This window comes from Desulfuromonas sp. CSMB_57 (genome assembly GCF_020194955.2).
Lineage (GTDB): Bacteria > Desulfobacterota > Desulfuromonadia > Desulfuromonadales > Syntrophotaleaceae > JAFCIY02.
The window spans coordinates 1-57,671 of sequence record NZ_JAFCIY020000001.1; the positions used below are offsets into that span (position 1 = coordinate 1).

At 59.6% G+C, this 57,671-nt stretch carries 47 protein-coding genes, 1 tRNA gene and 1 other RNA gene; 34 read left to right on the top strand and 15 right to left on the bottom strand.

The features are described 5' to 3' along the window. Positions 1 to 34: 34 nt before the first annotated feature. Positions 35 to 2,155, bottom strand: a complete 2,121-nt coding sequence (locus JQN68_RS00005; RefSeq protein ID WP_249620946.1) for an autotransporter domain-containing protein — start codon at positions 2,153 to 2,155, stop codon at positions 35 to 37. Positions 2,156 to 2,883: 728 nt separating this feature from the next. Between JQN68_RS00005 and JQN68_RS00010 the strand changes: the two genes are divergently transcribed. The 3 genes from JQN68_RS00010 to JQN68_RS00020 all read left to right on the top strand — a co-directional run bounded on the left by JQN68_RS00010 (position 2,884) and on the right by JQN68_RS00020 (position 5,041). Beyond that, positions 2,884 to 4,203, top strand: a complete 1,320-nt coding sequence (locus JQN68_RS00010; protein WP_225071091.1) for a DUF362 domain-containing protein — start codon at positions 2,884 to 2,886, stop codon at positions 4,201 to 4,203. 45 nt (positions 4,204 to 4,248) lie between these two features. Then, the gene (locus JQN68_RS00015; protein WP_249620947.1) at positions 4,249 to 4,401 is read left to right on the top strand and encodes a hypothetical protein; all 153 of its coding nucleotides are present in this window, start codon (positions 4,249 to 4,251) and stop codon (positions 4,399 to 4,401) included. Positions 4,402 to 4,465: 64 nt separating this feature from the next. After that, entirely contained in the window at positions 4,466 to 5,041 is a 576-nt protein-coding gene (locus JQN68_RS00020) for a class I SAM-dependent methyltransferase (RefSeq protein ID WP_249620948.1), read from the top strand. A 348-nt stretch (positions 5,042 to 5,389) separates the two neighbouring features. Here the strand turns inward: JQN68_RS00020 and JQN68_RS00025 are convergent, their stop codons facing one another. Beyond that, complete coding sequence (locus JQN68_RS00025; protein ID WP_225071094.1) at positions 5,390 to 5,929, bottom strand: hypothetical protein; 540 nt, start codon at positions 5,927 to 5,929, stop codon at positions 5,390 to 5,392. Positions 5,930 to 6,271: 342 nt separating this feature from the next. On the opposite strand from JQN68_RS00025, the gene JQN68_RS00030 reads away from it, so the two are divergent. Beyond that, a complete protein-coding gene (locus JQN68_RS00030; RefSeq protein ID WP_225071096.1) occupies positions 6,272 to 6,787 on the top strand; it encodes a GNAT family N-acetyltransferase in 516 nt (171 codons plus the stop codon). A 319-nt stretch (positions 6,788 to 7,106) separates the two neighbouring features. Continuing rightward, positions 7,107 to 7,757: a methyl-accepting chemotaxis protein gene (locus JQN68_RS14530; protein ID WP_283775305.1), complete on the top strand. Its 651-nt coding sequence runs from the start codon at positions 7,107 to 7,109 to the stop codon at positions 7,755 to 7,757. Between the two features lie 201 nt (positions 7,758 to 7,958). Here JQN68_RS14530 and JQN68_RS00040 read toward each other — a convergent pair whose 3' ends face one another. Continuing rightward, the gene (locus JQN68_RS00040; RefSeq protein WP_249620949.1) at positions 7,959 to 10,049 is read right to left on the bottom strand and encodes a penicillin-binding protein 1A; all 2,091 of its coding nucleotides are present in this window, start codon (positions 10,047 to 10,049) and stop codon (positions 7,959 to 7,961) included. 199 nt (positions 10,050 to 10,248) lie between these two features. Between JQN68_RS00040 and JQN68_RS00045 the strand changes: the two genes are divergently transcribed. From JQN68_RS00045 to JQN68_RS00170, 27 genes are all read left to right on the top strand, one after another. Next, entirely contained in the window at positions 10,249 to 11,889 is a 1,641-nt protein-coding gene (locus JQN68_RS00045; protein WP_225071098.1) for a SagB/ThcOx family dehydrogenase, read from the top strand. A gap of 110 nt (positions 11,890 to 11,999) precedes the next feature. Further along, positions 12,000 to 13,316: a CDP-alcohol phosphatidyltransferase family protein gene (locus JQN68_RS00050; RefSeq protein ID WP_225071099.1), complete on the top strand. Its 1,317-nt coding sequence runs from the start codon at positions 12,000 to 12,002 to the stop codon at positions 13,314 to 13,316. Between the two features lie 12 nt (positions 13,317 to 13,328). Beyond that, a complete protein-coding gene (locus JQN68_RS00055) occupies positions 13,329 to 13,898 on the top strand; it encodes a manganese efflux pump MntP (RefSeq protein WP_225071100.1) in 570 nt (189 codons plus the stop codon). Positions 13,899 to 13,951: 53 nt separating this feature from the next. After that, positions 13,952 to 16,723, top strand: coding sequence for a PAS domain S-box protein (locus tag JQN68_RS00060; RefSeq protein WP_225071101.1), 2,772 nt, complete (start codon positions 13,952 to 13,954; stop codon positions 16,721 to 16,723). Further along, positions 16,720 to 18,138, top strand: coding sequence for a sigma-54-dependent transcriptional regulator (locus JQN68_RS00065; protein ID WP_225071102.1), 1,419 nt, complete (start codon positions 16,720 to 16,722; stop codon positions 18,136 to 18,138). Before JQN68_RS00060 ends, JQN68_RS00065 begins: the two co-directional genes overlap by 4 nt. Positions 18,139 to 18,548: 410 nt before the next feature. Continuing rightward, positions 18,549 to 19,712 carry an iron-containing alcohol dehydrogenase gene (locus JQN68_RS00070; RefSeq protein WP_283775306.1) on the top strand — a complete coding sequence of 388 codons (1,164 nt, stop codon included), beginning with the start codon at positions 18,549 to 18,551 and terminating at the stop codon, positions 19,710 to 19,712. A 191-nt stretch (positions 19,713 to 19,903) separates the two neighbouring features. After that, positions 19,904 to 20,797, top strand: a complete 894-nt coding sequence (locus JQN68_RS00075) for a transporter (protein WP_225071103.1) — start codon at positions 19,904 to 19,906, stop codon at positions 20,795 to 20,797. Between the two features lie 551 nt (positions 20,798 to 21,348). Further along, entirely contained in the window at positions 21,349 to 23,559 is a 2,211-nt protein-coding gene (gene katG, locus JQN68_RS00080) for a catalase/peroxidase HPI (RefSeq protein WP_225071104.1), read from the top strand. A 255-nt stretch (positions 23,560 to 23,814) separates the two neighbouring features. After that, a complete protein-coding gene (locus JQN68_RS00085; protein WP_225071105.1) occupies positions 23,815 to 25,287 on the top strand; it encodes a helicase HerA-like domain-containing protein in 1,473 nt (490 codons plus the stop codon). A 221-nt stretch (positions 25,288 to 25,508) separates the two neighbouring features. Beyond that, the gene (locus JQN68_RS00090) at positions 25,509 to 25,709 is read left to right on the top strand and encodes a cold-shock protein (protein ID WP_225071106.1); all 201 of its coding nucleotides are present in this window, start codon (positions 25,509 to 25,511) and stop codon (positions 25,707 to 25,709) included. A 256-nt stretch (positions 25,710 to 25,965) separates the two neighbouring features. Continuing rightward, positions 25,966 to 26,130 (top strand): FmdB family zinc ribbon protein, encoded by a 165-nt coding sequence (locus JQN68_RS14825; protein WP_502799341.1) that lies wholly within the window; start codon positions 25,966 to 25,968, stop codon positions 26,128 to 26,130. A gap of 60 nt (positions 26,131 to 26,190) precedes the next feature. Then, positions 26,191 to 27,402, top strand: a complete 1,212-nt coding sequence (locus JQN68_RS00095) for a sensor domain-containing diguanylate cyclase (RefSeq protein WP_225071108.1) — start codon at positions 26,191 to 26,193, stop codon at positions 27,400 to 27,402. A gap of 72 nt (positions 27,403 to 27,474) precedes the next feature. Continuing rightward, positions 27,475 to 27,562 (top strand) — tRNA-Ser (locus JQN68_RS00100). A gap of 125 nt (positions 27,563 to 27,687) precedes the next feature. Continuing rightward, an RNA gene (ffs, locus tag JQN68_RS00105) (signal recognition particle sRNA small type) lies at positions 27,688 to 27,786 on the top strand. 68 nt (positions 27,787 to 27,854) lie between these two features. Next, complete coding sequence (dnaX, locus tag JQN68_RS00110) at positions 27,855 to 29,573, top strand: DNA polymerase III subunit gamma/tau (RefSeq protein WP_225071109.1); 1,719 nt, start codon at positions 27,855 to 27,857, stop codon at positions 29,571 to 29,573. Between the two features lie 131 nt (positions 29,574 to 29,704). Next, positions 29,705 to 30,019: a YbaB/EbfC family nucleoid-associated protein gene (locus tag JQN68_RS00115; RefSeq protein WP_225071110.1), complete on the top strand. Its 315-nt coding sequence runs from the start codon at positions 29,705 to 29,707 to the stop codon at positions 30,017 to 30,019. 102 nt (positions 30,020 to 30,121) lie between these two features. Then, positions 30,122 to 30,721: a recombination mediator RecR gene (recR, locus tag JQN68_RS00120; protein WP_225071111.1), complete on the top strand. Its 600-nt coding sequence runs from the start codon at positions 30,122 to 30,124 to the stop codon at positions 30,719 to 30,721. Positions 30,722 to 30,823: 102 nt separating this feature from the next. Then, complete coding sequence (nifJ, locus tag JQN68_RS00125) at positions 30,824 to 34,405, top strand: pyruvate:ferredoxin (flavodoxin) oxidoreductase (protein WP_225071112.1); 3,582 nt, start codon at positions 30,824 to 30,826, stop codon at positions 34,403 to 34,405. A 180-nt stretch (positions 34,406 to 34,585) separates the two neighbouring features. Next, positions 34,586 to 35,083 carry a roadblock/LC7 domain-containing protein gene (locus tag JQN68_RS00130; protein WP_283775307.1) on the top strand — a complete coding sequence of 166 codons (498 nt, stop codon included), beginning with the start codon at positions 34,586 to 34,588 and terminating at the stop codon, positions 35,081 to 35,083. A 13-nt stretch (positions 35,084 to 35,096) separates the two neighbouring features. Beyond that, positions 35,097 to 35,687, top strand: coding sequence for a GTP-binding protein (locus JQN68_RS00135; RefSeq protein WP_225071113.1), 591 nt, complete (start codon positions 35,097 to 35,099; stop codon positions 35,685 to 35,687). Between the two features lie 132 nt (positions 35,688 to 35,819). Then, positions 35,820 to 36,110 carry an ArsR/SmtB family transcription factor gene (locus JQN68_RS00140; RefSeq protein WP_225071114.1) on the top strand — a complete coding sequence of 97 codons (291 nt, stop codon included), beginning with the start codon at positions 35,820 to 35,822 and terminating at the stop codon, positions 36,108 to 36,110. 116 nt (positions 36,111 to 36,226) lie between these two features. After that, positions 36,227 to 37,540 (top strand): permease, encoded by a 1,314-nt coding sequence (locus tag JQN68_RS00145; protein ID WP_225071115.1) that lies wholly within the window; start codon positions 36,227 to 36,229, stop codon positions 37,538 to 37,540. 34 nt (positions 37,541 to 37,574) lie between these two features. After that, complete coding sequence (locus tag JQN68_RS00150) at positions 37,575 to 37,808, top strand: thioredoxin family protein (protein ID WP_225071116.1); 234 nt, start codon at positions 37,575 to 37,577, stop codon at positions 37,806 to 37,808. A gap of 57 nt (positions 37,809 to 37,865) precedes the next feature. Beyond that, positions 37,866 to 38,189, top strand: a complete 324-nt coding sequence (locus JQN68_RS00155) for a carboxymuconolactone decarboxylase family protein (RefSeq protein WP_225071117.1) — start codon at positions 37,866 to 37,868, stop codon at positions 38,187 to 38,189. A gap of 336 nt (positions 38,190 to 38,525) precedes the next feature. Next, complete coding sequence (locus tag JQN68_RS00160; protein ID WP_249620969.1) at positions 38,526 to 38,939, top strand: arsenate reductase ArsC; 414 nt, start codon at positions 38,526 to 38,528, stop codon at positions 38,937 to 38,939. 115 nt (positions 38,940 to 39,054) lie between these two features. Then, entirely contained in the window at positions 39,055 to 40,416 is a 1,362-nt protein-coding gene (locus JQN68_RS00165; RefSeq protein WP_225071119.1) for a heterodisulfide reductase-related iron-sulfur binding cluster, read from the top strand. A 62-nt stretch (positions 40,417 to 40,478) separates the two neighbouring features. Beyond that, complete coding sequence (locus tag JQN68_RS00170; protein WP_225071120.1) at positions 40,479 to 42,653, top strand: heavy metal translocating P-type ATPase; 2,175 nt, start codon at positions 40,479 to 40,481, stop codon at positions 42,651 to 42,653. 15 nt (positions 42,654 to 42,668) lie between these two features. Here JQN68_RS00170 and JQN68_RS00175 read toward each other — a convergent pair whose 3' ends face one another. Both JQN68_RS00175 and mepK read right to left on the bottom strand, forming a co-directional pair. After that, a complete protein-coding gene (locus JQN68_RS00175) occupies positions 42,669 to 42,923 on the bottom strand; it encodes a YfgJ family double zinc ribbon protein (protein ID WP_225071121.1) in 255 nt (84 codons plus the stop codon). 5 nt (positions 42,924 to 42,928) lie between these two features. After that, the gene (mepK, locus tag JQN68_RS00180; protein ID WP_225071122.1) at positions 42,929 to 43,513 is read right to left on the bottom strand and encodes a peptidoglycan L,D-endopeptidase MepK; all 585 of its coding nucleotides are present in this window, start codon (positions 43,511 to 43,513) and stop codon (positions 42,929 to 42,931) included. Between the two features lie 384 nt (positions 43,514 to 43,897). Here mepK and JQN68_RS00185 point away from each other — a divergent pair, with 384 nt between their 5' ends. Together JQN68_RS00185 and proC are read left to right on the top strand one after the other, a co-directional pair. Beyond that, on the top strand, positions 43,898 to 46,135 hold the full coding sequence (locus JQN68_RS00185; protein ID WP_225071123.1) for a methyl-accepting chemotaxis protein: 2,238 nt from the start codon (positions 43,898 to 43,900) through the stop codon (positions 46,133 to 46,135). Between the two features lie 27 nt (positions 46,136 to 46,162). Then, positions 46,163 to 46,975: a pyrroline-5-carboxylate reductase gene (gene proC / locus JQN68_RS00190; protein ID WP_225071124.1), complete on the top strand. Its 813-nt coding sequence runs from the start codon at positions 46,163 to 46,165 to the stop codon at positions 46,973 to 46,975. 11 nt (positions 46,976 to 46,986) lie between these two features. On the opposite strand, the gene JQN68_RS00195 is transcribed toward proC, so the two are convergent. The 10 genes from JQN68_RS00195 to JQN68_RS00240 form a co-directional block, all read right to left on the bottom strand. Continuing rightward, on the bottom strand, positions 46,987 to 47,172 hold the full coding sequence (locus JQN68_RS00195; RefSeq protein WP_225071125.1) for a hypothetical protein: 186 nt from the start codon (positions 47,170 to 47,172) through the stop codon (positions 46,987 to 46,989). 38 nt (positions 47,173 to 47,210) lie between these two features. Beyond that, positions 47,211 to 47,852, bottom strand: coding sequence for an HAD family hydrolase (locus JQN68_RS00200; RefSeq protein WP_225071126.1), 642 nt, complete (start codon positions 47,850 to 47,852; stop codon positions 47,211 to 47,213). Between the two features lie 10 nt (positions 47,853 to 47,862). After that, complete coding sequence (locus JQN68_RS00205) at positions 47,863 to 49,245, bottom strand: sodium-dependent transporter (protein WP_225071127.1); 1,383 nt, start codon at positions 49,243 to 49,245, stop codon at positions 47,863 to 47,865. An 11-nt stretch (positions 49,246 to 49,256) separates the two neighbouring features. After that, entirely contained in the window at positions 49,257 to 49,943 is a 687-nt protein-coding gene (locus JQN68_RS00210) for a YggS family pyridoxal phosphate-dependent enzyme (protein WP_225071128.1), read from the bottom strand. Positions 49,944 to 49,960: 17 nt separating this feature from the next. Beyond that, positions 49,961 to 50,614: a Maf family protein gene (locus JQN68_RS00215; RefSeq protein WP_225071129.1), complete on the bottom strand. Its 654-nt coding sequence runs from the start codon at positions 50,612 to 50,614 to the stop codon at positions 49,961 to 49,963. After that, entirely contained in the window at positions 50,611 to 51,972 is a 1,362-nt protein-coding gene (trmFO, locus tag JQN68_RS00220; RefSeq protein ID WP_225071130.1) for a methylenetetrahydrofolate--tRNA-(uracil(54)-C(5))-methyltransferase (FADH(2)-oxidizing) TrmFO, read from the bottom strand. The genes JQN68_RS00215 and trmFO overlap by 4 nt, the downstream gene beginning before the upstream one ends. A 103-nt stretch (positions 51,973 to 52,075) precedes the next feature. Next, positions 52,076 to 54,421, bottom strand: coding sequence for a type I DNA topoisomerase (gene topA, locus JQN68_RS00225; RefSeq protein WP_225071131.1), 2,346 nt, complete (start codon positions 54,419 to 54,421; stop codon positions 52,076 to 52,078). A gap of 104 nt (positions 54,422 to 54,525) precedes the next feature. Beyond that, complete coding sequence (locus JQN68_RS00230; RefSeq protein ID WP_225071132.1) at positions 54,526 to 55,011, bottom strand: Smg family protein; 486 nt, start codon at positions 55,009 to 55,011, stop codon at positions 54,526 to 54,528. Positions 55,012 to 55,024: 13 nt separating this feature from the next. Then, on the bottom strand, positions 55,025 to 56,191 hold the full coding sequence (dprA, locus tag JQN68_RS00235; protein ID WP_225071133.1) for a DNA-processing protein DprA: 1,167 nt from the start codon (positions 56,189 to 56,191) through the stop codon (positions 55,025 to 55,027). A gap of 13 nt (positions 56,192 to 56,204) precedes the next feature. Continuing rightward, the gene (locus tag JQN68_RS00240; protein ID WP_225071134.1) at positions 56,205 to 57,206 is read right to left on the bottom strand and encodes a LysM peptidoglycan-binding domain-containing protein; all 1,002 of its coding nucleotides are present in this window, start codon (positions 57,204 to 57,206) and stop codon (positions 56,205 to 56,207) included. Positions 57,207 to 57,671: the final 465 nt, after the last annotated feature.

Below are 57,671 nucleotides of genomic sequence, written 5' to 3' on the forward strand. Positions count from 1 at the left end.
TTGATGCTTTGTCCATCGCGCCTATGAATGTCGATTACAGGCTGCGGCGATAAGTGATGGCGCCGGAAATGTCCGGGTCCTGGCCCTGGCTGGCGCCGCTCAAAGACAGACCGACCATCGAAGCCTGGTCGATCCGGTATTCCAGTTCCCCGCTGCCGCGCACCCAGGTGCGGTCGATCTTGTCGCCCGGCAGATCGAAGGTGATGCCGAAACCGCCGATCTCGCGACCGGACAGGGAGGGACCGCGGCCGTCGAAACGGTGCACGCCTTCCAGCGTCAGCCGCAGCCGCAGGGAATCCGTCAGAGATTGTACGCCGGCCATGCCCAGACGCATTTCCAGAGCGTCGTGCTTCTGGGTGTCGAAACTGGCCGGCACGCCGCCGCCCTGTTCCGAATAGCCGTCCACCCGGGTGTGGGACAGGGTCAGGCCCAGATAGGGATTGAGGTGCAGACTGCCGATGCAGGCCGCATCCAGCCAGTCCGCCTTCAGGCGCAAGGCGAAGCTCTGCACGTCGGTGTTGCCCCGGGAGCGCTCCACCTCCGACCCGTTCAGATAGCCGCGTTTGACCTCGGCATCCCACAGGCCGTAGAAGCCGGTGGCCGAAAGGATGAGTTTCGTGTCGGACAGGGCCTGCCAGTTGACTTCCCCGACCACATAACCGCCGTCCAGGTCGGCGGAACCGGAGAAGGGCAGATCCTGGCGCTGGCCGGCATAGCCCAGACCGAGGCCGGCGCGAACCCGATTGGCGGCATAATCGTTGTACAGACCGATTTCGGCGCTGCCGGCGGTGGTGTTGCGACCGTCGCCATAGCCGCCCAGATCGCCGGTGACCCAGAAGCCGGGGCCGGGGCCGATGAGGTCGTAGGTCATCAGCGGCCGATGGTGGCTGCCGTGCAGGGCCAGGTTGGCCAATTGTGTCCCGGTGTGGAAGATCTGGCGGGAACCCGAGACGGATTGCATCCACTGGACGGGGTCGATGAGGGCGCCGGCGCGGGCCAGCCAGCTCCGCCATTGGCCGTTCGGGTCATAACCGCGGCCAATCAGTACCAAACCGTCGGCTGAGACGTCATTGGCGTAACGCAGATCCCAACCGGCTATGGACACATCGTGGTCCGCCAACCAGTCGGCCACCGACTGCATGCCGGTGCTCTCATGCCAACGAAAAGCCGTGTAGTTGGATTCCGTCTGCGCCTCCCCGACGATGACGGAACCGTCGCCAGACATGCCGTAGGCATAGCTGTAGTTGCCCCCCAGTGTCCCCAGGTCGGCCATGACATTGTCCGCCCAGCGGAAGGCGTGATGATAGCCGTCAGCTGTACTGGCATGGCCGACGACCACCGAACCGTCCTTGGAGACCAACTGGGCATAGCTCCAGTTGCCACCGAGGGTGCCCAAGTCGGTCATGGTGCCGTCCTTCCAGCGGAAGGCATGGTGGGAGTTGTCGCCAGGGAGGTAGGAGTAGCCGACGACCACCTGGCCATTCGCCGACAGATCAGAGGCATAACTGTAGTTGCCACCCAGGGTGCCCAAATCGGTCATCACGCCGTCGACCCAGCGGAAAGCGCGACCATAGCCGCCGGCCAGATCGGCATGGCCGGTGACCACCGCGCCGTCGGCGGAGACGGCCGTGGCATAGCTCCAATTGCCGCCCAGGGTCCCAAGGTTGGTCATCACGCCGTCGACCCAGCGAAAGGCACGGTGGTAGCTGTCACCGGCAAGGTAGGAGTAGCCAACGACCACCTGGCCATCGGCCGACAGATCATAGACATAAGTGTAATTGCCGCCGAGGGTGCCCAAGTCCGTCATCACGCCGTCGACCCAGCGAAAGGCCCGAGATTGGTTGCTGGCGTTATAGGCTTCGCCGACAACGACCTGGCCATTGGCGGATACTTTCCGAGCGTAGCTATAGCTGCCGCCGAGGGTGCCCAGATCCGTCATGACCCCGTTTTTGAACATAAACGCTCGGTGGTAGCCGTTCTCGTCGTAGGCATAGCCCACCACCGTCGACCCATCGCTTGAAAGGTCGTAGGCATAACCGTGGTTGCCCCCAAACGTTGGGATGGGGGTAAACTCGCCCGCCTGGGCCTGGCTGAACACGGCCAGGACCCCTAGCAACATCGCCAGGGCTGGGAACCCCTTGATCCATCTCAACATAAATTACCTCCTGTTCACATTAAATGGGTGGTCACATTTCCGCCTTGCATGTCAGAAGGTGGCTGCGGTTCGCCATACCTCTAGTCTGTCAATGGTAACCTTGCGAACCCTAAATTGGCCGAAAGGGGCAATACCCCAAGTTTCAATTGCGCACTTCTAGATCTTCGGAGCAGTATTGCCAAAAATTCGATTTCCTGTCATGTCGACTTTTTGTAAACCTTTGCATTTTTATGGTGTTTTTTGGATTTTTTACGGAGCCGGAGATGGCAGGATTTCGCGAGACTTGAGCAACAGACCTTTTGTGGAGGCCTGTCGTTTTCAATAACCATCGGTATGAAGTCCTGCCTTTGCATGTGGCCAGCGGGTTGGAGCGATGAAAAGAGAGAGTAAAGAGGCGGCATGTAGCCAAAGATGCCTAAGGGTGGTACCCTGGCTATGTTTAGGGAAGATTTCGAGCCAAAACTTTCCTGAAACTTGCCTGGGAATGGGTGGGCCCCTTTTTTAATTTTTCATGGTCTTGGCCCTGGCCGTGGTTGACGAGGATCGTTTTGGCTGCTTTTTCGGCTGTCCCCGTCAGTCAGGATAGAAAAAGAACCAACCGTCTCCGCCCAAAGTTTACCCACCACAGATTATCTGCAGAGCATCAGGCTAGACGGCGTGATCGGGGTGGGAACACCTCCCCCGGTTTTGTTCAAGCCAAAACCTCAGCGAGTCCAAAGGGGGCCCTCATGGGACATCTGGTCGGCAAAGATCTGTATCGGCAACTTGGCAATAAGATCGATAATCTCACTGTCCGCGCTCCCTGGAACGACACCCTCTTTGCCATCCTCAAGGAGCTTTACTCGGCCGAAGAGGCCGAACTCGTGATCAAGATGCCCTACACCCTGACGGGCCTGGACCGTCTTGCCCGGCTCACCGGCCTGCCCGCGGATCGGCTGCGGACGCTCCTTGAAGGGCTGGCCGACAAAGGCCTGGTTCTCGATCTATGGGTCGAAGAAGGCTATCGATACATGCCCTCGCCGATGGTCATCGGTCTTTTCGAATTCTCCATGATGCGCACCGGCCCCGCGGTCGACACCAAAAAGCTGGCCGGGCTTTTTCATCAATACCTCTCAGACAGGCAGGGATTCGTTGCGGCCAACTTCGCCGACGGCCAGCAGGTCTCTTTTATGCGGGCCTTGCCCCACAAAGAGGCCTTCCGACAAGGGGAATACCTGGAGGTTCTCGACTACGAAAAGGCTGATGCCCTGATAGAGGCGGCCAACAGGTTCGCCATCGGCATCTGCAGCTGTCGGCACGAAAAGCTCCATGCTGCCACCAAGGAATGCGATGTGCCCCTGGAGAGCTGTACGAGTTTCGGCTCAGCGGCCGAATTTTTAATTCGCCACAACCTGGCCAAAGAGGTTTCCCGCTCGCAAATGCGCGAACACTTTGGCCGCTCCCGCGAAATGGGCCTGGTGCTCAACGCCGACAATGTGCAGCGCAACATCACCTTCGTCTGCCATTGCTGCAGGTGCTGTTGCAATCCACTGCTCGGCATCCGCGTCCTTGGTTATCCTCATTGCGTAGTTACCTCCAACTACATTGCCGCCATCGTCTCCGACCTCTGTGTCGGCTGCGGACTCTGCGCGGAAACCTGTCCCATCGATGCGATCTCCATGGTTGCTTCTCCCGCTGGCAAGCAGCAGGGCAAAACCAGCCAAGTCGCCCAGATCGACACCGATATCTGCCTCGGCTGCGGCGTCTGCGCCCTCAAATGCAAACCGGGCGCCTGCCGATTAAACAAGCGGCAGCAGCGGGTCATCCATCCCGAAACCACCTTCGAGCGGATTTTATTGCAATGCCTGGAAAGGGGCACCCTGCAGAACCAGCTGTTCGACAACCCGCAGAGCCTGACCCACAAATTCCTGCGCGGCATGGTCGGTGGTTTTCTTAAACTGCCCAGTGTCAAAAGGGCCCTGATGAGCGACGCTTTGCGGTCACGTTTTCTCGATGCCATGAAGAAGGGCGCCGCCAGGCAGGGAAAGGAATGGTTGGCGGAGTTGTAGCCTCGCCGCAAACCTCGAAATAACGACAGTCTCCGGAGAGTTCCCATGGTTTTGAGCAACGAGGAGGTGACCTGGATCGTGGCGGAGAACCCCGAAGGGCATCGGCATCTGCGCAGCACCATGATTCTTGCCGACGGAACCACCACCCCTTTCAAGGAGGCGACGGTGGCCGCCTTGGTGCGAGCCTATGTGGGGTGATCCCAACGGCTTTTTACACCACTTGACGGGACGTGACCATGCGGGATGGCAAAGGAGACGCAATATGTCCTTTCATTTCGACCTTTTCTCGAAGGGGTATGATCAGTTTCTGGGAAGCGTCCTGGGCCCTCCGGACATTCCATACTGGCGAGCCGTCCTCAGGCTTCCGGTGAAAGGGCGCCTGCTCGATGCCGGCGGTGGGACTGGCCGAATCTCCGCCGCTTTGTGCCCTGATGTCGGACAGGTCGTCATTGTGGATCACTCCCAGGGAATGCTGCGCCAGGCTCGGAAAAAGGGGAATTTAGAACTGGTGTGTGCTGATGTTGCGCGGTTGCCCTTTGTGGATGTCTCATTCGAACGGGCCCTGATCATCGATGCCTTGCACCATTTTCGCCGGCAGAAGGAGGGCATAGCGGAGGTGGCGAGGGTTCTCGCCCCGGGAGGAATGCTGGTGATAGAGGAATTCGATATCCGGCGGTGGGGAACCCGCGCCATAGCCCTCCTGGAAAAAATTGTCCTGATGGGAAGCCGGTTTCCCTCGCCGGAGGAAATCCAGCACATGCTGAGGGAGGAAGGATTGTCCCTTCTGGAGATTCGGAAGGGAAAGTGGAATAGCCTGCTTTTCATCGCGGAAAAATAGGGGATTTCCGCTCCCGTGGGTGTTCCAAAGGGTGTTTTTCCAAATCGGAATTGTATTCCACCATGCCCTCTGCCAATAACGGCGGTAAAGAGATGTCGCCCTCTGCGGAAAGCAATAGACGCCGCCCGGGGATCTTATCGCTGGTGCCGTCAAGAAGATGGTTATTCCTGTGCAGATACTTCGCCATTGACGCAAAATAGAACAGGCGGTACGGGCCTTGGTCAGGACCCTACCGCCTGTGGATACCTTTGGTCGGCACGGATGACCTGCCATGAAATGCGCACCCTGACTGGTTAGACCGGGGTGAAGAGCCGGGGCCGGCCGGCAGAGGTCCGGTCCCGCAAAGGCTCAGTCGTCATAGCGTCCCCGGCGCGCATGGTGCCCCCGGTAGCGTTTGTTGTCGTCATCGTCCCATTTGCGGTAGCCGTGATGCCCGTGGCGATAGCGAGCGTAATCGATATCGCGAATGCTTACGATGTCATGGTATCTTCGATGGGCCAGGCCGGGGGGCAGGTGTTTGCGCGGCATCACATGCCAGGGGCCCTGGATGGTGGGCGCCGCCAGCCAGCCGCGGTGGGAGCGCTGATAATAGGTGCCTCCGAACCAGAACATGTCGTAAGGGCCGCCGACGGCGACATGCACCCCCAGGCCGGGGGAATGCCAGAAATAAGGTTCCGGGGCCACCACGACGGGCCGCGGGCTGACCACAACGGCGGGCTGAGCCACGACCACGGGCGGTTGGCTGACAACGACGGTGGGTTGGGTTACGACCACGGGCGGTGGATAGGGATGCCCGATGTGGATGCCCAGATCGACGTTGACCCTGCCGGCGTGGGCTGCTGAAGCGGCCAGAATCATCGGGAAAATCAGCAATAGAGTTTTTTTCATCGTCCTTGTCCTTTTAAAGAGGAGGTTGTTGTCCTTACGAATAAAAATCACGTGCTGCTGGTGAGGTTGTCACTTCTAAAGTCTCCTGCAGCATTTCGAATCGAACCATGACTCTTCTGGCGGACATGGACGCAATCCACTGGCTGAGGTTTACCGGCAAAAAATTAAAAATGACGAAACTTTGAATGGTCGGAGGGGGCTGGAGACTCTCTCCGGCCTGGACGGTCCCGAAGTGTTGCTTGCCGTGCTTGTCAGGGAAGCGAACAGTAATAGACACCAGCCCATCCACTGCACTTCGATGAGCACCTGGTTGGCATTAATTTATTCTTGGGAGTCCTTACCATGAAAATACGAAAACTGACGGAAGAGAATCGGGCCAAAGTCTATGCCCTGTTGCGGCAGGCTTTTCCCCGCAGCGACTACGAGGCCAATTTGGTCCAGGCACTCCATGAGCATGGCATACCGCTGCATGAATGGATCTGCATCCATACCAACAAGGTCGTCGCCTACCTGGCCTTTTCCAACGCCTACCATGGCAACACGGTGTGCGGACTGCACCTGGCTCCCATGGCGGTCGCACCCGATTTTCAAAAGCAGGGCATCGGTTCCGAACTGCTGAGATTCGCCCTGCGTCAGGAGCCAATCCGGGATCAAACTCTGTTCGTTTTGGGCGCCACCCGTTTCTACAAACGATTCGGCTTTGACCCCTGCCGCGTGCCTGTCTGCCCCTTGACCACCGACAACGCCCATTTCCTTTGTCTGCGCAATTCTGCCACCGACAATTTTGTGGTCGGCTATGAAGCTGAATTCAGAACTGCCGGAAAGCCTCCGAAGAATCCCAAAAACCAACGCCGCTGACCCCGTGATGCCGGTAATCCCGGTATGCTTGCCGGTTCGAGGAAAGAGCCCTGAAGACCCTACGCCCCTGCGGTACAGGACCTTCAGGGCTCTGCCATTATTTCGGGCATGAACGTTGCTATCCTTGGTTTGCAATGGCCCAGAACATTCTTTTATGAGCGCTCAGGAAGTAATTCCAGGTGCTTGGCGGACTGTCAAGAGGGTGTCATTAATGCTGGACTTGCCAGTAATTTGACCCGGTGCTTTTGGCGGATAATTGGATGTTGGATAACGGTGAGTTGCTGAAGGGCAAACAATCCCACGGAGGAGTGAGCAAGATATGGCAAATGAGGCAAAGGTGCTGACGATCGGGATCGTTGGCGGTGGCCAAGGCGGCCTGGAAATGCTGAAAATTTTCGCGCAAAGCAACAAGACAAAAGTGCTTTTCCTGGTCGATCGCGACCCGCAGGCGGTGGCCGTGGAAGAGGCGCGGGAACTCAAGGTTCCGACACCGGTGGATCTGGTCAAAGCCATCCAGCAATATCCGGCGGATTTCATCATCGAGGCGACGGGGTCGCCCAAGGTCCTGGAAATTCTGCAGCAAAATAAACGGCCGGGGACGGAGATTCTAAGCAGCCAGGCGGCCCTGATGTTTTTTACGGTGGTGGAGGAGAATCGCCGCCATCTCAACGGTTCGGTGTTCGGCAAGATCAGCCATATCGGCGAGGAAATCGTCAGCAGCACCACTGCCATCAAACGGGCTTTGTCCGCCATTACCCAGGTGGCTTTCAACCTGGAGATGTTGTCCATCAACGCGGCCATCGAAGCGGCGCGGGCCGGCGCCCACGGACGCAGTTTCGCGGTGGTGGCCGAAGAGGTGAAGGGGACCGCCGGCCAGGCCAAAAACCTGGTGAACAGCATCGAGGCCATCAACAACAACAATATCCTTATGTCCGGTGAATTGGAGGAGTTGCTGGCCCAGTTGGCCTGACGAGAGGCTGCCAGAGTCCGTTTCATCGGGGAGAGTCGATAGATTGGAATTCTGGTCGGTCGGCGACTGGAGTTTGCATTCCGAGGAGTTGCTAAAAAAATGATCCTGCACCATCATTGGAGCAGGATCATTTTTTTGATGACAAGGATGCCTTGATTTTGTTTCTGCCTGTTTTTTCCGGGCGCAACCTGTTCCCGGGGATCAGTCGGTCCGGTTGAGAATCCTTGGGTTGGATCCGGGCCCGATGATCGTGGTCGAGGTGCCGGTCCCGTCGATAATGGTCTGGATCGCATCCTGCCCGCCATTTTCTAACGGTTCCTGCTCCATGACCGGGGGACTCCATTCCGGCGGCAACTCTTGCAGCGCCTCGCCGGGATGGGCTTGGCAGTATTCCCGGGGTTCGGTGCCGAGGATGAAGAATTCGTTCCGGGTGTTCGGGCAGCCGGTGGTGGCCGGCATTCCGGTGCTCGGGTCGATGGTCAGGCTTACCACCGTATCCGGTTGGGTGAAGTCGACGGGGGGGCGGCCGGCCAGGGCCGCGCGCATGAAGCGCTCCCAGATGGGGGCGCTGACCGTTCCGCCGGTAAACCCTTTGCCGCCGGGCCGGGGTTTATCATGGCCGACCCAGACGCCGGTCACCATTTGCGGGGTATAGCCGACAAACCAGGCATCCCGGTAGTCGCTGGTGGTGCCGGTTTTGCCGGCGGCGTGGTACTGCTCGCCGAATTTTTTCAGATTTTTTGCCGTTCCGTAGAGCAGGACGTCCCGCAGCATCTGGGTGGTGACAAAGGCGGCGGCCGGAGACATGGCCGGGGTCGCCACCGAGGGCGTCTGGGTCCAGGATTTTGAGGCGCGATTGTAGACCCGGATGATGGTGCGCGGCTGCACCTGCAGGCCGCCGTTGGCCAGGGGCGCATAGGCGGCCACCAACTCGTTCAGGGTGACCTCTTCCGTGCCCAGTGCCAGGGAAAGATCGTTGCGGGCCTTCAGGTTGAGCCCGAGGTTGCCGGCGAAGTCGGCAAAATAGGGGGCGCTGACGGCCTCCAGCAGTTTGACCGAGATGATATTGTTGGAGTGAGCCAGGGCCTGGCGCAGGGTGAGCTGTCCGTGCCGTTCCTGGCCGTAGTTCTGGGGCTGCCAGATCTGGTTGTTGCCGCGCCGGTAGGAGACCGGATCGTCATTCCAGATATCGGCGGCACGGTGACCCTTTTCCAGGGCGGCGGCAAACAGCAGCGGTTTGATGGCCGATCCCGGCTGCCGCTTGGCGAACAGGGCGCGGTTGTAGGCGCTTTGTTTGAAATCCACGCCGCCCACGGCCGCCAGAATGTCCCCCGTTTGCGGATCCAGGCACAACAGGGCCCCCTGCAGTTCCGGGGAAATGCGTTTCACGCCTTCCTCGAGAGCCTTTTCGGCCAGGTTCTGCAGCTTCAGGTCCATGGCGGTGACCACTTCCAGGCCGCCGCGCTCAATGATGTAGGCACCGTATTTCTCAACCAGTTTGTTGCGGACATGGGTCAGATAATAGGGCGCCTGACCCGGCTTGACGGAGGTGATGGGCTGCGACAGCAGCTTCTGCTTTTCCTGCGGTGAGATCAGTTTAAGTTCCGCCATGCGCCCGATGACCACATTGCGTCGCATTTTGACCTGGGCCGTTTCGCCTCGCGGATTGTACCGGTTCGGGGCCTTGGGTACCCCGGCCAGCAGCACGCATTCGGCATGGGTCAATTGGTCGGGGGTTTTGTCGAAATAGAGCCGGGCCGCCTGGGCGATACCCCAGGCACCGTTGCCGAAATAGATTTCGTTGAAATACATTTCCAGGATCTGCTTTTTGCTGTATTTGCGCTCGAAGTCCATGGCCATGCGGGCTTCGGTCAATTTCCGGTCGATGGTCTTTTCCCCCGACAGGTATTTGTTCTTGATCAACTGCTGAGTGATGGTCGAGCCCCCTTCGGCCATGGAGCCCTTCATCACGTCCTTGACCAGGGCCCGGGTGATGCCCTTGATGTCGATGCCGCTGTGTTCGAAATAGCGAGCATCTTCAACGGCAATCAGGGCGTTCTGCAGAAATTGAGGAATGCGGTCGATGGATACCCAGTAGCGGCCTTCCGCCGGAATCCGGCCCACATAGCGGCCTTCACGGTCGAAGACCTTGATGGAGGTATAGCCTGCCGGCAGGGGCGGATGGGTGGCGAACTTTTCCTGGGCGAGAGCGGACCAGGCCAGGCTGATGACCAGGCCGGTCGCAATAACGGAACCACAAAGCAGTTTCTTCCAGAATGCTGCGGGTGCCATAGGATGACGAGCTCCTTCATGCGAGAAATCTTGGATGGTCCGACTCCCTTCCGTCGGCGGGAATCCGGCCGGCAAGGGAGAAGCTGTTACAATGGTCCTGAGTGGTCCATGGCGGGCCATTTATACACCTTCCGACCGTTCTTGTCATGTGTCCTTTTTCGGCGGGTACGGCGGATGAATGCGTTTTTCAGGGGGTTCCATGGGCAAGGACGCGGCGCGCAAGGGGCTTGACCAGGTTCTGCTTTATCATGAACAGACCAAGCATCGGTTCGATCGACCTGCCCGTTCGGCCGGCTACATGGACTGGGCCAACCAACCGGATCCTTTTCGTTCTTTTCCCGAATGTTCGCAGGTCCGTTTGCCTTTTCTTGCGCAGGATCCGGACCTGCCGATGGAGGGGTTGTTCAATGCTGCGCCGGTGCCGACGCAGCCACTGGTTCTGACGCACATTGCCGGCATGATCGAGCTGTCCATGGGCTTGTCGGCATGGAAGAAAATTCCCGGTTCAACCTGGTCGTTGCGCATCAATCCCTCCAGCGGCAACCTGCATCCGACGGAGTCCTGGTGGGTTTTGCCCGAGAACCAACTGATGCACGGCGGCCTGTTTCACTACAATCCCTATCGCCATGTCCTCGAGCGGCGGGCGGATTTGCCGCCGTCGAGTCCCGCCAGGTGGCGGCAGCATTTCGGCTCGGATGGTTTCTTCGTCGCTCTGAGCAGCATTTTCTGGCGGGAGGCCTGGAAATACGGAGAGCGGGCCTTTCGCTATTGCCAGCACGATATCGGCCATGCCTTGGCGGCTCTGCGCTTTGCGGCCCGCCTCATGGGCTGGCGGATGTCCTTGGTGCATGGTATCGGCGATGAGGACCTGCAGCGCCTGCTCGGCTTCGATCGGACCGCTTGGCACCCGGGGGAAGCCGAAGAGGCCGAGGTGCTGTGCTGGGTCGGCACTGCGGAGGCCAAACCCAACCGGGGATGTTTGCCCGCCGCCATGATCGACGATCTTGCCGGGCAGGAACTGCATGGCCGCCCCGCACCCCTGAGTCGCAACCGGCGGCCCTGGCCCCTCATCGAGGCCGCGGCCGCGGCCTGCCGCAAGCCCCAGGCCGTCGCGGAACCGGCCTCCCGGACCGAGTTTCCGGCCGCTGTACTGCCCGCATCCCCCTATACCGCGGCCCAGGTCATCCGGCGGCGGCGCAGTGCCGTGGATTTTGATGTGCGCCGCAGCCACATCAGCCGCAAGCATTTTATGGGTTGTCTGCAGGCCTGTCTGCCGCATTGCAATCGGCCGCCTTTCGATCTGGGATTGGGCGTTCCCCAGGTCCACCTGTTCCTGTTCGTGCATTACGTCGTCGATCTGGAGCCGGGGTTCTATGCTCTGGTGCGAAATCCGGAACATTTCCAGGAACTGCAGGCATGCACCCACCCGCAGTTTGTCTGGCGGGCGGTCGATGAGCAACTGCCCCTTTACCTCCTCGAGGCCGGTGATGGCCGGGAAGCGGCCAAGCTGATCAGCTGCAATCAGGATATCGCCGGCGACGGTGCCTTCTCCCTGGGCATGGTGGCCCGCTTCCAAGCAACCCTGCAAACGGCGCCCTATCGCTACAAGCAGCTGTTCTGGGAGGCCGGCATGATCGGCCAGGTCCTCTACCTGCAGGCCGAGGCCTACGGGTTGCGCGGCACCGGTATCGGCTGCTTTTTCGATGATCCCATGCATGACATCTGCGGTTTCAGCGATAACCGCTTCCAGAGCCTGTACCATTTCACCATCGGCAGCCCCATCGAGGATGAACGCCTGACCACCCTGCCGCCTTATCACCATCTGTCGCCCGAAGGGTGAGAATTGGGCGGGAAAGTGATTTTTATCTCCGATGGCGGCCTGAACAATGCTATATAAATGTCATTTGTGGTAAAAGTTGCCCTGTTCACCCTTTTTTCACTGAAGGCGCCATGACACCCTATAGTTCTATCCTTTTGGAGATCGCCCTTCCGGTTTTTTTCATGCTGGGTGCGGAACGGTTCGCCGTGTACCGTTATTTACGCACTCCGAGGCAGGTCGAATGGGTTCGCCGTCACGTCTGGCTGCATCCCAACTCCATCAGTCGGGCCCGCTATCCCATGGGCTTCGTGTCGGTGGCCCTGCTGCACCTGGGCTTCCCCCGCTTGTGTTTCCTGTTTTTCACCTTCTGGATGATCACCGACATCACCGATGGCGATATCGCCCGCAAATGTGATCTCTATACGGAAGAGGGGGCGACCATCGACCCCCTCTCCGACAAGCTCATGTATGCCCCCATGCTGCTCTATCTGGCCTGGAGTGGTTGGCTCAATCCGTTGCTGGTGGTGTTGTTTTTGATATTTGACATCACCGGCCAGGCTTCGCGCCGGTTTATCCCGGTCAAGGCAGCCAACCTGTTCGGCAAGGCCAAGACCTTCCTGGTGGTGGTGCTGCTTATCGTGGTCGGTCTGGAATTGATCTACGGCCCCCTGCCTCTGCTGGCGCGTTCCATCTATCCGTTGCTCGCCATCTGCACGGCGCTGGCCTTTTGCTCCGCCGTGTTCAAGGTCATTCCCAACTACTGGTATGCCAATATTCTCAGCATTCTCAATCTGATCTGCGGCCTTGCCGGCTGCTGGGTGGTGCTCAGCGGCAGACCGCCGGTGTATGCCCTGGGGCTGGTGTTTCTCGGCCAATTTCTCGATCTTTTCGATGGCCGGGCGGCGGAACGCTGGGGGTCGACGCCGCAAGGGGAGATCTTCGATGATGTTGCCGACGGTACCAGCTTCGGCCTGACCGTGGGGCTGATTGTCACCGTCGCCTTTGCCAGCCTGTGGAGCGGCCTGTTCATCGGCGGTGTCTACCTGGCCGCCGTCGTCTTCCGCCTGGTCCGGTTCGTCGTCGAGAAGCGCAAGGCCGGGGTGACAGGCGGGGTGACGACCTTCGCCGGGCTGCCTTCTCCGGCCGGCGCTCTGATGGCGGGCACCGCCAGCGTGCTGCTTCCCAGCGAGTTGGCGGTCGGCGTCATTGTTTTGCTGACGGCCTTGTTGATGGTATCGCGGGTATCCTATCCCCACTTCGGGCGAGCCGTTCTGCCCAAAATCCCCAAGATTGTCCGGGTCCTGGTGCTCGGTGCGTTCCTGTTCCTGCTTGCCTTGGGGGTGCGGCGGGACGAATATCTCGCCCCCTTGCTCATCAGCTTCGTCGCCGCCGTGAGTTACCTGGTCAGTCCGTGGGTGGCCAAGGTCTGCCGAAGAGGAGCGCGATAGGTCTCTGGCGTTATGGATACCTTCACTCTGCTGGGCATTGCCGTCGCCCTGGCCATGGATGCCTTTGCCGTGGCCTTGGCGGCCGGACTGACCCTGGATGAAATGAACGGCCGACACCTGTTTCGGCTGGGCTGGCACTTCGGACTGTTTCAGGCCATGATGCCGGTGTTCGGCTGGCTGGCCGGAATGACGGTGCAGCAGCACATCGCCGCCTACGATCACTGGATCGCTTTCGGATTGCTGTCCTTTGTCGGCGGCAAGATGATTTACGAGGCCCTGTTTGCCATGCCGGACGAGGTGCGATCCAGCGATCCGACCCGCGGCTGGTCCCTGGTCATGCTGTCCGTCGCGACCAGCATCGATGCTCTGGCGGTCGGCCTGACTTTGGCCATGCTCGGCGTCAGCATCTGGATGCCGGCCCTGATAATCGGCCTGGTGGCCGGGGTGCTGACCGTGGCGGGTATGCTGTTGGGGCGCCGCATCGGCGGAATCTGGGGCAAGCGGGTCGAGGTGCTCGGAGGGCTGGTGCTGGTCGCCATCGGTCTGAAAATTCTGCTGGAGCATACCCTGTTTCAGAGTTGAAGCCGGGATGGAAGCAGAAAATGGGACAGGCGGTTCCTGAAAGGGGTGAGAAGATGGCATCGGACTCTTTTCAGTCATTACCGGATACGCCCGAGCGGGGCGGTGAAAGCCAGTTGGATTCGTCCTTGCCGGATACCCAACAGTTGCTGGAACGTGTTTTCGATGCCATACCCGACCTGCTTTCGGTGGTGGATCGGAATCTGCGTATCCACATGAGCAACTGGCATGGCGGCTATGATTACGTCGCGGAAGAGCGGCGGCGAGGAAAGCCGTTCTGCTACGATGCATACTATCCCGAACAGGGCGGCAAATGCCGGCCCTGCCATCTTGACGAGGTGTTTCGCACCGGTCGCCCGGTAACCGTCGAGAAATTCAATCCCCGCATCGGCGAGGTGGAAATCCGCGCCTTTCCCGTGGTCGATGATCAGCAGCGTGTCGTGCTGGCGGCCGAATATATCCGCGATATTTCCAGCCGCAAGGCTGCCGAACGAGCTTTGCAGGAGCGTGAACAACAACTGCGGCGCATCACCGACAACATGCTGGATTTGGTCAGCGAAGCCGATCCGGACGGTATCTTTCGCTATATAAGCCCCTCCCACAGGGCAGTATTGGGGTTTGCCCCCGAAGAGTTACTGGGTACCAGTCTTTACGAGTTGTTTCATCCCGACGATCTCGCGTTCATGCAGCCGTTGTTTCAAAAGACTTTGCCCTGGCGCAAGAGTGTTCGGGCGGAATTCCGCTACCGGCATGCCGCCGGGCACTATCTCTGGCTGGAAACCGTGGGCAAGGTCGTCCATGATGCACAGGGCCGTGTCAGCGGCGCGGTCTATGCCAGTCGCGATATCAGTGAACGGCGCCACGCCGAGGAAGGCCGGAGGCAGGTCAACCAGACCCTCACGGCCACCATCGAAGCTTCGCCGCTGGCCATCTTCGTGCTTGATGCGGATGGTTGCGTCAAACTCTGGAACGTGGCTGCGGAGCGGATGTTCGGCTGGCGGGCCGACGAAGTGCTGGGGCGGCCATATCCCCTTGCGCCCGGTGCTATGGAGGGCGAGTTCCGCAGCCATCTGGCCGCCATGAACCGCGGGGAGACTTTTGTCGGCAAACAGACCCGCCGTCGCCACAAGGACGGGCGGATTCTGGAGGTCAGCTTTTTCACGGCACCTCTGCGGTCCCCGGGAGGGACGGTTGCCGGCACCGTCGGCATCATCTGCGACATCACCGAGGTGAAACGGGCCGAACGGGCCTTGCGGGACTCGGAAGCCAACTACCGGGCTATTTTCGATGCCGCTAACGACGCGATATTCGTACTGGACATCGATACCGGAGCCATTCTGGATGTCAACAGCAAGTTGTGCCAGATGTACGGCTATTCCCGCGAGGAAATCCTGCGGCTGCCCATTGAAGCGGTCAGTTCCGGGCGCCTGCCTTTCATCCAGGAAAATGCTCTGACCTGGATACACAGCGCCGTGGACGGGGCATCGCGGCTGTTCGAATGGCATGCTCGGAAAAAATGCGGTGAGTTGTTCTGGGTCGAAGTCAATATGAAGGGAGCCATGATCGGCGGGCACTTTCGGGCTCTGGCGGTGGTGCGCGACATCACCGAACGCAAGCGCGCCGAAGCGGCATTGCGGGAAAGCGAAGAGCGCTTTCATCAGGTTTTCGAACAGAACGAAGACCCGGCCTTTCTCATTCTGCCAGGCTCCATGGCGATTTTCGACTCCAATATCGCTGCCAGCCAGCTTTACGGCTACAGCAACCAATCCTTTCGCGAAGGCGGCCTGGCGCTCATAATGGATGCCGATACCCTGGCGGACTTCGCCAGGCAAATTTTTGCCGAGCAGAGCGGCGGCTTCGGCAAGGGCGGATGGAGCCATATCGTACCCATTGTCACCATTGATAAGCAGGGCCGTTCCATTCTTGCTTCTTTTCGGGGACGGATGCTGCAGCCCCACAAGCAAGCCTATCTCTATGGCACGTTTCGTGATGTCACCGAAAAGCTTCGGATTCGCAAGGAGCGCAGTGAAATGCAGGCCAAGCTGTTCCAGGCCAACAAATTGGCGGCCATCGGCAATCTGGCTGCCGGCATTGCGCATGAGGTGAATAATCCCAATAATTATATCCTGGCCAATGCTCAACTTCTGGATGGGATCTGGGCGGATGTCAACCGGATTGTCAAGGATTGTGAGGAGGATTACCGGGATTTTGCCTTGGGTGGACTGCCTTTTAACGAGGCCATTGACAGGGTGCCGCAGATGCTGTCAGGGATTTCCGAGGGGGCGCGCCGGATACGAAATATCGTTGCCAGTCTCAAGGATTTTGCTCGTCAGGATGAGGCGGCACAGAGTCGGCCCCTGGATGTCAACCGAGTCATTGCAGAGTCGCTAACCATTCTGGCCAGCAACATCCGCCAGCATACCGATCATTTTTTTTGTAATCTGCATGAATCATTGCCGCGGATCGCGGGCCATTTTCAGAGAATCGAGCAGGTTGTGATCAATTTGGTGCTCAATGCTCTGCAGGCCCTGCCCGATCGCAATTCGGGTGTCTATGTGTCGACCACTTTCAACCCTCACTCTCGGATGGTCGAATTGACGATCCGCGATCAGGGATGCGGCATCCCCCTTGAGATTCGCAGTCGGATCCTTGAGCCGTTTTTCAGTACCCGGCAACAGGAGGGCGGAACAGGGCTAGGACTTTCCATCTGCTATGCCATCGTCGAAGAACACCATGGTCGCCTTGAATTCGAGTCGCAACTTGGTCAGGGAACAACGGTTACAGTGTCGCTGCCGATAGCTGAGGAGGCCCGGAAAGGGAACCCATGATCCCCAATGTCGAAAGTCCCATGGTGCTGCTGGTGGATGACGAGGAACCCATCCTTGCCAGTTCCAGCACTTTGCTGCGAAGCCATGGTTTTCAAAACGTCAAAACCCTGCAGGACAGCCGTGGACTGCTGCCTACTTTGCAGAAGTGTAGCTGCGGCGTCATTGTTCTCGATTTGTTCATGCCCCATCTGTCCGGGCAGGAACTGTTGCCGTTGCTGTGCCGCGACTTTCCAGAAATCCCGGTTTTAGTCATGACCGCCGCCGACGAAGTGCAACTGGCGGTGGAATGCATGCGTGCCGGTGCCTATGACTACCTTGTCAAGCCGGTGGAAAATGCCCGTTTCGTCGGCGTGGTGCGGCGTGCCTTGGAAAACTTCTCCATGCAGGAGCAGATCGGGCGCCTCAAAGAGAAGCTTTTCAATCAGCGACTCGAACATGCCGAAGCGTTTGTCGAAATTGTTACCGCAAGTCCGAAAATGCTTAATATATTCCGCTATATCGAAGCGGTGGCCAGCCTGCGGCAGCCGGTTCTGATAACCGGCGAGACGGGAACCGGCAAAGAACTGATAGCGCGCGCCATTCACCGACTCAGCGGTTTGCAGGGGGCTTTTGTGCCCATCAATGTTGCCGGTCTGGATGATCATTTTTTTGCCGACACTCTGTTCGGGCACAAAAAAGGGGCTTTCACGGGAGCCGACGGCCATCGTGCCGGCTTGATCACCCAGGCGGCCGGAGGCACTCTGTTTCTGGATGAAATCGGCGATCTGAAGGAAGCCTCCCAAGTCAAGCTGCTGCGTTTGTTGCAGGAGCGGGAATATCATCCCCTGGGTTCCGATTTGGTCAAAAAGAGTGACGCCCGTATTGTTGTCGCCACCCATCAGAGCCTTCGGGAGCAGGTTCAAGCCGGAACCTTTAGAAAGGATTTGTTCTATCGCCTTTGTGCCCACCATATCCAAGTTCCGCCCCTGCGCCAGCGGCAGGAGGATATTCCTTTGCTGCTCAATCATTTCCTGGCCAAAGCCGCTACTGAAATGAATTGTCCGTCACCACCCTTCCCACCGCAGTTGCTGACCTTGCTGGCCGGCTATTCATTCCCAGGCAATGTACGGGAGTTGGAGGGGATGGTGTTTGACGCTCTTGCAAGGCAGCGCGCAGGCATGCTCTCTTTGGCCAGCTTTCGTGCTGCCACCGGGCAGAAGGAGGACCCGCCAGTTCTGTCCGAGTTGCCGGATCGATCGGAGGTCGGGTCACTCTATCAGATGTTTGGCCGTTTCCCCACACTCAAGGAGATGGATCGATTTTTGATCGGAGCTGCCATGAGCCTGGCCCAGGATAATCAGGGAATGGCAGCCGCCCTGCTTGGTATCAGTCGCCAGGCTCTGAATCAGCGCCTGCATCGCTCCGGACAATCGTGATGTCACGGTAGGACTGAAGTCAGCCTTGCAAGAAAACTTGCGTCGACAAGTTTTGTTGCCGGCATCTGCTGTATACGTTTAACGACATTCTGTCTCCTGCCCCTTTTCCGCCTCACCCTAGAAAACCATCAATTTTTCAATTAGTTGTCTTTTTATTTTGTTTTTTTGATTTACAGACAGCCCCTTTCCGACGATCCACATTGTTTCTTCTGCCAGTTTTCTTGCATATTCCGTGGCTTGTCGCATGTTTCGATTGGTCTGTAAGTATTTGTTTTTTAGATGAAAAATAATATATATGGCTGGCACGGGAAATGCTCAAACAATGTTTTGATTGATTCTGGGCTCACTCCAGAATGTCCTGCCCTGGTCAGAGTCAGGGCGCACTCACCCCTTGCGGAAGGAGATAGCACATGTCAATGCCATTGACCGTATCCAGATTCCTTATGCCCCCCATTTCGCTCATCGGATGCGGCGCATCCAAGGCCGTTGGCGACTATCTGAAGAAGTTGGGCGCCAAAAAAGCGTTGATCGTGACCGACCAGGGCATGAAAAAATTCGGCACAGCAGACTCGATCAAGCAATGCATCGAGGAGGCGGGATTGCAGGCGGTAATTTTCGCAGGCGCCGAACCGAACCCGACTGACCTGAATGTTGCCGACGGTGTGCAGGCCTATAAGGACAATGGTTGTGATTCCATCGTATCGCTCGGTGGTGGGAGTTCTCATGATTGTGGGAAGGCGGTAGGCATTGTCTCCACCAATGGCGGCAAAATTCATGACTACAAGGGCATTGATACGGTTCCCAAGCCGATGCCGCCTTTTATCGCTATCAACACCACGGCTGGAACCGGCAGTGAAGTGACGCCGGCGGCGGTCATCACCAATACGGAAAACCATGTCAAAATGGTGGTCTGGAGCATCAATGTTTCCGCCAACGTGGCTATCGATGATCCGGAACTGATGGTCGGCATGCCCCCGGCTCTTACGGCGGCCACGGGCATGGATGCCCTCACGCATGCAGTGGAAGCCTATGTTTCCCTGGGACACAATCCCAAGGCCGATGCCCTGGCCCTGAAAGCCATCGAGTTGATCGCCAAATACCTGCGCAAGGCGGTCGCCAACGGCCAGGATATGGATGCCCGAGTCGGCATGGCCTATGCGGAATATCTCGCCGGAGAAGCCTTCTCCAGCGCGGGGTTGGGAATCGCTCACTCCCTGGCTCATCAGCCGGGAAGCTTTATCGGATTGCCTCATGGGGTCTGCAACGCCATTTTCCTGCCTCTGGTATGTGAGTTCAACATGAACGCTTGCCTGGAGAGGTATGCGGATATCGCCAAGGCCATGGGCGAGGATATCGCCGGCATGACCGAGCGTGAAGCTGCACTCCTGGGCATTGAGGCCATCCGAACCCTGTCCGCCGACATCGGTATTCCTTCTGGTCTGACGGAATTGGGCATGAAGGAAGAGGATATCCCTGAAATGGCCGAATGGGCGCTGAAGGAAGTCTGCACCCCGACCAATCCGCGGACCACGACTTTGCAGGACATGGTCGATTTATACAAAAAGGCTATGTGAACAATGTGACAGGGCGGTGCGAACGTTGTATTCGCCCCGCCCTGCTCAATAGTTGTTGGTGGCAGAAAATCATCAATTCTCGGTATGGTCTTTTTTAGAAAAAGGCAAGTCATGAAAAACTTGATGTTTGGATGAAAGGTTTTATATTTATGAATTTCGTCAGATCACCATAAAAAGATGGAGTAAATAATATGAAGAAAGTATTTTTTATTATGATGTTCATCGTTTTCGCCAGGCCGGATGTGTCTATTGCTGCTTATGCAAGGGACTACATTCCGCTTCCGGCCGGATCAAATCTTTTCTGTGTTTACTACGATCATGTCAGTGCCAATAATCTGTACCAGCGTGGCAACAAGATCGGAAGTGATTTCAACCAGAGAGCAAATATCGGTTTAATAAGGTATGTCCATTATTTAAATGCCGGCAACGCCCTGTATGGGGAAGGCGGTTTTACCATCGACCCGCAATTCATCATTCCTCTAGTCGATATTAACCTTAGCGGCGATTACGAAGCCTTCAACAATGATCGAGAATTTTCCACCTCCGGCTTCGGCGATCCCATCGTGCTTGCTACTTTCTGGTTCATAAACGCCCCGGAGCAAAAGTTCTGGGTCGGGTTCACGCCTTGGGTGACCCTGCCGTTGGGCGAGTATAACAAAAACCGCCTGGCAAGTCCCGGGGGCAACCGGTGGGTGGTCAAACCGGAGATCGGCATCGTGAAGGGTCTTGGCGAGAAAGCTTATCTGGATCTTATCCTGGGTGGGGAATTCTACACCGACAACAATAAATTCGCGGGCAATAACAAGCTTAAACAAGACCCCGCCCTCTTGGCGGAAGTTCATCTAAGTTACGACATTACCAAAAATTATGCTATTGCTTTGGATTACTACTATGCCCATGGCGGTGAAACCAAGATTAACGGGGTGAAACAGGACGATCGCAAAAGCAACCATGCCGTTGGAGCCACTTTCTTCTTTATGATCGGGGGCAACAACCAATTGCTATTTTCATACCGGGAGGATGTTTCGGTACGAAGCGGTCCGAAAGCCAGTACTTTCGGTCTGCGCTGGGCGCACATTTTTTAGCCTGACCGCCGTTATCGAGGCGCTGGATAGGCTCACAAGTGTTCAGATTTGCATGACCATTCAGCAACAATTCCTTCCGGGGGCGGTTCGGGCATGACCGTCCCCGAATTTGTGCCAGTACCCTTGCGCAGGACTAATCTGTGGCGCCTTTCACCCCATGCAAGTGTCCCGTGTGGTTCGTCCTGTCTTCAAATTCCGGCCCTTTTGGTCGCCGGCTGGGTTCCGCCTTCCCGGCTTAACTCTGGCCAAGGCTGGCGCGGCGCGTCTTGCCGGCAACCAAGAATCTCTTGGAATTTCTTGACACGACGAACCGCACGGGCACTTGCGAGGGGAAGGTAGTTGTTGAAACAGGATAAGAAAAATTACTAGGTGAGATTGACAACGAGTTTATTTCGGCTAAACTTCCCCCATGTCTTTTCCCATTTGAACGGCTTTTTTTGAAACGCGCGCATTCATCGCATCAATTCGGACCGGTGCTTGAGCTGTATTCCCTGTGCCGCCGGTTAGGTTGAGCGTAGCTTTGCCACCCCCAACCTTGAAGGAGAGCAAAGATGAGCGAAGAAAGCAAATGTCCGGTAACGGGCAAATCCGGCAGTACGGTAGCCGGCCGCGGTCCCACGGTTCGTGACTGGTGGCCCAACCAACTGAACCTGAATGTCCTGCACCAGCACCAGCCCGCCTCCAATCCCCTGGGACCTGACTTCAACTATGCCGAAGAGTTCAAGAAACTGGATTTTGCCGCTCTGAAGAAGGATCTGGTGGCCCTGATGACCGACTCCCAGGAATGGTGGCCGGCCGACTACGGTCATTACGGCGGACTGATGATTCGCATGGCCTGGCACAGCGCCGGCACTTACCGCAGCGGAGACGGGCGCGGCGGCGCCAGTACCGGAAATCAGCGTTTTGCGCCGGTCAACAGCTGGCCCGACAACGTCAACCTCGACAAGGCCCGCCGCCTGCTCTGGCCCATCAAAAAGAAGTACGGCAACAAGATATCCTGGGCCGACTTGCTGATCCTGGCGGGCAACTGCGCCCTGGAGTCCATGGGCTTCAAGACCTTCGGCTTCGGTGGCGGCCGGGAGGATATCTATGAGCCGGAAGAGGATATCTACTGGGGCGCCGAGAAGGAATGGCTGGCCACCAGCGACAAGCCGGACAGCCGCTACTCCGGCGAGCGCGATCTGGAAAACCCGCTGGCCGCGGTGCAGATGGGGCTGATCTACGTCAATCCCGAAGGTCCGGACGGCAATCCGGATCCGGTGGCCTCGGGCATCGATGTGCGGGAAACCTTCGCCCGCATGGGGATGAACGACGAAGAGACCGTGGCGCTGGTCGCCGGCGGCCACACCTTCGGCAAGTGCCATGGCGCCGGGGATCCGGGTCTCATCGGGCCGGAGCCCGAGGCCGCGCCCCTCGAAGAGATGGGACTGGGCTGGAAGAACGCTCTGGGTACCGGCAAAGGCGTAGATACCACCAGCAGCGGCATCGAGGGGGCTTGGAAACTCAATCCCACCAAATGGGACATGGGTTATCTGCACACCCTGTTCGGCTATGAGTGGGAACTGGTCAAGAGTCCGGCCGGCGCGCAGCAGTGGCTGGCCAAGGACGTGAAACCGGAACACATGATTCCGGATGCCCATGATCCGTCGAAAAAACACCGGCCCATGATGACCACGGCCGACCTGTCGTTGCGTTTCGACCCCATCTATGAGCCTATTGCACGCCGCTTCCAAAAGGATCCGGAGGCCTTTGCCGATGCCTTCGCCCGCGCCTGGTTCAAGCTGGTGCACCGTGACATGGGGCCCAAATCTCGCTATCTCGGCCCTGAAGTTCCGGCCGAAGACTTGATCTGGCAGGACCCGATCCCGGCCGTCGATCATCCCCTCATCGATGCCAAGGATATCGCCGATCTCAAGGCCAAGGTTCTGGCTTCGGGCTTGTCGGTGGCGGAACTGGTGGCCACTGCCTGGGCCTCGGCCTCCACCTTCCGCGGCTCGGACAAGCGCGGCGGCGCCAACGGCGCGCGGATTCGCCTGGCGCCCCAAAAGGACTGGGCCGTCAATCAGCCGACGCAGTTGGCCAAAGTATTGGGCGCCCTCGAAAACATCCAGCAGGACTTCAACGCCGGCCAAAAGGATGGCAAGCAGGTCTCCTTGGCGGATCTCGTCGTGCTGGGCGGTTGCGCCGCCGTAGAGGCGGCGGCCAAGGTGGCCGGGCATCTTGTCGAGGTGCCCTTCACCCCGGGGCGCACCGATGCCTCGCAAGACCAGACCGATGTGGAATCCTTCGCCCTGCTGGAGCCCGAGGCCGACGGCTTCCGCAATTACCAGAAGCAGAAATATAGCGTATCCGCCGAGGAACTGCTGGTGGACAGGGCACAACTGATGACGCTGAGCGCACCGGAGATGACGGTGCTGGTCGGCGGTCTGCGGGTGTTGGGCGCCAATGTGGGCCAGTCGCAGCATGGTGTATTGACCAAGCGGGCCGGGGCGCTGACCAACGACTTTTTCGTCAATCTGGTCGACATGGGCACCGTCTGGAAGCCCACGTCCGAGGCCAGGGACACCTTCGAAGGGCGCGACCGCAAAACCGATGATCTCAAATGGACCGCCACCCGGGTGGATTTGATCTTCGGCTCCAACTCCCAGTTGCGCGCCCTGGCCGAGGTCTATGCCCAGGACGACGCGAAGGAAAAGTTTGTGGGTGACTTTGTTGCGGCCTGGAACAAGGTCATGAACCTGGATCGCTTCGATTTGGGCTGAGGGTGGTCTTGATGGTTCCACCGGCACCTAATCGAGGAGAAAAAGGCGAAGAGGATTTGTGGTGAGTTGAGCCAAAGGGGTTGCCGGCCGGCAAGGGTCGGCAGCCCCTTCTCCTTTTTTGTGTAAATTTACGTGGTGGGCGAATTTTTTAGGTTATTTGCGCTCGATGCGTCATCCGTGTATAGATAAGGTTTGAAGAAGGGTACAGAGTTGTCTTTGATTAGCATGGGTAGTTGACCAACGGGAGGGCAGGGCATGGAGCATGGCCGGGCATTGATGATTGGCGGTAGTGATGGTCTGCCCGTGGTGCAGTTGGCGGGCATGAGCAACCGGCATGGGCTCATTGCAGGGGCCACGGGCACCGGCAAGACCGTGACGCTGCAGGTCCTGGCGGAAGGTTTTTCGCGGCTGGGAGTGCCGGTCTTCGCCGCCGATGTCAAAGGCGACCTGTCGGGACTGGCGGCGGCCGGCACGCCGCATGTCAAAATCGACGAACGTTTGCAGCTTCTGGAGTTATCGGATTACCAGCAGCGCCCGGCGCCGGTGGTGTTCTGGGATATTTTCGGCGAGAAGGGCCATCCGGTGCGCGCCACGGTTTCGGAAATGGGTCCGCTATTGCTGGCCAACCTGTTGCAGTTGAACGAAACCCAGAGCGGCGTGCTGTACAGTTGCTTCCGCATCGCTGACGATCAGGGCCTGCTGCTCCTCGATCTGAAGGATTTGCGTTCCATGTTGACCTGGATGGGGGAGAATGCCGCCGCATTGCGAACCACCTATGGCCAATTTGCGACCACCAGTATCGGTGCCATCCAGCGCCAGTTGCTGATTCTCGAAGAGCAGGGCGGCGACGCCTTTTTCGGCGAACCGGCGCTGCAGCTCGAGGATCTGTTGCGGATCGATTTCTCCGGTCAGGGGGTGATCAGCATTCTCGACGCCAGTCGCCTGGTGCACCGTTCGCCACGGGTCTACGCCACCTTTCTGCTCTGGCTGCTGGCGGAACTGTTCGAGCAACTGCCGGAGGTCGGCGATCCCGAGCGCCCGCGGCTGGTGTTTTTCTTTGATGAGGCCCATCTGCTGTTTGCCCAGGCTTCCAAAGCCTTGCAGGAAAAGATCGAGCAGGTGGTGCGCTTGATCCGTTCCAAGGGGGTCGGGATCTATTTCGTCACCCAAAGCCCTCTGGATATTCCCGAAAGCGTCCTGGGTCAATTGAGTCTCAAGGTGCAGCATGCCCTGCGCGCCTTTACTCCCAAGGACCGTCAGGCGGTGACCACCGTAGCCCGGTCCTTCCGTGCCAACCCGGCCCTGGACACCGCTACGGTCATCACCGAGTTGGGTATCGGCGAAGCCCTGGTGTCGACTCTCGATGCCAAGGGGCGACCGCTGCCCGTCATGCGGACCCTGATTTGTCCGCCGCAATCCCGTATCGGCTTTCTCGATGATGCGGAACGGGCGGAACGTCTGTCCCGTTCGCCGCTGCAGGGGCGCTACGAGCAGTCGCTGGATCGCCACTCCGCATATGAAATGCTGCAGGAACGTGCCGCGCAAAGTGTCGCCGCTCCGGAAGAGCGTCGGACCAAGCCTGCCGTGCCAGGGGCTTCCCGAGGTCGGCAAAGTGTCGGTGAGGCCATGGTGAAAAGCGCGGCTCGAACCATCGGCAGCCAGATCGGACGGGAATTAATCCGCGGGCTGCTGGGGTCCCTGTTCGGTGGGCGTACACAAAAACGGTAAGGGCACTCAGGGTTCCAAAAAAAGCTTGCACCCGATACGAGGGTGTGGTACAAAGACAAATCAAGCAAAGTTTGTGTAGTTGTTGGTTGCCGAACAGATTGATCGTCAGTCAGTTTCAGGGCCGCACAGACCAAACGGTATGTGTGGCTTTTTCATGAGGCACCACAGGTTCTGCACAACAAAAAAACATCCCCGCAGGGGGAAAAAGAGGAATCAGAAAAATGGCACAAGGTACTGTAAAGTGGTTCAATGACGCAAAAGGTTTCGGTTTTATCGAGCAGGACAACGGCCCGGACGTGTTCGTGCACTTCTCGGCGATTCAGGGTGACGGTTTCAAATCCCTGGCCGAAGGTGACCGCGTGAGCTTTGATGTGGTTGATGGCCAGAAGGGCCCTCAGTCCACCAACGTTCGCAAGGCCTAAGGTGTTCTTGCTGCCGCGCCGGTCGGTGAGATCGGAACGGGTTGCGGAACCAGCACATTGAATTAAGTATTTATAGTGGTCGGCGGGTTTTTTAACCAGGCCGGCGGATGGTCTGGAAAGGGCCGGCAGCAAATGCTGTCGGCCCTTTTTTTATTTGCCGAATCCGGAATGCATGATTGTGTCGGAGGGTGGCGGGTTGCTTCTCGGCGCAAACCATTTACCCTTGGAATGAAAGGATAAATCCGGGAGGTGCATGATGCCCAACTATGACTATCGATGTGCGGATTGCGGCTATGAGTTCAGCGTGAAAATGAAAATGGCCGAACATGGGAGGACGCCGGTCTTCTGTCCCCTCTGTCAGAGCACGCGGGTGGTACAGTGCATATCGGCGGTCAACGTGCGGACCAGTCGCAAGAGTTGAGGGACAAGGCACGACAGGGTTGCCGGATCATGTTGAGAGGTCTGGGTTCAAGGGGCTGAGATGGAGTTGATTCTGGGAATTTTGGTGAATCTGCTGGACGACATTCTGGTTGCCTCATCCCTGTTGTTGCAACTGGTTGCCCTGGTCCTGGCCTCGCGCCTGGCGCCCATGTCGGGGCGCAGGATGCCATGGTTGGTGGTTGCAGCCGGGGTCTGCCTGTTGGCCGGATTGCAGCTTTTCCTCTACGGGCAAAGTCTCGGGAACGGTCCTTCTCCGCAGGCTATGGTGTTGCAGGCCTTGATCTTTTCCGTTTCCTTGTTGCTGGTCGCCGGCTTGGGGGTGTTGCCGGCTCTGTTCAAGCGGATTCAGGAACAATCCCTTGGCCTGCAGGAGAGCGAAGAGCGGTATCGGGCCATGGTCGATCGGGCCGGCGAGGGGGTATGGCTGCTGGATGAATCGGGCCGCACCCTGTATGTCAATCATCGCCTGGCCCAGATGCTCGGATATCACCCCGAAGAGATGCAGGGTCGTTCGCTGTTGGAATATGTCGAACCGGCTGTAAGAGCCGAAGCCGAGAGCAACTTCAAGCGGCACCGCCTGGGGGTCGAGGAGCATTACGAGTTCAAGTTTCGATGTCGTGATGGCCGGCCGTTATGGGCGATTGTCGCCAGCCGGCAGTTGCCCGCCAGATTGCGGCGCTCTTCAGGAACCCTTTGGGTGCTGACGGACATCACGGCGCGGCGGGATGCCGAAAGCAGGGCCCGTGAACTGTCGCAGCGCGACCCTTTGACCGGCCTGCCCAATCGCGGCCTGCTGAACGACCGCATCGCTCAGGATTTGGGTCGCGAACGGCGCTATGGCCGTCACCTGGCGGTGCTGTTTCTGGATCTGGACGGATTCAAGCCCATCAACGATCAGCACGGCCATGCGACGGGCGATGCGGTGTTGCGCGAGGTAGCGCGGCGCCTGCTGGGCAGGGTGCGCGGCATGGATACCGTGGCGCGGTTTGGCGGTGATGAATTCGTGGTGGTGCTGGCCGATCTGGAGCAAGCCGCCGAGGCTGCCCAAGTGGCCAAGGATCTCATCGAGTTGCTTGGCCAACCGTTTTCCGTCGGCCGCTTGACCTTTCGCGTCGGGGTAAGTATCGGCATCGCCCTGTTTCCCGATGACGACCAGCAGGCCGGCGGTTTGTTGCACAAGGCCGATCAGGCCATGTATGTGGCCAAAAGTTCGGGTGGTAACGACTATCGATTTTATGGGCAGGCAGCCTGAGATTTTGCAGCCGAACAGGTTGAGAAAAGGTCTTTACAGGACTAAACCTTTGTTGTATTCTGCCCCACCTGCGGAGAGGTGACCGAGAGGCCGAAGGTGCACGACTGGAAATCGTGTGTACCGCAAGGTACCGAGGGTTCGAATCCCTCCCTCTCCGCCAGTTTCAAACTGGCTGTCTCGGGTTCCTGGCGGAATTCGAAGCGGAGCGAGCGCTGGCGAGAAACTCCTTCGGCCGTTTTTCCAGTCTTGTTCGATTTCATCAAGGATTTTGCCGATAGAAGTGACAGCCGGGTCCCGCGCAACGGACGGCCGCCAATCCCGTCAGGCCCGGGAGGGAGCAGCGGTAACGGCCTCAGCCGTGTGCCGCGGGGGCGCCTGGCTGTCACTTGTGTCGGCAATCCTTTTTTTGCCCGCCGACCGTATCGTCGTGTATACGGAGATTCCTGATTTTCATGTCTTACCTGGTACTGGCTCGCAAGTATCGACCGATGACGTTCGAGGATCTGGTCGGACAGCAGCATGTCTGCCAGACTCTCGGCAACGCCATCAAAACCGGTCGCATTCACCACGCCTTTTTGTTCACCGGCGCGCGCGGGGTCGGCAAAACCTCGGCTGCGCGAATCTTTGCCAAGGCGCTGAATTGTGAAGCCGGGCTGTCTGCCCAACCGTGCAACCGCTGCCAATCCTGCCTGGAGATTACCGCCGGCCAAGGCCTGGACGTTTTCGAAATCGACGGCGCTTCCAATACCGGCGTCGACGATATTCGCGATCTGCGTGACAATATCCGCTACCTGCCATCCCGATCCCGTTTCAAGATCTTCATCATCGATGAAGTCCACATGCTCTCCATCAACGCCTTCAACGCCCTGCTGAAGACCCTGGAGGAACCGCCCGAGCACGCCAAGTTCATCTTTGCCACGACTGAACCTCACAAAATTCCCGTCACCATCCTGTCGCGCTGCCAGCGTTTCGATTTTCGTAAAATCGCTCTGCCCCTGATTCGCGAGCGTTTGCAGCAGATTGCGGCGGCCGAGCACATCGTGATTTCCGAACGCTCACTGACCTTGGTGGCCCGGCGCGGCGAGGGCAGCATGCGTGATGCTCTGTCCACCTTTGACCAGGTCATCGCCTTCTGCGGCGAGGATATCCATGACGCGGATGTGCAGGGCCTGCTGGGCATGGTCGACCGCCGCCTGCTGCTGGATACGGTGGAGGGTGTTTTGGGCCGCGATGGTCGACGGGTGCTGGATGCCGTGCAGCGAATCGACGATCTGGGACATTCCTTTCGGCAGTTCTGTCGCGAGTTGGTGGAGGTGTTTCGCTCCCTGGTGATTCTCGGCGTGGTGGACGAGCCTGCGGAACTTCTTGATGCCACGGATGAGGAACTGGCGGCTTTGCGGCAGTTGGCAAGCATGGCCGGTCTCGAGGATTTGCAGCGGGCGGTTACCGTTCTGGTACGCACCGAAGGGGAATTGGCGGGTTCGTCCTTTCCGCGCCTGGCCCTGGAAATGGCCCTGGTGCGCCTGGCCCATCTGCCGCCGGGGCGGGAGGTGGCGGCTCTGGTCCGGCAGTTCGAGGATCTGGAGCGCCGCCTGGCCAATGCCGGCCCGCCACCGGGGCCTGCTGCACGGGGCGGTGTTGTTGAGGACGCCCCGCGAGAGAAGCCTGCTCCCGCCCTTTCGGTGTCCGAGCCACCCGAAAGCGACGCCCAGACAAAGCCCGGCAACCAGGCTGCGGGTCACGCCGGTGATTGGCAGGATCTGGTGCGCCAGGTAAAAAAGGAGCGGCCGCGCATCGGCAGTCTGCTGGAGCATGGCCGGGTAATGAAGCTGGAATTGCCTTGTCTGGAACTTGGCTTCGAGGAAAACTCCTTTCATCTGGTGCAGATGCAGGATGTCGAACTGCAGGAGGCGTTTCGCGCTCTGGCCGAAAAATTTTACGGCCGGCCCGTGGCTTTCAAGGTCAGTGTTTTGCCGGCCGCGGAAGCTGAATCGGCCCCCCTGTCCCTGGCTGCTCAGCGACAGGCGCGGCGGGAGGATCGGACCCGGGAATTGCATGAAGAGGCCCTTTCCCACCCGGGTGTGAAGGCGGCGCGTTCGCTGTTCGAGGTGGAAAATGTCGAGGTTCGCCCCTTGGAGGCTGGTTCGCAGGGAGAGACGGCAGGCGAGTGATGCCGGCCTTGCAGGACTCCAATGGGGTGATTTGCCAAGAGTCTTTGGTAGCGGCAACTCCCGGGGGAGATAATTTCACCGGAATTGAATTTTTTCCAAAAATTGCCATCGCATGGCACGGAGGTTGATAAATGGCTAAGGGGTTGGGCAATATCATGAAACAGGCGCAGCTCATGCAGCAGAAAATGGAACGTATGCAGCAGGAGTTGGCCGAACGCGAGGTGGAGGCTTCAGCCGGCGGCGGCATGGTAACCGCGGTTGCCAACGGCCGACAGCAGTTGGTATCCCTGCGGATTGAGCGCAGCGTGGTGGATCCCGAGGATGTCGAAATGCTGCAGGATCTGGTGCTGGCGGCCGTCAACGAAGCGCTCCGCAAGAGCCAGGATATGATGCAGCAGGAGATGGCCAAAATCACCGGCGGATTGAACATCCCCGGCCTTATGTGAGGCCGGGTCGAAGAAAAGTTTCTTCGAGGGTAAAAAAAATTTTTTATCCCGAAAAAAGAATAGAACGGTATTTCAAAAATGTTTGAAATTATTTAGGGTCTCATGGTAAAATTTACCCCATCGTTTACGCGATTGGTAACGGAGTTTGCCAAGCTGCCGGGGGTCGGTCGCAAGACGGCCACCCGGCTGGCTCTGTTTGTTCTGCGACAATCGGACCAGGAAGCCCTGGCGCTGGCCGAGGCCATTCGCGAGCTCAAGGAGCGAACCCGGTTTTGCTCGCGCTGTTTCCATTTTACCGAAACCGATCCCTGCCCTTTGTGTACGGATCCGGGACGCCAGGACCATCAATTATGCGTGGTGGAGGAATGCCAGGATCTGTTTGCCATCGAGCGCAGCGGTTCTTTTCGCGGCCGCTATCATGTTCTGCATGGCGCCCTGTCGCCCCTGGACGGAATCGGTCCCGACGAGTTGAAAATCCCCGAATTGTTGGCCCGGTTACAGGAGGGCACGGTCCGGGAGGTGCTGCTGGCGACGAATTTTGATGTCGAGGGGGAGGCCACGGCCCTCTATCTGGCGCAAGTGATTCGCCCCATGGGCATTCGGGTGACCCGGTTGGCCCACGGCATTCCCATGGGCAGCGACCTCGAATATGTCGATGAAGCGACGGTCAATCGCGCCGTGGAAGGACGGCAGGACCTTTGAGGCGGTGTTTCGCCTGACCTCCCTGCCCAAAAAATATGGATGCTAACTATTGTCGGTCAGAACAATCGTTATATAAATCAAGGAAAATCAAGGAGGCAAACAATGTCACGTAAGATGGTAACCATTGACGGCAATACCGCTGCCGCCCATGTGGCGCATGCGACCAACGAGGTTATTGCCATCTACCCGATTACACCTTCGTCCAACATGGGTGAAATCTCCGATGCCAAAAGCGCCGCCGGTGAAGTCAACATCTGGGGGACGGTGCCCGACGTCGTGGAACTGCAGTCCGAAGGCGGCGCCGCCGGCGCGGTGCATGGGGCCTTGCAGGCCGGTGCGCTGACCACCACCTTTACCGCTTCCCAGGGGCTGCTGCTGATGATCCCCAACATGTTCAAGATCGCCGGTGAGCTGACACCGACGGTCTTTCATGTGTCGGCGCGGGCCCTGGCCTGTCAGGCCCTGTCCATTTTCGGTGATCATTCGGACGTCATGGCCTGTCGTTCCACCGGTTGGGCCATGCTGGCTTCCAACAACGTCCAGGAAGTCATGGATTTTGCCCTCATCGCCCAGGCTGCCACCCTGGAGTCGAGGGTGCCGTTCCTGCACTTTTTTGATGGCTTCCGGACTTCCCATGAAGTTCAGAAGGTCGAAGAACTGACCTTCGACGACATGCGGCACATGGTTGACGACGAGTTGGTACGGGCTCACCGTTATCGCGCCCTGTCGCCGGAACGGCCGAAAATTCGCGGTACCTCCCAGAACCCCGACGTCTATTTCCAGGGTCGCGAGTCGGTCAATCCCTACTACGACAAGGTGCCGGCCATCCTGCAGGCGCAGATGGACAAGTTCGCCAAACGCGTTGGCCGCCAGTACAACCTGGTGGACTACGTGGGGGCTCCGGATGCCGAGCGGGTCATCGTGATTATGGGCTCGGGCACCGATACGGTTCATGAACTGGTCGAGTATCTGGTGCAGCAGGGCGAGAAGGTCGGCCTGCTCAAAATCCGCCTGTTCCTGCCGTTCCCCGTCGAGAGCTTCGCCCGCGCCCTGCCGGCCACGGTGAAGCGTATCGCGGTGCTGGACCGCACCAAGGAACCGGGTTCCCTCGGCGAGCCTCTGTACCAGGCGATACGCACCGCCATCGGCGAGGCCATGAGCGATGGCCTGGTGAATCTGGCCGAGTACCCGACCATCGTCGGCGGCCGCTACGGCCTGGGTTCCAAGGAATTCTCCCCGGCCATGGTCAAGGCGATTTTCGACAATCTGTCCGAACAGCGGCCGAAAAATCATTTCACCGTCGGCATCGTCGATGACGTGACCGGCACCAGCCTGACTTGGGCTGCCGACTTCAAGATTCCCAGCCGGGTCTATTCGGCGGTTTTCTTCGGTCTGGGGTCCGACGGTACCGTCGGCGCCAACAAGAACTCCATCAAAATCATCGGCGAAACGACGGACAACAATGTCCAGGCTTATTTCGTCTACGATTCCAAGAAAGCCGGCACCATCACCACGTCCCATCTGCGTTTCGGCCACCAGGACATTCGGTCGCCTTATCTGATCGACAGTGCCGACTTCGTCGCCTGCCACAACTTCTCCTTTCTGGAGAAGTACAACATGCTGGGCAAGGCCAAGCCCGGTGCAACCTTCCTGCTCAACAGCCCCTTCGGCAAGGACGAGGTCTGGCAGCAACTGCCGCTGGAGGTTCAGCAGGCGATCATCGACAAGCAACTCAAGTTCTATGTCATCGACGGCGTCCGGCTCGGCAACGAGATCGGCCTCGGGCCCCGCATCAACGTCATCATGCAGACGGCGTTTTTCGCCATTTCCAAAATCATCTCCATCGATGAGGCGGTGAGCCAGATCAAAAAGGCCATTGTCGCCAGCTACGGCAAGCGTGGCGAGCGGGTGGTGAACATGAACTACCAGGCCGTCGAAGCGGCCTTGGCCAACCTGGTGGAAGTGCCGGTGCCGGGCCGGGCCGACAGCACCATCGGCATGAAGCCGCCGGTGCCGGCCGAGGCGCCGGAGTTCGTGCAGCAGGTGCTGGCCGAGATTATCGCCGGCCGCGGCGATGGCCTGCCGGTTTCGGCCATGCCCGTGGACGGCACCTTCCCGGTGGCCACTTCCCAGTACGAGCGGCGCAACATCGCCATCGATATCCCGGTATGGGAACCGGAGCTGTGCATCCAGTGCGGCATCTGCTCCTTCGTCTGTCCGCACGCCACCATCCGCATGAAGATTTACGATGCCGCGGCCCTCGAGGGCGCGCCGGCAACCTTCAAGCATTGTGATGCTCGGGGCAAGGAAGTGGCCGGCAAGCGGTTCAGCCTGCAGGTGGCGCCGGAAGACTGCACCGGTTGCGGCGCCTGCGTGCACAATTGCCCGGCCAAAAGCAAGGAAGATCCAAGCCATAAAGCCATCAACATGGCATTCCAGGTGCCCCTGCGCGAGCAGGAAGCGGAAAACTGGAAGTTTTTCCTGGATCTGCCCGATCCCGATCCCGCCCTCATCGCGCGCCAGACGGTCAAGGGCAGCCAGTTGTTGCCGCCCATGTTCGAGTTTTCCGGTGCTTGTGCCGGCTGCGGTGAAACGCCCTTTGTCAAACTGCTGTCCCAGTTGTTCGGGGATCGGCTGATGATGGCCAACGCCACCGGTTGCTCGTCCATCTACGGCGGCAATCTGCCGACTACGCCCTGGACGGTACGCAAGGACGGCCTCGGCCCGACCTGGAACAACTCCCTGTTCGAGGATTGCGCCGAGTTCGGCTATGGCCTGCGCCTTGGGGTGGATAAATTCAAGCAATATGCCCTGGAATTGCTGGACAAGCTCATGGCTTGCGCCAGCGAAGGTTGCAGCGAGGCCAAGGGGTTGATGGCGGCGATTAAAGGGGCCGACCAGTCGACCCAGGAAGCCATCGAGGCCCAGCGGCAGAGGGTGACGCAGCTCAAGGGACTGCTTGAACAGTGCGATAATCCGGTGGGCAAGGACCTGCTGTCGGTGGCCGATTACCTGGTCGAAAAGTCCGTCTGGATGATCGGCGGCGACGGCTGGGCCTACGATATCGGCTACGGCGGCCTTGACCACGTGCTCGCCTCCGGGCGCAATGTCAATGCCCTGGTGCTGGATACCGAGGTGTATTCCAATACCGGTGGTCAGGCGAGCAAGGCGACCCCACTTGGGGCGGTGGCTCAGTTCGCTGCCGGTGGCAAACGCATGGGCAAAAAGGACCTCGGCATGATCGCCATGACCTACGGCAACATCTATGTCGCGAAGGTTTCCCTGGCCAATCCGACCCAGGTGGTGAAGGCCTTCCTGGAAGCCGAATCCTATGATGGGCCGTCCCTGATCCTGGCCTATTCCCACTGCATCGCCCATGGCATTCGCATGACCGAGGCGGTGGATCAATGCAAGAAGGCCGTGGCCTGCGGGCACTGGCCCCTGTTCCGCTACGATCCGCGTCTGGCCGCGCAGGGGAAAAATCCCCTGCAGCTCGACAGCCGCGAACTGACCCTGGATTACGCCGATTTTGCCAACAGCGAAAACCGCTTCCGGGTGTTGAAAAAGCTGCAGCCCGAAATTGCCGACCAGTTGCTGGAAACGGCCGGGCGGGAAACGGTTCAGCGTTTCGACCTATATCGAAAGCTGGCCGACCTGCCCGCCGATTGCGGCAGCAAATCGTAAGCTGCGACCCAAAACCTTCCCGGCACTAGGTGCCGGGAAGGTTTTTCTATTTATGGGAGCAGGGCTGCAAGCGTATTGACGACACTTGTCTGTAAGGCAAAAAAACTCTAAGGCTTGAACCTTGCCGTTAATGATGTTATATAAGCGCTTGGCAAAGGACCTTTTTCCAGGAGAAATGGCATGTTCGGTATTCAGTCATCGCTGGTCATGTATGATGAAGAGCATCAGCGCATCGTGACCATCGCCGAAAAACTGTTGCGCGATTCCAACGCCAAAGCGGTTTTTCTTGTTGACCGCAACGGGCAGTTGATGGCGGCGACGGGGGAAACCGAACATCTGGATACCACCAGCCTTGCCTCCCTGACGGCCGGCAATATCGCGGCTACCGGCGGCTTGGCCAAGCTGATCGGAGAGAAGGAGTTTTCCATCCTGTTTCATGAAGGAGAGAAGGACAATATCCACATCTCCATCGTGGGCGGGCGGATTATTCTGGTGGTGATTTTCGATCAGCGCAGTTCTCTCGGCCTGGTGCGACTGCGGGTGAAAAAGGGCAGCGAGGAGTTCGCCCGCATCTTTGAGGACATGGACCACAGGCTGACGGCCGAAGGGGCGGGCGTGAGTCCGCATAATCCCTTCGCGGAAATCACCGACGACGACATCGACAACCTGTTCCGGTGACGGGAAGGCGGGCATGGCTTTCATCAATTACGCGTCGCGCGAAATCAATTGCAAGATCGTCTATTACGGGCCCGGCCTGTGCGGCAAGACGACCAATCTGCAAACCATCTACCAGCGGACCGCGCCGGAGTCGCGGGGCAAGATGATTTCTCTGGCGACGGAAACCGAGCGTACCCTGTTTTTCGACTTTCTGCCCTTGGCCCTTGGCGACATCCGCGGCTTCAAAACCCGTTTTCATCTCTATACGGTGCCCGGTCAGGTGTTTTACGATGCGTCACGCAAGCTTATCCTGAAAGGGGTGGATGGCGTGGTGTTCGTGGCCGACTCCCAACATGATCGCCTCGACGCCAATGTCGAGAGCCTGGAAAATCTGAAAGATAATCTGGAGGAACAGGGCTACCAGTTGGAGAAGTTGCCCTATGTCATCCAGTACAACAAACGGGATCTGCCCAATCTGACGGAAGTGGCCGAGTTGCGTGGACTGCTGAATCCCACCGAGGTGCCGGACTTCGAAGCCTGTGCCCTGACCGGAGAAGGGGTGTTCGAAACCCTGAAAGCCGTGGCCAAGCAGATCCTCATCGAACTCAAAAAGGGGCGGCGCTAAGTTGGCTTTGACCCTTTAGGCTGCGTTTCATGCAGATTCAAAAACCCGTCGAATTGACTGACGGGTTTTTTTTCTTGACAGTTATTGCGTATTTGGCAAAAAATGCAAATACGCAAGCAAAGGAGGCATGCCATGTTGGCCGATCGTCGTCAAAAACTTGAATTCCGCGCCAGACTGTTGAAGGCCATGGCTCATCCGACGCGCATCTTCATCATTGAAGAACTCGCCCGTGGGGAACAGTGCGTCTGCGAACTGACCAGCCTTATCGAAGCCGACATGTCAACGGTGTCCCGCCATCTGTCGGTGCTGAAAAATGCCGGTATCGTTCAGGATGAAAAGCGCGGCAACCAGGTTTTCTACCGTTTGCGGGCGCGGTGTATCCTGGGTTTTTTCGACTGTTTTGAAACGCTTAAGCAGCAGTGAACCAGCATCTGCCGAAGCCTGATTCGAACCCTCCCGGGCGATGTCCGGTTCAGTTGGGAGATGCGGATGAGGTGTCTTCGCTTGCGTAGTGCCAATTACCACAAGGGGACGAAAAGATGAAATGGACCAAGGAGTGGAAACCGCTGGCGGCGATTGTGGCGATATTTTTGGCCTGCTATTACTTGCCGGTGGATTTTCTAAAAGGCAGTGAGCGCCTGCAGAATGCGGTTTGGGAATCCTTCTACCTGTTGCAGGATTATGCCCGCGAGCACGTATTGCTGTGCCTGGTTCCGGCGTTTTTCATTGCCGGTGCGGTGGCGGTTTTCGTCAGCCAGGCCGCGGTCATGAAATATCTCGGTGCCCGGGCCAACAAGGTGTTGGCCTACGGGGTCGCTTCCGTCTCCGGTTCGGTATTGGCGGTCTGCTCCTGTACCATTCTTCCCCTGTTCGCGGGTATCTATCGCATGGGCGCGGGCTTGGGGCCGGCGACGGCCTTTCTCTATTCGGGACCGGCCATCAACGTTCTGGCCATTGTGCTGACGGCGCGGGTCCTTGGGCCGGAGTTGGGCATTGCCCGCGCCCTTGGCGCGGTGGTGTTCAGCATCATTATCGGCCTGGCCATGCACGTCATCTACCGTCGCGAAGAAATGGACAAGGTCAAGGCCCAGGCGGACCTGCCCGAACCGGAAGTGGCCCGGCCCCTGTGGCAGAATGCCTTGTACTTCGCCTCCATGGTCGGCATTCTGGTGTTTGCCAACTGGGGTCGTCCGGCTGTTCAGGAAGGCCTGTGGCATGCTATTTTCAGCGCCAAATGGCAGGTAACCGCCCTGTTCGGCATGGCTCTGGGGGTGATGTTGGTGCGCTGGTTCAGTGTGGCCTGGTGGAAGGTGGCTATGGCGGCGCTGCCGGTGGCGGTCTTGGCGCTGCTGTTGCCGCAGTGGCCGGTGGTGCCTTTTGTCGCCGGTGTGCTGGGACTTTCGGTGTTGACCAACACCGAGTCCGGCGAGATGGACGACTGGTTTTCGGCAACCTGGGGATTCGCCAAGCAGATCCTGCCCCTGCTGCTCATCGGCGTCTTGATTTCGGGGGTGCTGCTCGGGCGCCCCGGTTATGAGGGGCTGATTCCCAGCGCCTGGGTGGCCGGGGCCGTGGGCGGCAACTCCCTTTGGGCCAACCTGTTTGCTTCTGTGGCCGGCGCATTCATGTATTTTGCCACCCTTACCGAGGTGCCCATTCTGCAGGGATTATTGGGCGCCGGCATGGGCCAGGGCCCGGCTCTGGCCCTGTTGCTGGCCGGACCGGCCTTGAGCCTGCCCAACATGCTGGTCATCCGCAGCATCATGGGAACGCAAAAAACAATAGTTTTTGTCTCGCTGGTGGTGGTCATGGCAACCATCAGCGGGTTGATTTTCGGCACGATTATGGGATAGGCCTACCAACCATGCGAAGGAAAGGATTGAGTGGATGAAGAAGCTGCAGATCCTGGGCACGGGATGCCCGAAGTGCAAGAAATTGGCGGAAAACACCCGCCAGGCGGCGGACGAACTGGGCATCGAATATGAGTTGATCAAGGTGACGGACATCAATGAGATTGCTGGTTTCGGCGTCATGTTGACGCCGGCTCTGGCGGTGGATGGCGATGTCAAGCTGGTCGGCAAGGTGCCGGACCCTGAGGAACTGAAAAAATATATCGCGTAAGCCCGCTAGATCGGGACCTTTTCGAACTGAACTCGTTGATCGTGAAAGGAGCGGAACATGAGAATGCTGGCCGAGTTTTTTCCGGAGTTTACCGAACTGCTGGACAAGATGGATGAGCTTTATACGCAGAAGCGCACCATCGATGAGAAAACCTATCAGTTCATCTGCTTCGCGGTTTCCATCAAGGCGCGTTCAAAGCCCTGCGTGCTGAAACACTTCAAAGGCGCGCTGGAGGCCGGCGCCACGGTCAAGGAACTGTCCTACATCTTCGCCCTGGTGATGCGCGAAGCGGCCGGGGCCGACGACTGCTGGACCCATTGGATTCTGGATGACTGGAAGGAAATCGTGGCCGGTAACGTCGATTGCGGGTGCCCGACCTAAACCCGCATAAGGCAGCACAGGAGGGAGGCGCTCTTAGGTGCGCCTCCCTTCAATGGCGTGCCATCTTTGTCCGTGGCAGACACGCCTGGTTCAGCTGCCCGTGAGGCATGGGCGGTTGCAATGCCTTGAGCAAGGTCCACAACGGGCGGGGAAAAATTCAGCATTGAATAAATTCAAAAATCCGGATATAAGGATGGGAGGGTGTTTTTGTTTTCGGCATGTTTTGTGTGGCTATTTTAGCCGCAACACCTGCGTCGACATGAAGACCGGGGCAAGGGATTTCGGCCCCCCGACCTTTTGGATAACCTTTTGAATGTGCGAGGTACCGTGAAAAGAGTGCTGTTTCTATGCACCGGCAACTCCTGCCGCAGCCAGATGGCCGAAGGCCTCATCAATGCTGATTTCGCAGGGAAAATCGAAGCCTTTTCAGCGGGGACGGAACCCCATGGCCTCAATCCCACCGCGGTGCAGGTGATGGCCGAACTCGGCATCGATATCAGCCGGCAGACTTCGGACCATATCAGCCGCTTCGATGGCCGGAATTTCGACTACGTCATCACCCTCTGCGGGGACGCCAACGAGAAATGTCCGCTGTTTTTCGGCGGCGTGAAACGGCTCCACATGGGCTTCGACGATCCGCCCAAGGCGCAAGGGACTCCCGAAGAAGTGCTGGATGTCTATCGCCGGGTGCGGGATGAAATTCGGGAGCAGTTGGGGGGCTTTTTCCAAAGAGAACTGTCGGGGCGCTGAAAAATCCGACCCCCTTTTCTGCGCAGATTGCAGACGCCAAGATATGAAAGAGGAAGCAATGAGCCATTCCGGTGACCCAAAACAGCGGACGCCGCAAGCAATTCTCCGAGACGTCATGAGCCTGTGTGCCGACTGCGATACCTGTCGCACCATGATGGAGGAGGATTGCGCGTTTTTCATCGAGCTATATCGGCTCTGGGACCAGGAGCAGGAGGAGAAAAAGCCCATCACCGAGGCACAGCTCCGGTACCTGGCCGAGCTCTGTACCCTCTGCGGTTTGTGTCCCTGCCCCAAAATTCCCATGGATGTGATGGAGGCGAAAAGCCGCTACATCGAGCAGGAGGGGATGCCCTTTGCGACCCGAATGCTCAATGATGTGCCGCGCATGGCCCGCCTGTGCGGCACCTTTCCCCGTCTGCTCAAAATCCTGCAGTCCAACAGCGTCCTGGGACCGCTGCTGCGCAAAGTCATGCGCATCCATCCCGATCGGGAACTGCCTTCCTTCCCCAAGGAAAACTTTTTCCAGTGGGCGGAGCAAAAGGGGCTGAATCGTCGCCCGGAAGGCAGCCCGCGGGTCACCTATTTCGCCGGCTGTACGGCCGGCTATCTGTTCCCGGAGGTGGCGCGCGGTGCGGTGGAGATTCTGCTGCACAACGGCATACCCGTCCATGTACCGCCGCAACAGTGTTGCGGCATGCCCTTTCTGGTGGAAGGGGACCGGGAGCGGACCCTGGAACTGGCCGGCGCCAACCTGAAACAGTTGCTCCAGGCAGCACACGCCGGGGACGACCTGGTTTATTCCTGTCCCACCTGCGGATTTTTTCTGAAGCGACTGCTGAGGGAGCGGGCCTATTATTCCGATGCCTATCAGCAATCCGTCGATGCCGCCGAGGGCGAACTGAAGGTTCCTGCCCCGGAAAAGGGCGAGAACCAGTTTTGGATTCTCAAAAAGAACATGTACCACCGAACCCTTCAGGACGACGGTTTTTTTTCCTCCATCGAACCCATGGACCGCATCCTGCTGTCCGATCGGCTTATGGATTTCGGGTTTTATCTCACACGCCTCCATGCCGTAGGGCGTCTGGCCACGGACTTCGTGCCCCTGCCCGAGCGCATGGTCTATTTTGCGCCCTGCCACCTACGGGAGCAGAAGATGGGCCGGCCTTATCTGGATTTGATGAAGTTGATTCCGGAGCTGCAGATCGACCCGGTCGGCGGCGAATACGACTGTTGCGGCATGGGCGGGGTGTTCGGCTACAAGGAGCATTTCCATCAGAAATCCCTGGACTTGGGAGGGCCGCTGATGACCAAGATCCGCGCGCGCAACCCGCAGGCCATCGTCACAGACTGCATCAGTTGCCGGCTGCAATTCAACCATTGCCTGCCCTATCCGGTGTTCCATCCTTTGGAAATTCTGGCGCGGGCCTATGGGTGTGAATCAACAGCAAGGCCCCATGAGCCGTCGCGGGCGGATTGACAAGGGCCCCGGGCGGAGAGAGAATTTTTGCAGGAAGGCTGCATTCGCCCGGGAGAAAAATCATGGCACGGCGTATCGAGTATCGCGTTCTAGGTCTGGATTGTTCGGAAGAGGTGGCGATTCTACGGCGGGAGGTGGGCGGCAAGCCGGGCATCATCGATCTGGAATTCGATGTGATCAACGGCCGCATGAGCGTGGAATTTGACCCCGATGCCATCTCCGCTCCGGAAATCGCCGCCGCGGTGAACGGCACCGGCATGAAAGCTTCCCCTTGGGAATTGCGTCATGCTCCCGCCGAGGGTCCTTTTTGGGAACGGCACGGCCGGTTGGTCATGACCAGCGCCAGCGGTGGGTTGCTACTGGCGGCGTTCATCACCCACTGGGTGCTGCACGGCAGCCTGCTGGATGCTTTTGCCGGCGTCCATCCCGGTGAGCACGTGTTGCCGCGACCGGTGGTTCTGCTGTATCTCGGGGCTGTGGTCTGCGGCGCCTGGTATGTGTTCCCCAAGGCTCTGCAGGCGGCCCGGCGCCTGCGGCCGGACATGAATTTTCTTATGATCGTGGCCGTCATCGGCGCCATTCTCATCGGTGAACTGTTCGAGGCGGCGACGGTATCCTTTCTGTTTGCCCTGTCCCTGCTGCTGGAACACTGGAGCGTCGAGCGGGCCCGCAATGCCATCGGCGCGCTCCTCGACCTGACCCCGCCCACGGCCCGCTATTTCTGCGGCGGCCATGGTGGCTACCACGAAAAGCCTGTGGCGGAAGTGCCTTTGGGCGCTATCGTCCAGGTTCGCCCCGGCGAGAAGATCCCCCTGGACGGAGAAATCGTCAAGGGTACCTCCGCCGTGAACCAGGCGCCCATTACCGGTGAGTCCATGCCGGTTTTCAAACAACCCGGCGATGAGGTCTATGCCGGGACCATCAACCAGGAAGGGGTACTGGAATTCCGCACTACCCGGGCTGCCAACGACACCACCCTGGCGCGCATCATTCACATGGTGGAAAGCGCACAGTCTCGACGCGCGCGCAGCCAGCAGTGGGTCGACCGTTTTTCCATCTACTATACACCGTCCATGATCGGCCTGGCCATCGCCACCACCCTGCTGCTGCCCCTGCTGACGGCGGCCAGCTGGTCGGAGGGAATCTATCGCGGCCTGGTTATCCTGGTCATCGCCTGTCCCTGTGCCCTGGTCATCTCCACGCCGGTGAGCATCGTTTCCGCCCTGACCGCTTCGGCCCGCAACGGAGTGCTCATCAAAGGCGGGCTGTACCTGGAAGCGGCCGGCCGGCTGCGGGTGCTGGCCATGGACAAGACCGGCACCCTTACCCAGGGTCAGCCGGAAGTCCAGGTCATGGTGCCCCTCAACGGCCATACCGAGGCGGAACTGTTGGCGCGCGCCGCAGCCTTGGAGGCCACCAGTGAGCATCCCTTGGCGCGGGCCATTCTGCGCAGGGCCCGGGAAGCGGGCCTCGAAGTGGTGCCGGCCGAGCATTTTCAGGCTCTGCCCGGCAAGGGCGGAGAGGGCAGCATCGATGGTCGCACCTTCTGGATCGGCAGCCACCGGCTGATGCACGAAAAGGGGCAGGAAACTCCGGAGATACATGCCCGGGCGGAACAATTGGAGGATGCCGGGCACACGGTCATCGCGCTGGGCAATGATCGGCATGTCTGCGGGCTGATCAGCATCGCCGATCGCCTGCGGGCGAATGTGCCGGAGATTCTGGCCAAAGTTCGTCAGGCCGGGGTCGGGCAGGTGGTCATGCTGACCGGCGACAATGAGGGGACGGCGCGGGCCATTGCCGCGCAAGCCGGGGTCGATGAGTATCGCTGCGAATTGCTGCCCGAAGACAAGGTGGAAGCTATCGGCCGCCTGGTGCGCGAGCACCAGCACGTGGCCATGGTCGGCGACGGCGTCAATGATGCTCCGGCCATGGCCGCCGCGACCTTCGGCATCGCCATGGGCGCCATGGGCACCGATGCCGCCCTGGAAACGGCCGATGTCGCCCTCATGGCCGACGATCTCGGCAAGTTGCCATGGCTGATTAGGCATTCCCACCGGACGCTGCGAAACATCCAGCAGAACATCGGTTTTGCCCTCGGCCTCAAACTGCTGTTCATCATCCTGACCATGTTCGGTCTGGCGACCCTGTGGATGGCCATTGCCGCCGACACCGGGGTAACCTTGCTGGTGGTGTTCAACAGCCTGCGCCTGCTGAATATTTCGGGAGCCGATTGAGAGGGGGGCGAAGAGTCAGCTTTCCTGGGGATGGGCTTTCCATTCAATCTTTTTGCTGGAGACCATCATTTTGCAGCAGTTGCAGAAAAATCCCTGGGCGCATTTGGCGCAAAACTCGAGTTGTTCGCCGCACACCGGGCAGCAGGGTTCCATGTCAAGTTCGTCGTAATGCCTGTGCTCATCGTCACTTTGACAGGTAAATCTGGGGCCCTCCGGGGTTAATTCCTTGACCATCTCCCGACCGCAATCGCGGCAAATTCGTCGCAGCATGGTTTTTACCAGGTTCTGAAGGGACCGGTGTCGATGTGGACGAAGCCGGAGGACGGATAAAAGCCGACCCCGCCGGCGCGATGAGCGATGGCGGCACGGCGCAACTGCGCCAGTTGTACTCCTGGCAGGCGGATGTCGACGGCCTGGCCGGTGAGGTGAAAGCTGCGCTTGGCCACTCCCCGTGACTGATTGCGCAATTCGCTGTTGCTGGCCGGGGAGCGGTAGCCGGAGATGATTTCGAAGGGGCCGGCATGATCCATGGCCCGGCCCAGTTCGAAAAGCTGATCGTACAGTTTGGGATCGATGGTCCGGATTTCTCCGTTGCGATGATCGCGCAACAGGACATCGATTTCCCGCAGGGCCTCCGGCAGGTACTGGCCTTCGGCAAAGTAGGTCACCTTTTCGAGGCTTTCTCCGGTGTGGGTATTGCGGAGGGATATGCTCCGCGTCGCGGAGGAGGATGCATTGATGGCGGCGCGGACCGGAAAGGGCACCAGCAGTCCGCAGGCCAGGGTCATGCCCAGTTTCAAAAAAGAACGACGGTCAAGATTGCAATGCGAAAGACCGCCGCCAGTCGATTTGGTATCCATCTGGCTGAAGCGTCTCCATGGAAGTTGTCGGTTGGTCCGGCCCTGTCGGGGCCGGGGGGCTCGCTCGGCAAGTTCGTCGTGCAGGATAGCAAATCAGGAACCGATTCCCAAGCATTTTTACCTTAAATTCATATAACAATGTTCTGGGGTATCAAACAAGGGCTCGACGCCCTCATGGCGATGGGGGCGGGAGGGATGTTGCCAGACTCCGGGTTCATGTCGCAACCGGTTGCCGTCGGCACGCTTTGATGCCTTTTTGCACGATTAAATTTTCCCCCTTTCGCTCCCTTTTCGACCACTTACAAGTTGACATAAACCGTCAGTCTGATTATCGTCGGACTGTTCTTTCGCATCGGCCATTGGAATGCTTCGGGGAGTCAGGTCATGAAGATTCAGGGCAAGATTACCGCCATGGGGGTGGCGCTGGTACTGCTGACCGCAACGGCCATCGTCGGCATCACCCGGTTTCAGGAAAAGCGCATCGGCAATCGCATCAGCGAGATCGTTCAAGATCAGGCGCGCCAGGAAGCCGGCAAGGTGGCCCGCAACGTTCACCTGATGTGCGAAGTGATGCGGGAGTCGGTGCTGGAAACGGTGTCCCACAACCTGTTGGTGGCCGAGGAATTGCTGCAGCAGAAGGGCGGCCTCCGCATCGGCAGTGAACCGGTAACCTGGCAGGCAATAAATCAGTTTACCCAGGAAGCCGTGTCCGTCACCCTGCCGAAAATGCTGGTAGGCAACCAATGGCTGGGCCAGAACGAGTCCGCCGAGCAGCCGACGCCGCTGGTCGATCAGGTCAAGAGCCTGGTGGGCGGCACCGCCACGGTTTTCCAGCGCATGAACGAACAGGGCGATATGCTGCGGGTGGCCACCAACGTGTTGCAGGAAGACGGCAGCCGGGCCATCGGCACCTTCATCCCCCATACCCTTCCGGATGGTACCACCAACGAAGTCATCGCCGCCGTGTTGCGCGGCGAAACCTATTTCGGCCGCGCCTATGTCGTCAATACCTGGTATATCACCGCCTATCAGCCCCTCTGGGACCAGCAGCGTCAGCGGGTGGTCGGCGTGCTGTATTTCGGCGAGAAACAGGAAAACGTCCCCAGCCTGCGTCAAGGCATCCGCACCATGGCGGTCGGCCAGACCGGCGAGGTGTTCGTGGTCGGCGGCACCGGAGCCCAGCAGGGCCGCATCCAGGTCAGCCGCAATCCGGCCCTGCGCGGTGAAAGCCTGTGGGAAAAACAGGACAGCATCGACGGTCGCAAGATAATCCAGGATATCATTGCCAAGGGGCGCAAGCTGAAGACGGAGAGCGAGACTTCCATACCCGTCGATTTCGAGCGTTTTACGGCCCCCCGCATCGGCGAGGATGACCCGCGGCCGGTTATCGCGGCCATCACCTATTATGAACCCTGGGACTGGGTTATTGTCGCTGCCTTCAACGAGGAAGATTTGATCCATGCCCGGCAGTCCGTGGCCAGCGGTCTGATCTTCATCGTCCGTTCGGTGGTCGCCGTTGCGGTGGTGGTTCTGTTGCTGGCCGTGGTGCTGGGCCTGGTGCTGGCCCGCAATATCCGCGAACCGCTGAAACAGACCACGGATATGATCCTCAGTTTGCAGAAGGGCCGTTTCGATAAGCGCCTGAACCTCAACCGGCACGACGAGATTGGCGAAATGGCCGGGGCGGTGGACTCTTTCGCCGATAACCTGCAGGAGGAGATCCAGACCGCTTTCGAAAAACTGGCCCAGGGCGATTTTACCTTTCAGGCCAAGGGCTTGTTGTCCAAACCTCTGGCCAAGGCCAATCTGGCCCTCAATGATTTGGTGCAGGAAATTCAGGGGATCGCCGACCAGGTCGCCCTGGTCAGTGCCGAACAGTCGGCCGGAGAGCCGGTCTCGGAAGGCTCTGCCGAGCCGAGCCGGGCGGAACGGGCCCTGAAAGTAGCCTCCGCCCTGGAAGGCGAACCGGTTGCGGTGGCCGAGGCCGGCGAGGGTTCGCCCAGCGCCGCCGATATGAGCGCGTCGGCGGAAAGCATTTCGCAATTGATCAAGGTCATCGATGAGATTGCTTTCCAGACCAACCTGCTGACTCTGAGTGCCGCGGCCGAAGCGGCCAGAACCGGCCAGGAAAGCAGAAGTTTTGCCGTGGTGGCGGAAGAGGTGCGCAGCCTGGCGGCGCGGAGTGCCCGCACTGCCAAGGAAACGGCGGAACTCATCGAAGGGGCGACGGGGGCCGGCAGTCCCGACAAGATTGCGGACCAGACCGCGACAGCTCTGCGCAATATCGTGGCCGGCATCGGCAAGGTCACGGATTTGGCCACGGAAATTGCCGTGGCCAGCAAGAGCCGTAGCGGCGTTGCGGAGTCGGCCAACCATCAACAGCGGGCCGATGCGGCGGCCAGCGCCGAAGCCGCCCAGAGTTTGTCCCGGCACGCCCAGCGGTTGCGACAGCTGCTGTCGACCTTCAAAGGCTACCAGCAGGACAATCTGGCGGCGTGGACGGAACTGCAGGCGCGGCTGCTGTCCACCGGCGTGCAGAAAAAGCCCAAGGGTTCGGCCGAGGTGAAAAAGCCCGGGGAGAAAGACAAGAACGGGATGGGTTCGTCGGATCTGGATTCCTGACACTTTTCCATACAGGGGTGGCATAGTATGAACGTAAAGGGCAAAATCGGCTTCATCGGCGGCGGCAACATGGGCGAGGCCTTGATCAAGGGGCTCATCAAGGGCGGTTGCGCGGCCCGGGACATCCTGGTGGCGGAGCCCGATACCGATCGCCGGGCATTGCTGACCGAGCGCTACGGGGTAGGGGTCCGTGCCGAGAATGAAGGGGTGGCGCGGGATTGCACCCTCATCGTACTGGCCATCAAGCCGCAGATTGTGCCCGTGGTGCTGCCGGGTATCGCCGGCGCTTTTCGGGATGACGCCCTGCTCGTGTCCATTGTCGCCGGGGTGACCAGCCGTGCCCTGGAAGGCTATTTCAGCGGTTCGCCCCATGTGGTGCGGGTCATGCCCAATACCCCGGCCCTGGTCGGAGCCGGGGCGGCGGCCCTTTGCCCCGGCCGTTTCGCCACTTCTGATGATCTGGACGCAGCCCTGGAACTGTTCAAGGGTGTGGGGGTTGCGCATATCGTCAGTGAAAGCCAGATGGATGCGGTGACCGGCCTTTCCGGTTCGGGGCCGGCCTATGTCTACACGGTGATCGAAGCGTTGGCCGCCGGCGGCGTGCTGGAAGGACTGCCCATGGACAAGGCCCTGGCCCTGGCGACCCAGACGGTCCTCGGTGCCGCCCGTCTGGTCCAGGAAAGCGGCGAGCATCCGGCCTTGCTGCGGGATCGCGTCTGCTCGCCCGGCGGCACCACCATCGCGGCCGTCAAGGTGCTGGAGGAGCAGGGTCTGCGCTCGGCCTTGATCAATGCCGTTGCCGGTGCTGCAAGGCGCTCCCGGGAATTGGGCAAGGAATAACCGCGACCCAATCAGCCTTCATTCTTCAGCCTTTTTTTCTCTTCAAATTCCCGGTTGACCTGTTCATAGCGGGCGATCTGCTCGGCCATGGACAGCTTGCGGCGGCAGGGGTGGCTGTGTCGCAGGCAGGCGGCGCAGCGGCTGTCGGGGCACCACTGGCAGAAACTGCAGTCCGGGCAGGGATGCTTTTTTTCCATGGTGTCTCCAGGCCGCTACGGTTGATGGATGAAATGGTTTACGCGGGGCGGTCGGGCGGAAACAGGCGCAGCAGGTCCGCGGGCTGTTCGGCGCGGAAGTCCCACGGGGCATCGTCGGCGCGGCCGAAGCCGTAGGCGCAGAAACAGGTACGGATGCCGGCTGCCCGCCCGGCGTTCAGGTCCGTATGGTGGTCCCCAAACAGTACCGCCCGTTCCGGGTCCGCCTGCAATTCACGCAGGGCCTGGAAGATCGGGGCCGGATCGGGCTTTTTGGGGAGGCCGGAATCGCCGCCGACCAGGCAGCTCAAAAAGGGCAGCAGGCCCAATTCAAACAGCAGAACCCCGGCCAGGTCCGCCGGTTTGTTGGTGACCACGGCCATTTTTTTGCCTTGGTGGGCCATCAGGAAATCGGCGATTTCCGGATAGACCCGGGTCTGGTCCAACAGGTGGGCGCGGTAGTGATAAATAAAACGGTCCAGGCGGTCGGGCGAGAACTGATCATCCGGCAGGGCCCGGCGTACCAGCATGGTGGCTCCGTCCCCGACCATGCCGCGCACCGCGTCGATGCTGAGAGGGTCCAGAGACAGCTCCCTGCGCAGCAGGTTGACCGCTGTGGCCAGATCGGCGGCGGAATCGATCAAGGTACCGTCCAAGTCGAACAGAAAGACGTCCAGGGGCATGACGCGCTCCTTAAAATAAACCGGCCAAGTAGGAAAACAGGCCGGTTTCGGCGATCTTGTTAATAAGAATAGCAGATACCGCCAGGGGAGCCAGGTAGCGCAACAGGGTATGCCAAACCGGGTAGACCCAGCCCTCGCCGCCGGCCAGCAATTCTTCCTTCTCTTCCTTTCCGCTCCAGAACCACCCCACATACACCGCCGTCAGCAACCCGGCGATGGGCAGCAGGTAGTTGGAGGCCAGCAGGTCGATGGAGTCGAATATGCCGAGGCCGCCGAACAGGGTCACCCCGCCGAGGAGGTTGTCCGACAGGGCCGAGGGAATTCCGGCCAGGAAGGCCAGCAAGGCGAGGGCGCAGGTCGCCTGGCGGCGTCCCCAGCCCCGTTCATCGATGAGATAGGCGACTTGGGCTTCCAACAGAGAAATGGCACTGGTCAGGGCGGCAAAGGCCAGCAGCAGGAAAAATAGCAGCGCCAGCAGGTTGCCGAAGGGCAGGGTGGCGAACACCACCGGAATGGTTTTGAAGATCAGTCCGGGACCGGCGGCCGGTTCCAGGCCTGCGGAAAACACGATGGGAAAGATGGCCAAGCCGGCGATGAGGGCGATGGCCGTATCCAGCACGCCGACCCGCAGGCTGGCGCCGAGAAGATTCTCCCGGCGCTCCAGATAGGAGCCGTAGGTGATCATGGCCGCCATGCCCAGGGACAGGGTGAAAAAAGCATGGCCGAGGGCTTCCAGAATGGCGCCGGGCGTCAGTTTGTGAAAATCGGGGCGGAACATGAAGTCGACCGCCTGCCTGGCTCCGGGGCTGAGCATGCCATTGACGAACAGCAACAGCAACAGAATCGCCAGCACCGGCATGAGGATTTTGCTCCAGCGTTCGATGCCGCGCTGGACCCCGCCGATAACGATGCCGAGGCACAGGCCGAGGAAGACCAGGTGCAGGAGTATCTGGCGTCGGCCGTCGGCGATAAGGCTTGCGAACAGGCTTTCCACCGCTGTCGGAGACTGCCCGGCGAAGGCTCCCTGGATGGAGCGCAGCACATAATCCAGGGTCCAACCGGCCACCACCGAATAGTAGGAGAGGATGACGAAGGCGGCGATGACGCTGGTCCAGCCGGCCAGCTGCCAGGGGGAACGGCGGCCGGCCAGGCTGATGAAGGCGCCCACCGCGTCGCGCCGGGTGTGGCGGCCGATCATCAGTTCCGCCATCATGATGGGCAGGCCGACCAGGGTGATGCAGACCAGGTACACCAGCACAAAGGCGCCGCCGCCGTTGTTGCCGGTGATGTAGGGAAATTTCCAGATGTTGCCGAGACCGACGGCGCTGCCGGCGGCGGCCAGGATGAATCCCAGCCGCGAGGCCCACAGTGCACGGGGTTGGGATTCCTGCATAACGGCTCCCTTTAGGTGCGCTCGCCGAAAATGGCCGAGCCGACCCGCACCAGGGTGGCGCCTTCTTCGATGGCGACCTCGAAATCGTGGCTCATGCCCATGGACAGTTCGGCCATGGTCACTCCCGGGATGCGCAGGGCATCGACGGCGGTGGCCAATTCACTCAGGCGGCGAAAATAGGGGCGCACCTCCTCCGGATCGTCGAGATAGGGCGGCAGGGCCATCAGTCCGCGGATGCGCAATCGCGGCAGGGCGGCCGCCGCCCGCACCAAGGCTTCGAGTTCGGCCTCTTCGGTGCCGGCTTTAGTGGTTTCCATGCCCAGATTGAGCTGGATGAGAATGTCCGCCACGGCATCGATCCTGGCCCATTGGCGGTCGATTTCCCGGGCCAGGGAAAGCCGGTCGACGGAATGGATCAGCTGCACCTTGCCGGGCAGATATTTCACCTTGTTGGTCTGCAGCGCACCGATGAAGTGCCATTCGACGGGAGACTTGATAGCTTCCCGTTTGTCGATAAACTCCTGGACGTAATTTTCCCCGAACAGGTTCTGTCCGGCGGCGGCCGCCTCCTCGATAAGGGCGGCCGGCTTGGTTTTGGAAACCGCCACCAACCGTACCGCGGCCGGGTTGCGTCCCGCCCGGTGGCAGGCCGCATTCATGCACTCCCGTATCTGCTGCAAATTGGCTTGAATGCTCATGATGGCTCCCAGGGCAATCAGGCGGAACAGTTGTCGTTCGTCGTGACCTGCCTCGATGCGTCGAAGAGTTGATGGGCGCCGAGTTCTTCCAGGGCGGCGATGATCTCGCACAGGGGCAGGCCGACGACATTGGTATAACTGCCTTCGATGGCCGGGATCATGAAGGCCCCCAGGCCCTGGATGGCATAGGCACCGGCCTTGTCGAAGGGTTCACCGCTGGCAATGTAACCCTGGATCTCCTGCTCTGTCAACGCCTTGAACCGGACCGTGGTGCTGACCGCCGCCTCGATGTGCCGGCCGGTTTGGCGATCCAGCACCGCATAGCCGGACAACACCTGGTGACTGCGGCCGGACAGGGACCGCAGCATGGCTGCCGCCTCGGCGGCATCGGCGGGTTTGCCGAGAATGGTGCCATCCCGCACCACCACGGTGTCGCTGCCGATGAACCAGCGCCCCGCCACCCCCGACTGTTCGGCCACCTCGCGGGCTTTGGCGAGGCTCAGCCGCCGCACATGCTGGTCCGCCGTTTCCCCGGGCCGTTCATCCTCCGGAACATGACTGACCACGGTGGTGAAGGGGATGCCGACGGACGCCAGCAGTTGCCGGCGGCGGGGCGAAGCGGAAGCCAGCACGATGCCCTGGGGATGCTCTGCGTTGAAAGGCCCGGTCATGATGGTGCTCCCTGATCGGCGTCCCCATGCTCCGGCAATACCTGAAGTCGCCAGGGCTCGAGATCAGCAAGGGCCCGCTCCGCCATGGCGAGGCGCCGCTCGGTACGTTTGCGGCGTCGATCCTCCAGGGGCGGGAAGAGGCCGTAGTTGACGTTCATGGGCTGGAAATTTTCCGGCTCCGCATCGGCCAGGTGCCCCAGCAGGGCGCCGAGGGCGGTGGTCGCAGGAGGCAGGAGCGGTTCTTTGCCGCGCCGCAGTGCGGCCGCGAACAGGCCGGCCAGCAGGCCGGTGGCGGCCGATTCGACATAGCCTTCGACGCCGGTGATCTGGCCGGCGAAGAACAGTCTTGGATCGCTTTTCAGCTGCAGACTCCGGTTCAGACAGGTTGGCGCGTTGATGAAGGTGTTGCGGTGCATGCTGCCGAGGCGGGCGAAACGCGCCGCCTGCAGGCCGGGAATGGAGCGCAGAAGGCGCCGTTGTTCCGGATAGGTCAGCTTGGTCTGGAAGCCGACCATGTTGAACAGGGTCGCATGGCGGTCGTCCTGCCGCAGTTGGACCACGGCGAAGGGATCGCGCCCGGTGCGGGGATCGGGCAGGCCGACCGGTTTCATGGGACCAAAGGCCAGGGTCATGTCGCCGCGGTCGGCCATTTCCTCGATGGGCATGCAGCCTTCGAAATGGATCAGTTTTTCAAAGGGGCGCCCCGGCACCCGCTCGGCGCTTTTCAGGGCGGTGACGAAGGCCAGGTATTCTTCCCGGGTCAGAGGACAGTTGACGTAATCATCCCCGCCGCGCCCGTAGCGAGACGCCCGCCAGGCGATGCTGAAATCGATGGAATCGGCCTCGACGATGGGCGCGATGGCATCGTAGAAGTACAGCTGTTCCCGGCCCGTCAGAGCCGCGATGGGTTCGGACAAAGCCGGCGAGGTCAGCGGCCCCGAAGCGATGATGACGGTTTCCGCAGAGGGGATGGCGGTGACTTCCTGACGACGCAGTTCGATCAGTGGGTGGTTCTCGATGTGTTCGGTGATGTAACCGGCAAAGGCCTCCCGATCCACGGCCAGAGCGCCGCCGGCCGGCACCGCCGTGGCGTCGGCGGCGGCCATGAACAGGCTGCCGCAGCGACGCAGTTCCTCCTTCAGGCAGCCGACGGCGTTGTTCATGCCGGTGCCCCGCAGGCTGTTGGAACAGACCAGTTCCGCCAGGTGCGGCGATTGATGGGCCGGTGAATAATGTTGCGGTTTCATTTCGTAAAGAACCACCGACTGCCCCTGACGAGCGGCCTGCCAGGCGGCTTCGCAGCCGGCCAGCCCGCCACCGATGATGAGCAAAGCGGAAGATGGTGTGGTAGTGGACATGATGGGTCGGAGCCTCTTGTCGGATCATGCCGGCTGTCATGCGCAAACGACCGGGCCGGGCGGCCCGGTCGTCGAAGGGACGCCGGCGGGTGTCGATGAAGGATTACTTCTTTTTGGAGGAAGGGCCCTTTTCGGCCGCCGATTTTTTCGCGGCCGGTTTTTTCGGCGCGGCTTTTGGCTCGGGCGCAACCAGGACTTCGCTCCAGTCGCAGTTTTCCTGGGGGCATTTGCGAAAGGTGCCCTGGCGCTTGGTGGTTTTTTCCACTACCAGGGGAAAGCCGCACTTGGGACAGGGCTCGGCAATGGGCTGATCCCAGAGGGCATATTTGCATTTCGGATAACGATTGCAGGAGTAGAACAGCTTGCCGTAGCGACTCTTCTTCTCCATCAGTTCGCCCTCTTTGCATTCCGGGCAGGTGATGCCCAGGGCCTTGGGCTTGACCAGGGGTTGGATATTCTTGCATTCCGGGTAGGCGGAGCAGGCCAGAAATTTGCCGTAGCGGCCCTGTTTGACCAGCATGGGGGCGCCACACTTGTCGCAGGTCTGGTCGGAGACCTCCGGTTCTTCCTTTTCCGCTCCATTCAAGGGTTCCGTATAGCGGCAGTCCGGAAAGCCGGAACAGGCCAGGAAGCGCCCCGAACGCCCCAGTTTGATGACCAGCGGCTTGCTGCACTCGGGGCAGGTGCGATCGGTTTTTTCCGTGGTCACATCCTGCTTGGAGACCTGCTTTTCTTTTTCCTTCAGCAGAGCGATGAACGGTTCCCAGAATTCCTTCAGCACCGGTCGCCATTGCATCTCGCCGCGCGAAATGGCATCCAGTTCCTCTTCCATCTGCGCGGTGAACTGGTAGTCGACATATTTTTCAAAATGGTTGACCAGCAGATCGCTGACCACCATGCCGACGTCCTCGGGAAAAAAGACCCGTTTTTCCAACCGCACGTATTTGCGCATGGTCAGGGTGTTGATGATGGAGGCATAGGTGGAAGGCCGGCCGATGCCGTTTTCTTCCAGGGTTTTGACCAGGCTGGCCTCCGTAAAGCGCGGTGGCGGCTGGGTAAAATGCTGGGCCGGCAACAGTTTCCGGCATTCGACCGGTTCCCCTTCGGCCAGGGCCGGCAGAGTGCCTTCCGCCTCTTCCTCTTCGTTGACGGTATCCGAATCCTCGATGTAGAGTTTCATGAATCCGGGAAACCGTACCACCTGGCCGGAGGCGCGGAAGGTATAGCGCTCCGCCGCCGTCAGGTCGACGGTGGTGGCGTCGAGGATGGCGGAGGCCATCTGCGAGGCCATGGTCCGCTGCCAGATGAGACGATAGAGCCGGTACTGGTCGGAGGAGAGGTGGCCCTTGATCTGCTCCGGGATATGGCCGAGGCTGGTCGGGCGAATCGCCTCATGGGCTTCCTGGGCGTTCTTTGCCCGGTTCTTGAAGGCCCGGGGTTGTTTCAGTGCGTATTCCTTGCCGAACAACTTGACGATGAGGTCATGGGCTTCGCCGGTGGCCACCTGGGACAGGGCGACCGAATCGGTACGCATATAGGTGATGAGACCTTCCGGACCCTGGCCGATGTCGATGCCCTCGTAAAGTTTCTGAGCCACGCTCATGGTTTTGCGGGCTGAAAAACCGAGTTTTCGGCTGGCTTCCTGTTGCAGGGTGCTGGTCGTGAAGGGGGCGGCCGGATTGCGTTTCTTTTCCGTCTGCTTGAGGCGCGTGACGGCAAAGGGCGCGGTACCGACGGCATTGACCACCTGTCGGGCATCCGCTTCGTTGGCCAGGGCGAACTTGTCCAGGGTTTTGCCGTCCAGGGCGTGCAGGCGGGCTTGAAAGGCCGCGCCGTGGGCGGTTGTGAGGTCGGCATCGATGGTCCAGTATTCCCGGGCCTCGAAGGCATTGATTTCTTTTTCCCGCTCGCAGATGAGCCGCAGGGCGACGGATTGCACGCGTCCGGCGGACAGGCCGTAACGGATCTTTTTCCAGAGAAAGGGCGACAGGTTGAAACCCACCAGATAATCGAGCACCGAGCGGGCCTGCTGGGCGTCGACCAAGTCCCGGGCGATACGGCCCGGCGCGGCAATCGCTTCCTGGATGGCGCCCTTGGTGATCTCGTGAAAGGTGACCCGCTTGACCTGGGGTTTTTTGCTGCTTTCGGGGATTTCCAGTGCTTCCAGCAGATGCCAGGCGATGGCCTCGCCTTCACGATCGGGGTCGGTGGCCAGAATCAATTCCTGGCTGCCGGCCGCTTCCTTTTTCAGGGCGGCGATATGCTTCTTGCTTTCCGGCAGAACATGGTAGATGGGTTCAAAGTCATGCTCCACGTCCACGGAACCCTGTTTGCTCGGCAGGGCCCGCACATGGCCGTAGGAAGCCAGCACCTTGTAGCCGGGGCCGAGGAATTTCTCTATGGTTTTCGCCTTGGCAGGAGATTCGACAATAACCAGGGATCTTGCCATGCGCGCCTCGAAGTCGGATTAAATTACCGGGCCGGCCTTGTCCAGCGGCCCGCTGGAAACGGCAAAGGCTGCAGGTATCATCCGCAGCCTTTAATGCGCTTCCCTCAGTGATAAAGTCGGGCCCAATCGTCTTCCATGAAGCAGTCGACTTCCCGCAGCCAAGTGCTGTGGGAGTGGGAGAAGAGGGTCAGGGCGGTCAGGGTTTTCATCTCCCCCAGGCTGACCTCGTCGTCGGCCATGTTCAGGGCCTTGTCGATGATCTCCTCCTGGACCTCGTCGTCGATGATGCCCATTTCCCGGATTCTGACCAGGAAGCCACGTGCCTCCCGGGACAGGGCCAGGCATTCGTCGGTGGTGAAGATCCGCTGGCTGGGCACGACCAGAGGGGTATTTGGTGACTGATTGTTGGGTTGCAGGGACAAACTCTCCATCCAGTTGAAGGCAGCGTCGATCTCTTCGGCATCGAAACCGACGGCCAGAAGTTCCTCGACCAGATCGCTGCTGGCCGGCAGTTGTCCATCCTCCATGACGTAGTGGGCAATCAGGCTGACAATGGCCAGGACACGTTCCTTACGCGGGTTGCCGGTCATAAACCTCCGTTATTCAAAGGTTCTGCTTGCGGACAAAGTACATGCCGGGGAGTTGTTGTACGGCGCCGGCAAGTTCTAAGTGGAGTAAAATAGCCGAAAGGTCCATGGGTGTCAAGGCGCATTTCCTGGCCAGTTGGTCGATGTGTAGCGGTTCCGGGCCGAGTTTGTCATAAACGGTTCGTTCCGGTTCCGGCAGAGGCTCGATGGAGCAGGGTGCCCGATGCGGTTTTGGGGCCAGGGGTAGGTGGGGCCGCAATACGGCCAGGATATCCTCGGCGCCGGTGACCAGATGGGCACCGTCCTTGAGCAGGCGATTGACGCCCTGACTGCCTTCCGTGTGCACGGCACCGGGAACGGCAAACACTTCCCGTCCTTGGTCGAGGGCGAATTCGGCGGTAATCAGGGAGCCGCTGCGTTGGGCGGCCTCGACCACCAAAACGCCCCGGCAGAGTCCGCTGATGATGCGATTGCGCCCCGGAAAGTGGCCTTTTAAGGGTTGCGTGCCGGGTGGATATTCCGAAAGGATACCGCCCTGTTCATGGAGACGTTGAAACAAGCGGGCATTTTCCGGAGGGTAGATGTGATCGATGCCGCAACCCAGCACCGCCACCGTATCGCCGCCGCCATCCAGGGCGCCTGCATGGGCGGCGCTGTCGATGCCGCGCGCCAGGCCGCTGACGATGACAAGCCCCCGTTCCGCCAGGCTACGGCTGATCTCACCGGCCAGGAGCAGCCCCTGGGGGGAGGCTCGGCGCGCTCCGACCACGGCCAGCGCTTCACCTTCCGGCAGGCGGCCGCGCAGGTAAAGCAGGGCGGGTGGGTCGAAGATGGTGCCCAACAAGGCGGGATAGCGGTCATCATGCCAACGGGAAAGGATGCGCACCCCCAGCTTGACGAGCCGATCACGGGTCCGCAGAAAGTCGGGATCATCCGGTGCCGGAAGCCCTGCCGCCGCGGCCGGGCCGATTCGGGCCCGTTCCCGCCAGGCGGTGGGGCCGGCGGCCAGCACCGCATCCACATGGCCGAAGGCCTCCAGCAGACGGCCGATGCCGACCCGGCCCAGCCCCGGGGTGAGATGCAGACGCAGCCAGGATTGCTCAGTGGGGGTCATGAGGTAACAGCACGCATAAAAAAAACCGGCGGCGCTGCCGAGCTGGCAGTCGGCGGCCGCCGGTTCCATTCTGTTATTGTGTTCAGTCCATGACCGTCGTCACGTGATCCCCCACGTAAATCGGACCGATACTTTTCAGCACCAGCACCGCTGAGGTGCTGTCGTGGGTGGAAAGGACCACGCCGGCGCCGAGAAGTTCGTCGGGCAATGCCAGGCGATGTCCCGGAAGGCTTTGGTGGGTCCCCTTGCGAGGCCGGTACAGATAGAGCATGTTGCCCGGTTCCAGGCCTTCACGCTGCCCCAGGTCGACATACACCACATCGAACTGGCTTAGAGCGATCTTTTCCCGCTCGCCGTCGACGATGACCCCGGCCAGGGCCTGTTGTGGTTTTTTCAGAGTGATGGTCTGCGGACCGGGGGGCAGGGGGATGAGGCGTGCGCCGCGGCGGATTTCCATGTTGGCTTCGCGAATGACGGCAGTGGCAACGGGCGGTTTGACGGCGGTGATTTCGGTATTGCCCAGATAGCTGATCCGGTGCCCCAGGAATTGACCGGTCACCGGATGTTTGACCTTGCGGCCGATCTCCACCAGGGCCAGTTTCGCGCCGGGTTGCAGTTGTTCGGCGTCGTGCATATGGACGAAGATGCGGGAATTGTCCGTCAGCATGATGCGGTCGTCTTCCGCATCCACCAGGGTTCCGGCCGCGGCCAACTCCTCAATGCTGACGAATCCTTCGGTGCCGCGGCGGGCCTTGACGGTAACGGCTTCTTCCCGGGTGGGAAGTTGGGTTTGCTCCACGGCCGCCACCGGCTTGGCGGCGGCTTCCTCTCCTGGCAGAATGATCAAGCGTCCGTCGCGAATGGCCACCCTCTGACCAGGATAGATCAGGTGGGGATTGGTAACGGCCGGATTGTTGGCCCAAAGGCTGGGCCAATAGTGGGGATCCTTGATGAAACGTTGGGAGATGCTCCACAGGGTATCTCCCTTTTTAATGGTATAAACCTGGTCGGGAGCGGCCGCAAGCAGGGCCGCTGGCCACAAGAGCAGGCTGACCAGGGTCAGGGCTTTTCCGAGCTTTTTCATGTACGGTCTCCCTCTTCCAGTGACAGTCGGGGTCATGCCCCGAGGCAGGGTGACGGGCCGCGGCCGGCCACCGGGACAGTAACGTTTTCTGACGCGATCGCCAAATCGGGGACCGCCGGGTACAGTCACGAACAAGCATTCTCCGGGCCAATTATCCAGGCCTGGGAAAAAGGCTGCCGCAAGGGGAAAGAGAACGCCACAAGGCCCTTCCTGGTCGGATGGGCAACCCTTCCGATTTCCGACAGGTTGCGATTTCCCCGTTTTCGGTGACTATTTACGCCACTGATCATCAAACACGAGTCCGTTTCGAGCTGTGGCTTGGCTGCTCGCCTGCCCGGGGGACACTCCATTGCAACTAAAAATTTGCTAAAAAACCTATTCGCTTTTATCTTTCTTGTCAAGTGGCAAGACCGCCCGGGAGCAGAATGTCCCTTGCCTTGCCGGCAGCCGGATGTGATAAGCTGC

Excerpts from the sequence above, each read along its gene's own strand:
- JQN68_RS00005 (WP_249620946.1), bottom strand. The coding sequence starts at position 2,155 with ATGTTGAGATGGATCAAGGGGTTCCCAGCCCTGGCGATGTTGCTAGGG.
- JQN68_RS00010 (WP_225071091.1), top strand. The coding sequence starts at position 2,884 with ATGGGACATCTGGTCGGCAAAGATCTGTATCGGCAACTTGGCAATAAG.
- JQN68_RS00015 (WP_249620947.1), top strand. The coding sequence starts at position 4,249 with ATGGTTTTGAGCAACGAGGAGGTGACCTGGATCGTGGCGGAGAACCCC.
- JQN68_RS00020 (WP_249620948.1), top strand. The coding sequence starts at position 4,466 with ATGTCCTTTCATTTCGACCTTTTCTCGAAGGGGTATGATCAGTTTCTG.
- JQN68_RS00025 (WP_225071094.1), bottom strand. The coding sequence starts at position 5,929 with ATGAAAAAAACTCTATTGCTGATTTTCCCGATGATTCTGGCCGCTTCA.
- JQN68_RS00030 (WP_225071096.1), top strand. The coding sequence starts at position 6,272 with ATGAAAATACGAAAACTGACGGAAGAGAATCGGGCCAAAGTCTATGCC.
- JQN68_RS14530 (WP_283775305.1), top strand. The coding sequence starts at position 7,107 with ATGGCAAATGAGGCAAAGGTGCTGACGATCGGGATCGTTGGCGGTGGC.
- JQN68_RS00040 (WP_249620949.1), bottom strand. The coding sequence starts at position 10,049 with ATGGCACCCGCAGCATTCTGGAAGAAACTGCTTTGTGGTTCCGTTATT.
- JQN68_RS00045 (WP_225071098.1), top strand. The coding sequence starts at position 10,249 with ATGGGCAAGGACGCGGCGCGCAAGGGGCTTGACCAGGTTCTGCTTTAT.
- JQN68_RS00050 (WP_225071099.1), top strand. The coding sequence starts at position 12,000 with ATGACACCCTATAGTTCTATCCTTTTGGAGATCGCCCTTCCGGTTTTT.
- JQN68_RS00055 (WP_225071100.1), top strand. The coding sequence starts at position 13,329 with ATGGATACCTTCACTCTGCTGGGCATTGCCGTCGCCCTGGCCATGGAT.
- JQN68_RS00060 (WP_225071101.1), top strand. The coding sequence starts at position 13,952 with ATGGCATCGGACTCTTTTCAGTCATTACCGGATACGCCCGAGCGGGGC.
- JQN68_RS00065 (WP_225071102.1), top strand. The coding sequence starts at position 16,720 with ATGATCCCCAATGTCGAAAGTCCCATGGTGCTGCTGGTGGATGACGAG.
- JQN68_RS00070 (WP_283775306.1), top strand. The coding sequence starts at position 18,549 with ATGTCAATGCCATTGACCGTATCCAGATTCCTTATGCCCCCCATTTCG.
- JQN68_RS00075 (WP_225071103.1), top strand. The coding sequence starts at position 19,904 with ATGAAGAAAGTATTTTTTATTATGATGTTCATCGTTTTCGCCAGGCCG.
- katG (WP_225071104.1), top strand. The coding sequence starts at position 21,349 with ATGAGCGAAGAAAGCAAATGTCCGGTAACGGGCAAATCCGGCAGTACG.
- JQN68_RS00085 (WP_225071105.1), top strand. The coding sequence starts at position 23,815 with ATGGAGCATGGCCGGGCATTGATGATTGGCGGTAGTGATGGTCTGCCC.
- JQN68_RS00090 (WP_225071106.1), top strand. The coding sequence starts at position 25,509 with ATGGCACAAGGTACTGTAAAGTGGTTCAATGACGCAAAAGGTTTCGGT.
- JQN68_RS14825 (WP_502799341.1), top strand. The coding sequence starts at position 25,966 with ATGCCCAACTATGACTATCGATGTGCGGATTGCGGCTATGAGTTCAGC.
- JQN68_RS00095 (WP_225071108.1), top strand. The coding sequence starts at position 26,191 with ATGGAGTTGATTCTGGGAATTTTGGTGAATCTGCTGGACGACATTCTG.
- dnaX (WP_225071109.1), top strand. The coding sequence starts at position 27,855 with ATGTCTTACCTGGTACTGGCTCGCAAGTATCGACCGATGACGTTCGAG.
- JQN68_RS00115 (WP_225071110.1), top strand. The coding sequence starts at position 29,705 with ATGGCTAAGGGGTTGGGCAATATCATGAAACAGGCGCAGCTCATGCAG.
- recR (WP_225071111.1), top strand. The coding sequence starts at position 30,122 with ATGGTAAAATTTACCCCATCGTTTACGCGATTGGTAACGGAGTTTGCC.
- nifJ (WP_225071112.1), top strand. The coding sequence starts at position 30,824 with ATGTCACGTAAGATGGTAACCATTGACGGCAATACCGCTGCCGCCCAT.
- JQN68_RS00130 (WP_283775307.1), top strand. The coding sequence starts at position 34,586 with ATGTTCGGTATTCAGTCATCGCTGGTCATGTATGATGAAGAGCATCAG.
- JQN68_RS00135 (WP_225071113.1), top strand. The coding sequence starts at position 35,097 with ATGGCTTTCATCAATTACGCGTCGCGCGAAATCAATTGCAAGATCGTC.
- JQN68_RS00140 (WP_225071114.1), top strand. The coding sequence starts at position 35,820 with ATGTTGGCCGATCGTCGTCAAAAACTTGAATTCCGCGCCAGACTGTTG.
- JQN68_RS00145 (WP_225071115.1), top strand. The coding sequence starts at position 36,227 with ATGAAATGGACCAAGGAGTGGAAACCGCTGGCGGCGATTGTGGCGATA.
- JQN68_RS00150 (WP_225071116.1), top strand. The coding sequence starts at position 37,575 with ATGAAGAAGCTGCAGATCCTGGGCACGGGATGCCCGAAGTGCAAGAAA.
- JQN68_RS00155 (WP_225071117.1), top strand. The coding sequence starts at position 37,866 with ATGAGAATGCTGGCCGAGTTTTTTCCGGAGTTTACCGAACTGCTGGAC.
- JQN68_RS00165 (WP_225071119.1), top strand. The coding sequence starts at position 39,055 with ATGAGCCTGTGTGCCGACTGCGATACCTGTCGCACCATGATGGAGGAG.
- JQN68_RS00170 (WP_225071120.1), top strand. The coding sequence starts at position 40,479 with ATGGCACGGCGTATCGAGTATCGCGTTCTAGGTCTGGATTGTTCGGAA.
- JQN68_RS00175 (WP_225071121.1), bottom strand. The coding sequence starts at position 42,923 with ATGCTGCGACGAATTTGCCGCGATTGCGGTCGGGAGATGGTCAAGGAA.
- mepK (WP_225071122.1), bottom strand. The coding sequence starts at position 43,513 with ATGGATACCAAATCGACTGGCGGCGGTCTTTCGCATTGCAATCTTGAC.
- JQN68_RS00185 (WP_225071123.1), top strand. The coding sequence starts at position 43,898 with ATGAAGATTCAGGGCAAGATTACCGCCATGGGGGTGGCGCTGGTACTG.
- proC (WP_225071124.1), top strand. The coding sequence starts at position 46,163 with ATGAACGTAAAGGGCAAAATCGGCTTCATCGGCGGCGGCAACATGGGC.
- JQN68_RS00195 (WP_225071125.1), bottom strand. The coding sequence starts at position 47,172 with ATGGAAAAAAAGCATCCCTGCCCGGACTGCAGTTTCTGCCAGTGGTGC.
- JQN68_RS00200 (WP_225071126.1), bottom strand. The coding sequence starts at position 47,852 with ATGCCCCTGGACGTCTTTCTGTTCGACTTGGACGGTACCTTGATCGAT.
- JQN68_RS00205 (WP_225071127.1), bottom strand. The coding sequence starts at position 49,245 with ATGCAGGAATCCCAACCCCGTGCACTGTGGGCCTCGCGGCTGGGATTC.
- JQN68_RS00210 (WP_225071128.1), bottom strand. The coding sequence starts at position 49,943 with ATGAGCATTCAAGCCAATTTGCAGCAGATACGGGAGTGCATGAATGCG.
- JQN68_RS00215 (WP_225071129.1), bottom strand. The coding sequence starts at position 50,614 with ATGACCGGGCCTTTCAACGCAGAGCATCCCCAGGGCATCGTGCTGGCT.
- trmFO (WP_225071130.1), bottom strand. The coding sequence starts at position 51,972 with ATGTCCACTACCACACCATCTTCCGCTTTGCTCATCATCGGTGGCGGG.
- topA (WP_225071131.1), bottom strand. The coding sequence starts at position 54,421 with ATGGCAAGATCCCTGGTTATTGTCGAATCTCCTGCCAAGGCGAAAACC.
- JQN68_RS00230 (WP_225071132.1), bottom strand. The coding sequence starts at position 55,011 with ATGACCGGCAACCCGCGTAAGGAACGTGTCCTGGCCATTGTCAGCCTG.
- dprA (WP_225071133.1), bottom strand. The coding sequence starts at position 56,191 with ATGGAACCGGCGGCCGCCGACTGCCAGCTCGGCAGCGCCGCCGGTTTT.
- JQN68_RS00240 (WP_225071134.1), bottom strand. The coding sequence starts at position 57,206 with ATGAAAAAGCTCGGAAAAGCCCTGACCCTGGTCAGCCTGCTCTTGTGG.